The following is a 55361-nucleotide window of genomic DNA, read 5'->3' on the forward strand; positions in this document are numbered from 1 at the left end:
ACGATCCCTATGAGCAGGCGGTGGCGGTCGTGCTGCGCGACAAGAAGGCCTCGACCTCCTACATCCAGCGCCGCCTGCAGATCGGCTACAACCGCGCCGCCTCGATCATGGAGCGGATGGAGAACGAGGGCATCGTCGGACCGGCCAACCACGCCGGCAAACGCGAGATCCTCGTCGAGACCGGTAGAGCCAGGGAAGACGAGGACTGAGGGGCGGGCTCACTCCGGCCAGGACAGCAGGATCTCGTAGGCCGTTGGCTTGACCAGGCGCATGTCAGGGTCGGACGAAGAGAATTCCTTGTCGCCGGAGAGCCGGTCGAGCGCCTTGGCATCGGCGTCCTTCGGATAACCGAAGCGGATCGTCAGCCTGCAGCCGCCGAAGGCGCCGGCGAGCTTGCCGCCTTTCCAGTCGGCGGCGGTGCCGGAATAGTCCCAGTCGAAGCCGAGAATGCTGAAGGGCTTGGCGTTGGCGGTCTCGACGGCGGCGAGGGCGGTGCCGATGGCGATGCGTGCACTGCCTGGTCCGGCCACGGCCCAGCCCGAGCCCTCGCGGACATAGATCGTGCCGGGCTGCCGGCGCTTCTTGCCGTCGCGCCAGATCAGTTCGAGCCGGCGTTTCCTGTCCTTGGGAAAGAGGATGGCGCCAGCCGCCTTCTCACCTTCGCCGATCTCGATCCGTGCGCGCTGGACGTTGTTGGCGCCGAAAGCCTTGATCAGGGCCGTCTCGTCGGCATCACGGGCGAAGGGGCCGGTGCAGGCGAGGAGGTCAGGTGTCTGCGCCGAAGCCGTTCCGGCCAGGGCGACGAGCGCGATCGCCGCCAGTTGCGATGCAAGTACAAGATTCTTCATGCGGCGCCCCCTGCCGACGACTGGCGGACAGCCGACGGCGCCGCCCGCGTCAGACCTTGGGAGGCTTTGACGCACGATCGAAGACCGGCGTCGCTTCCGTCTTGCCGGCGGGATCCTGGCCGGTCGGGATATCCTCGGCCGCGTGGCGGACCGCCTCCTCCTGTTCGGTCAATCCGTCCGGGGTGTCGTTGGCATCGCTGCCGACGTCATGGACATTGGTTTCGTCGCTTGCCCGACGGCGATCCTTGATCGGCGCGTCCTGATCCGGACGGACCGAGGCGTCCTCCGGGCGCAGCGGATCGTTCGGGATGCGCTCATCGAGCAGTGCGGGATTCTCGCGCGGCTTTCCGTCTTGCGGCATGGCTCTGCTCCGTTGCTGGGTGGCCTGCCGAACCAAGCTGCGAGCCGCGGCATTGTTCCGCGAACCTTCGCGCGGCGCGAGCGTTTCAAGACAAATGCTCAGGAGCGCTTCATGACCATGATTCATAATGCCGGCGGTGCCCCGACCAGCCCGACGCCGCCGCCGGAACTGCCGCCGATGAACCCGGGCGAGGTTTCGCCGGCGCCGCCGATCGAGAACCCGCCGGACAATGAGCCGAACGGCATCCCGAACGATCCGCCGCCGGAGCTGCCGCCGAATGCGCCGCCCGAAGGGCCGCCGGCGACGCCGATCGACCTGCCGCCGGCGCGCGATCCGCGCGAGCCGCAGGAGCCTCGTCAGTAGCGGGAGCGCATCATGGATGACGATCTCGCCGACATGACGCCGGAGCAGCTGATCGCTGAGGTCAGGCGCCTGCGCGCCGGAATCCGCGCGCATCGCGATTCATCCGGGCACGATCTCTGCTGGCACCACCCGCAGCTCTGGGGATTGCTGCCGGAGCAGATCGAGCCGGAGATCGCGGTGCCGCCCTGGCCGAAATTCCTGCGCGGCTGCCTGCACTATCGCGAGAGCCTGGAACGGCAGCGTCCGGACGCTGCGGTGTTCGATCGCGAGTACGATGATCAATTACCCCGGCAAACGGGATGAGACTTTCCGGTCATGGTCGGGCTTGTCCCGACCATCCACGTCTTCCTTCGTGACGTGCGGTGTTCAAGACGTGGGTGCTCGGCACAAGGCCGAGCATGACGGCAGAGCTGCTCAAAGCGCCGGGCGGTCGCTCTCGCCGAGATCCCAGTAGAGCCCGGCCATCAGGCCCAGCGCCTCGCGCGGGATCGCGACCGGGACGTGCTCGTTCGGGGCGTGCTGCGAGCAGCCGGGATAGGAATGCGGCACCCAGATCGTACGCATGCCGACGATATCGGCGAAGATGTCGTTGGGCAGGCCGCCGCCGAGATTGGGCAGAAGCGCCGGCTTCTTGTTGGTGCTCTTCTGCAGCGAGGCCAGCGCCCATTCGACCCACGGATCATCGGGGTCGAGGCGGGTCGCGTTGAACACCGCGTCACGCGCCTTGGTGATCTCGACCATGCCGAAGCCATGGCGGTCGAGATGGCGGCGCAGCGCCGGCATGACGTCGTCGGGATCGATGCCGACGACGAAGCGGAGCGCGCAGCGGGCCCAGGCGCTCGGCGGCACGGCGTTGACCGGGGTCTCCGGCACGCCGGACTTCATCGCCAGCACGTCGAAGGAGCACCAGCCGAAGACCTGCTCGGCCGGCGACAGGCCGGGCTCGCCCCATTCGCGATCGATGGTCGGGCCGTCGGGTCCGCCGTCGATCTCGCAATCGGCCAGTGCCTTGCGCACGGCGGCCGGCAATTCCTTCGGCACCCATTCATGGATGCGAATCTGCCCGGTCGGCGAGGTGATCGAGGCGATGGCGTGGGCGAGCTGGATCGCCGGATCGGAGAGGATGCCGCCCCAGTTGCCGGAATGATGGCCGCCCTCGCGGGCATTGATGGTGAGGTCGAAGGTGACGCCGCCGCGGGCGCCCAAGAAGATCGTCGGGCGCTCGGTATTGAGGCGCGGCCCGTCGGAGGCGATCAGCACGTCCGACTTGAACAGCTCCTTCTGCTCGGTGCAGAGCTCGCGCAAGCCCGGCGAGCCGCATTCCTCGCCCATCTCGATCAGGTATTTGACGTTGAAGCCGAGCTTGCCGCCGCGCGTCTCAAGCACGGATTTCAGCGCGCTGATGTTGATCAGGTGCTGGCCCTTGTTGTCGACGACGCCGCGTCCGTACCAGCGATCGCCGCGCTCGGTGAGGGTCCAGGGCGAGAGGCCTTCCGCCCATTGCGCATCGAGCCCGCGAATGACGTCGCCATGGCCGTAGCCGAAGATCGTCGGCAGGCCTTCGGCCTCGATACGCTGGGCGAAGAGGAAAGGCCCCTTGGCTTTGGGGTGGTTCAGCGTCCGGCAGGAGAAGCCGAGGCTTTCCAGTAAGGGCTGCATCTCCTTTTCCAGATACTCGGTCAGCACCGGGGCGCGCTCGGGGTTCTGGCTCTCGGTCGGCATGGCGATGAGCCGCGACAGATCGCTCTTGAAGCTGCCGGAGTCGAAATAGTCGAGCGCATGGGCGATGGCCTTGGCGCGGGTCATGGGCGTTCTCCGTCTGGACTTGAGTAGCCTAACTCTCAGCTCTCATCCTGAGGAGCGGACGTCAGTCCGCGTCTCGAAGGATGCTCCAGCTGGTTCCGGAGCTTCCTGAAACATCCTTCGAGACGCCGCTGCGCGGCTCCTCAGGATGAGGGCTGTGGGGTGCATCAGTTGCGCTTTTCGGGCGAGATCACGTCGCGCAGACCGTCGCCCGCGAGGTTGATCGCGAAGATCAGCAAAGCCAGCGCCGTGCCGGGCAACGCGATCAGCCAGAACGAGAAGAACATGTAGGCCTTGGCCTCGGAGACCATCAGGCCCCAGGACGGCAGCGGCGGCTGCACGCCGAGGCCGAGGAAGGAGAGAGCGGCTTCGAGCAGGATGGCGCTCGCCGCCTCCAGCGTCGCGACCACGATCAGATGCGGGGCGATGTTGGGCAGGACCTCGCGCAGGATGATGCGCGTCGTGCTGGCGCCGGAAGCCTGCGCTGCCGTGATGTAGTCGAGCGAACGGACCTGCTGCGTCGCGCTGCGCATCACCACGGCGAAACGATCCCATTTCAACAGGCCGAGCACCAGGATGACGATCCAGAGCGAGGAACCGATGATGGCGACGACCGCGAGCGCCACCAGGATGACCGGCATGGCGAGGCGGGTCGTCACCATGAAGGTCACGGCCATATCGATGCGGCCGCCGAAATAGCCGGCGAGCAGGCCCATGGTCGTGCCGATCAGCCCGGCGATGGCGACGACGCTGATGCCGATGATCAGCGAGATGCGGGCGCCGTAGAGCAGACGCGAGAGATAGTCGCGCCCGAGCGGGTCGGTGCCGAGCGGGTGGAGCCAGTTGCCCTTCTCGTACCAAAACGGCGGGACGTTCCGTGCCGTCAGGTTCTGCAGATAGGGGTCGTGCGGCGCCAGCAGCGGGGCGAGCAGAGCCAGCACCACGAACAGCAGCAGTAGTCCGAAGCCGAACAGGAAGGACTTCTGGGCCAGCGCCCGGCGCAGCAGGCGGCGCCCGCCGGTGACGTCGCTGGCCGCGAGGGGGAGGGAGGTCGCGTCGCTCATGTCAGGACACCCGGATGCGCGGATCGAGCCAGGCGTTGGCGATGTCGGCCAGGAGCGTCAGCAGGACGTAGACGACCGAGAGCAGCAGGACGATGACCTGCATGACCGGGAAATCCTTGTAGGTGATGCTCTGATAGGCGAGGTAGCCGAGCCCATCGAGCGCGAAGATCGTCTCGATCACCACTGAGCCGCCGAGCAGGAAGCCGAGCTGGACCGCTGTCAGCGCCACCACCGGAACGGCGGCGTTGCGCAGTGCGTGGGTGATGACGACGGCATAGGGCGACAGGCCCTTGGCGCGGGCGGTGCGGATGTAATCGGCGGAGAGCACCTCGATCATGCCGGCACGGATCAATCGCATGAAGGCCGGGGCGGTGTAGTAGCCCAGCGCGATCGTCGGCATGACGTAATGCAGCCAGGTCCCTGAGCCGGAGACCGGCAGCCAGCGCAGCGTGATCGAGAACAGCATCACCAGGATCAGCGCGAAGAAGAAATTCGGCATCGCCTGGCCGAAGACGGCGATGGCGAGTGCGAGCCGATCGATCCAGCTGTTGGAATAGATCGCGGCGAGCACGCCGAGCGGGATCGAGATCGCCAGCGCGAAGGCGAGCGAGGAGACACCGAGGATCAGCGTCACCGGCAGCTTGGCGAAGACCAGCGTGGCGACGTCGGTCTTGAAATAGATCGAGGTGCCGAAATCGCCCGAGAGCGTCTTCAGCAGCCAGTCAAGATACTGGACGACGAGTGGCCGGTCGAGCCCGTAGGTCTTGCGGATGACGTCGAGATCGGCCTGCTGCGCACCCTCGCCGGCGATCGCGACCGCGATGTCGCCGGAGAGGCGCAGCAGGAAGAAGGCGATGGCCGAGACCGCGAGCGCGACGAGCAGCGCGAGGCCGAGCCGTTTGACGATGAAGCCGAGCACCGGGGCTTCCTTCAGTTCTGGATTCTAAGAGATCATCCCGGTTCGGCACCGCTGAGGTGTCTTGCCCGGGATGACCAGTCCGGTTGGAAGAAGGGAAACCTTTACTTCCAGCCCATCTCCCAGAAGCGGACGAGCTCGTCCGGATAGGCCTTGAAGTTCAGGTCCTTGTTGGCGACGTAGTAGACCGGCAGGGAATAGAGCGGCACGGCGTAGGCCTTGTCGGCGATGATCTTCAGCCCGGCCTTGTAGGCCTCCTTGCGCACCGCCGGATCGACCGAGTTGTTACCCTTTTCCAGGAGGTCGCGGACGGCTGCGTCGCGGGTGATGTCCTCGCTGCGGAAGGCGAAGTAGTTCGGCGTCGCGGCCGAGACGTCGTTGACCGAGAACGAGCCCCAGGTCTGGTGCGTCAGCATCGCCTTGTTGCTGGCGATCTGCTCGCGCATCGCGGCGTATTGCAGGAAGCGCAGATTGGTTTTGATGCCGACGGCCTGGAGGTAGCCGATCAGCGCCTCGGTCTGGTTGCGCTCGCGATAGGCGACGATGTCCATGGTCAGGCTGGGATGGCCGGCTTCCGCCAGCAGCGCCTTGGCCTTGGCGGGGTCGTAAGCGTAGCGCGCCGCGCCATCGTCGGTGCAGCCGAACTGCGAGGGGAAGCAGATCGTGTTGATGACGCGCGAGCCGGTGCCGACGATGTTCTTGACCATCGCCTCGCGGTCGATGGCGTGGATGATCGCCTTGCGGACGCGCTCGTCCTTGAGGGCGGGGGCCGGGCCGTTCTCGAGGATGTTCATCTGCATGAAGACGATACGCATCGTCTCGCCGGAGACGACCTGCAGCGTCGGCACGGCCTGGAGCTGGTCGGCCTGGTCCTTCGGCACGTGCATGATCAGGTCGGCGCCGCCCGAGAGCATCTCGGCCATCTGGGTCTGGCGATCCGGAATGAATCGGATCTCGAACTTGCCGACCTTGGGCTGCGGCTTCGGCGAATCCTTGAAATAGTCCTTGTTGAGCTCGAGCGAGATCGACTTGCCCGGCACGTAGTTCGTGACCTTGTAGGGACCGGAGCCGACCGGCTTGTCGTTCTGTCCCTTGGGGCCGACCTTCTCGTAATACTCGTTCGGGTGGATCACCACCGGGCCGGCGAGATACTCGATCGCGGCCGGGAAGATCTCCTTGGTGGTCAGCCGGACCTTGTACTTGTCCAGCTTCTCAGCCTTGGCGATCCAGTTGACGTTGCCCTGGGTGACGACCTTGTTCTCGGTCTTGGAGATGAAGTTCAGCGTGTAGACGACGTCATCGGCGTCGAACTCCTCGCCATTGTGGAACTTCACGCCCTCGCGCAATTCGAAGTCGATGGTCTTGTCGTCGACCTGCTTCCAGCTCTTGGCGAGCTGGCCTTTGTACTCGTTGGTGGCGGGATCGCGGTAGATCAGCGTGTCCCAGACATTGGCGCCGATGATCACGCCGATGCGGACATTGTTGAAGAATGGATCGACGCTTTCCGGCGCCTGGTCATAGGCGAAGCGGACGGTATTGGCGGCCTTCTGGGCGAAAGCGGGCGTCGCCAGAGCGGTCGCAGCCAGAATGGTTGCGGCCAGGGCCGTGGAGGCCTTGTCGAAGAAGCGCATGTTTTCCCCTCGATGCGTCGTTCGGCTGGGCGGTCTGAGCCGCCGTCATGCCGGCGACACAAACTCTGCACAGCTTCGTGCTTGCCGCCATAAGAATGAATCGAAAGGATCGTTGCCGGGACGGCAATGGGCGTTTAGAGCTTGTCGCGAGTTGGGCTGGGCACGGAACCAGCTTCGTCTTTCCGGGGCAGGCCGAAGGCCTGAGCCCGGAACCCATGGACACGACGGTTACATGAAAAGGCGCGTCATTCCGGACAAGCGGCTTTAGCCGCGCAGCTCCGGAATCCATCGTAGGGCGTCGGAGCTCTACGATGGATTCCGGCACGTCGCTTCGCTCCGGCCGGAATGACGGCGTCTTCTTTGGAGCGGGGCGTGTTCATGGGTTCCGGGCTCGGCCCTGCGGGCCGCCCCGGAAAGACGGTAATGGTTCCGCGCCCGGCTCTCGTTTCGAAGCGATTGCCGAGGCTCAAGCGTGCAAACACCAGCCTTGCGATATTTCCTGGCGGTGGTGCGGACCGGCTCGGTCAGCGCTGCGGCGCAGCGCCTGCGCGTCGCTGCCTCGGCCGTCAGCCGCCAGATCGCCAATCTCGAGAAGGAGCTGGACGCAGCCCTGTTCGAGCGGCGCTCGCACGGCATGATCCTGACCCAGGCCGGCCAGACGCTCGCGGCCTACGCCCAGCGGCTCGAGCTGGAGAGCGAGCAGGTCGTCAGCGAGATCCGCGAACTGCGCGGCGCCAGCAAGGGCCTGATCCGGCTCGGCGTCACCGAGGGCTTCGCGGTCAGCTTCATTCCCGAGGTGATCTTCGCCTTCCGCCAGCAGCACCCCGACGTCGCCTTCGACGTCAAGGTGATGTCGCCACAGGTGGTGACCGAGCATGTCCGCACCGGCACGATCGATCTCGGCCTGACCTTCGTGCTGCAGCAGGAGCGCGGCGTCACCATCAACTGGCAATGCGCGGCGCGGACCTATGCCTTCGTCGCGCCGCACCACCCGCTGGCAGGCAAGGAGGCGGTCAGGGTCGAGGACATCTTCGCCCACCCGGTCGCGGTGCTCGACAGCGAGGCGACCGTGCGCAAGATCGTCGATATCTATTTCTCGGCGCGCGGGCTGACCGTCGACGCCGTCCTGACCTCGACCAATGTCGCGAGCCTGCGCCATTTCTGCAAACTCGGCGGGGCGGTGATGTTCGCAAGCTCGATCACCTTCGGGGCCTCGATCCGCGATGGCTCGGTGGTGGCGCTGCCGCTGAGGGATGGCGACCTGCCGCCGCGCAGCCTGCAGATCCAGACCATGTCGGGCCGGGCGCTGCCGAAGGTGGTGACCAACTTCCTCGGCGTGCTGATCGAGGAGTTGCAGCGCGCCGATGTGCTGGCGGCGATGGCGACGGAGCCGGCTGCAGCTCCCGAGGCCCGGCAGGCATGAGCGTTCCAATGAAGGGCGATGCGCCCGAGATCATGGTGCCGCATCCGCACCAGCTCGTGGCGCGCGATGCGATCCTGGCGGCGCGAGCGGCGGGCAAGCCGGGTTTCCTGCTCGGCGACCTGACCGGGCTCGGCAAGACGCTTTCTGCCTGGCTTGCGATTTCGGCGATGCCGGAGCAGGAGGTGCTGGTGATCTGCCCGAAGGGCGCGATCCCGCAATGGCGGCGCACCATCGCCCATGCCGGCCTGCCGGCGAAGAAGCTCACCCTGATGAATTTCGAGCGGACCAAGTCGTTGCTCGCGCCGCCGCCGGCCAGCAGCAAGCGCTCGACGCGGGCGAAGAACAACGAGCTTGCCAAGCACGGCACGCCGAAGCGGGTCTGGCCGCTGGTCGTGATCGACGAGGCCCACCGCATCCGCAATCCGAACTCGCAGCAGGGGCTGGTCTGCCGGCAGATGGCGGCTGCGTCGCAGTTCACGATCTATATGAGCGCGACGGCAGGGCAGGCCCCGCATGAACTGTCCTATCTCGCGAGATTGCTCGCCGAGGCGACGGGCGCGCCTGGCGGCGACCTCGACGGCTTCCGGGCGCTGATGAAGCGCCTGAAGATGGGCAGGGCCAAGGGGCGCTGGAAGAACTGGAGCTGGGAGCCGAACGAGAGCGACCGCAAGGTGATGGCGGGTCTGCTCTATCGCGGCGCCAACGCCATCGGCCTGCGCCGCCGGCCGGAGGAGATCGCCGGCTGGCCGGAGGTGCAGCGCGAGCTCGCCCCCGTCGCGCTCGATAGCGCCGAGCGCAAGCTCTACGACGCGACCTGGCGTGAGTTCCGCCGCGAGCTCGGCCTCGCAGGGGGATCGACCCGCAAGCCCGCGGGCTGGGCCGCCGATCTGCGCTTCCGCCAGAAGGCGAGCCTATTACGCACCGCCGGCACGGCCGAGTTCTGCCAGGACTTGCTCGAGAATGACGAGCAGGTGGCGATTTCGGTCGCTTTCCTCGAAACCGGGGCGATGCTGGCCGAGAAGCTCTCAGGCAAGGGCTGGCGCGTCGGTTCGATCACGGGCGAGTATTCCGGCGAAGCCAACGAGGCGACCCGGATCGCCTTCCAGACCGGCAGGCTCGATGCCGTCATCTTCACCGTGACCGAGTCGATCTCGCTGCATAAGGCCGAGATGCCCGGTGGTGAACGCGAGCGGGCGCTGGTTGTCCATGATCTGCGCCACAGCGCGATCCAGCTCCAGCAGATCGAGGGCCGCTGCCATCGCGACGGCCAGCACGCGACGATCTTCTACGCCTATGCCGAGGATACGGTGGAGGAGAAGGTCGCCGCGACGGTGCTCGCCCGCATGGCGGCGATGGAAGGCCTTGCCGGCGACGAGACGGCGCTGCTCGACGCCATCGCCGGAGAGGTCGAGCGGGCAGTGCTGGCGCGTGAGGCGGCGTGAGGCCGGAACGTCTTCGTCGTTGCGAGCGAAGCGAAGCAATCCAGTCTCATAGAGCTCTGCCACCCCTGGATTGCTTCGTCGGCTGACGCCTCCTCGCAATGACGGGAGGGGGGCGCTCAATTCATCTGCGAGCGCGGCGGCTCGTCGGGCTTCCGCTCGCCGACGCGCTTGGCCTCGTCGACGACGCGCTCGGTCGCGCCGACCGCCTTATACCAGAGGTCGCGCGTGTAGGCGCCCTGATGGACGATGGCGTCGTAGCCGATCGCGATGACCGCGATCACCAGCAGAATGCGAAACATGGGAACTCCCCCGTCCGAATTGGTCCTCGGCAGAGAACGCGGCGGCGGAAGGCCGGTTCCGATCCGTCGCGCTGCGCGGGGTGCGACGATCATGCAACCTGGAACCTCTGGCGGGTCGGAAGCGTTTGGCTCAATATAGAACATATCATGAACATGGAGGCTGGCTTGACGCAGCTCACCACGCTCCAGAAGCTGGAGATCCTCAGCGACGCCGCGAAATACGACGCCTCCTGCGCTTCCTCCGGCACGACCAAACGCGACTCGGTTGGCGGCAAAGGCATCGGCTCGACCACGAGTTCGGGCATCTGCCATTCCTACGCGCCGGACGGGCGCTGCATCTCGCTGCTGAAGGTCCTTTTGACCAATTTCTGCTCTTACGACTGCGTCTTCTGCATCAATCGCAGTTCGAGCAATGTCCAACGAGCGCGCTTCTCGGTCGAGGAGGTCGTCGCGCTGACGCTGAATTTCTACAAGCGCAACTATATCGAGGGCCTGTTCCTCTCCTCCGGCATCATCCGCTCGCCGGACTACACGATGGGCGAGCTGGTCCGCGTCGCCGAGGCTCTGCGCCTCGATCACGATTTCCGCGGCTATATCCACCTCAAGCTGATCCCGAGCGCGAGCCAGGATCTGATCGATCGCGCGGCGCTGTTCGCCGACCGGGTCTCGATCAATGTCGAATTGCCGAGCGAGACCTCGCTCAAGCGCTTTGCGCCTGAGAAGCAGCCGCTCGATATCCGCAGCGCGATGGGCGGTCTCAAGCTGAAGATCGACGAGTCCGTCGCCGAACGCGAGCGCTCGAAGCGGGCGCCGGTCTTCTCGCCGGCGGGGCAGAGCACACAGATGATCGTCGGCGCCGATGAGGCCAGCGACGCGACCATCCTGCAGCACAGTGCCCATCTCTACGGCGCCTATGGCCTGCGGCGGGTCTATTATTCCGCCTTCAGTCCCATCCCCGACTCGTCGAAGCAATTGCCTTTGTCGGAGCCGCCCCTGATGCGCGAGCATCGGCTCTACCAGGCCGACTGGCTGACGCGCTTCTATGGCTTCGAGGTCGATGAGATTCTCGATGCGGCGCCGGGCGGCATGCTCGACCTTGCTGTCGATCCCAAGCTCGCCTGGGCCTTGCGCCATCGCGGGCGCTTCCCGGTCGATGTCAACCGCGCCGACCGCGAATTGCTGCTGCGCATTCCCGGCCTCGGCACACGCAGCGTCGATCGTATCCTCGCCATGCGGCGGTTCCGGAGCCTGAGGCTGGAGGATGTCGGGCGGCTGGTGCGCTCGCTGCGCGTGCTCAGGCAGTTCATCGTCACCGCCGACTGGCGGCCGGGGGCCGCGCTCGATGGCGAGAGGCTGAAGGCACTACTGGCGCCAAAGCCGCAGCAACTGGCGCTGCTCTGATGTTCGTCGCGCGCCTTTCCCATCCCGCCGATTTCGAGGGCTGGCGCAGCTTCGCCCGGCGGTTTGCGCAGGGCTCCGTCGCGCCGTCGGCGATCGACTGGCCTGTCGGCGACAGCGATTCCGGCCTGTTCGGCGAGGACGTGGTCGCGGGCGGCGAGGACAGGGCGCTCAGCGTGCCGCGCGCCTTCATCGCGTTGGCGCAGGAGGTGATCTGCCATAGCGATGCCACGCGCTTCGACCTGCTCTACCGCCTGCTCTGGCGCTTGCAGGAGGAGCGGGAATTGCTCCAGATCGCCTCCGATCACGATGTCCATCGCGCCGAGGCGCTGGCACGATCGGTCCGGCGCGACATGCACAAGATGACCGCGTTCGTGCGCTTCCGCGAGGTCGATGACGGGCAGGGCGGCGAAGCCTTCGTCGCCTGGTTCGAGCCCGAGCACCACATCCTGGAGAAGGTCGCGGCCTTCTTCGTCGAGCGCTTCACCACGATGCGCTGGACGATCCTGACGCCGCGCGGGACGCTGCTCTGGGACGGGCGCGAGCTTCGGCTCGGCGAGGCGGCGACGCGGGCGCAGGCGCCGACCAGCGACGCGATGGAGGAGTGGTGGCGGACCTATTACGCCAGCATCTTCAACCCGGCCCGGCTGAAGCCGAAGGCGATGAAGGCTGAGATGCCGGTGAAGTACTGGCGGAATCTGCCCGAGGCCGAGCTGATTTCGCCCTTGATCGCCGATGCGGCGCGTCGAACGCAGGAGATGATCATGAGCGCTCCGACCTCACCGCAGAAGCGATGGGCGGCCGCGCCCGAACCAGCCGCTGCCGATCTCTCGGCGATCGAGAGCTGGGAGGAGGCCGCGTCCGCCGCGCGCTCCTGCCGGCGCTGCGACCTCTGGTGCGATGCGACGCAGACGGTCTTCGGCGAAGGTCCACGCAGTGCGCCGGTCGTCTTCGTCGGGGAGCAGCCGGGCGATCAGGAGGACCTCGCCGGCAAGCCCTTTATCGGCCCGGCCGGCAAGGTCTTCGACCGCGCCATGGCCGATGCCGGGCTCGACCGCACCCAAGCCTATGTCACCAATGCGGTGAAGCACTTCAAATTCCAGCTGCGCGGCAAGCGGCGCATCCACGAGAAGCCGAATGCCGGGGAGGTCAAGGCGTGCCGCTTCTGGCTCGATCTCGAGCTCGGCTTCGTCAAGCCGCAATTGGTGGTGGCGCTCGGCGCGACCGCGCTCAAGGCGCTGACCGGCCATGCCGGCTCGCTGACGGCGGCGCGTGGGCGCGAGCTCGCCCTGCCGGATGGCACGCCGCTGCTGGCGACCGTCCATCCCTCCTATCTGCTGCGCCTGCCGGACGAGGATGCGAAGGAGGCCGAGACCAGGCGCTTCATCGCCGACCTCAAGCAGGTCGGCAGCCTTGTACCGACTTTACGTCTGCCGAAGGCGGCTTGACCGTTACTGACTCGCAGTGTCCGCTGCCGCGGCGTTCGCGATAGGCAGGCCAATGTTCGACGATCTCAACGGCAAGCGGATTTTGGTGACGGGTGCCTCCTCGGGGCTTGGCGCACATTTCGCCCGGCTGCTTGCGGGCAAGGGCGCGCTGGTCGCCGCCGCGGCACGCCGGACCGACCGGCTTCAGGAGCTGGCGCGTGAGGGCGAGGGGCTGCCGGGCCGGGTCATCCCGCTCGCGCTCGATGTGAGTTCCGTCGCGGCGATCGAGGCGGGCGTCGCTGAGGCCGCCGGGCTGCTCGGCGGGCTCGACGTGCTCGTCAACAATGCCGGCGTCGGCGAGACGGAAGCTGCGCTCTCGGTCAGCGAGGCGCAATGGGACGCCCAGCTCGACGTCAACCTGAAGGGCTGCTTCTTCGCCGCTCAGTCCGCAGCGAAGATCATGGCCGATCAGGCCAGCGGCGGCGCGATCGTCAATATCGCCTCGATCCTCGGCGAGCGCGTCGCGGGCCGGGTCGCGCCCTATGCGATCTCTAAGGCCGGGCTGATCCAGATGACCAAGGCGCTGGCACTGGAATGGGCAAGGCACGCGATCAGGGTCAACGCGCTGGCGCCGGGCTATGTTGTCACCGACATCAACCGGGAGTTCTTCGCGAGCGAGGCGGGCGAGGCGCTGAAGAAGCGGATCCCGATGCGCCGGGCCGGCGAGCTCGACGACCTCGACGGGCCGCTGCTGCTGCTCTCGTCCGATGCCGGGCGCTACATGACCGGCGCCGTCGTCGCGGTCGATGGCGGGCATCTGGTCAGCGGGCTGTAGGAATCCGATCGCGCTCTTCCGTCATTGCGAGCGAAGCGAAGCAATCCAGGAGCGGAAGAGCTCTACGTCTTCCTGGATTGCTTCGTCGCTGCGCTCCTCGCAATGACGAGGATGTCCTCCTTCAAGCGGCGGGCAGCAGGTCCTTCAGCCGGATCAGGGCGATCTTCTCGACCTGCGCCAGCGCCGTCGCGAACTCCTGCTCCGGCGTGCTCTTCAGTCGTTCTTCGAAGGAGGCGAGGATGTCCGCCTTGGTCAGCCCCTTGACCGCGAGAATGAAGGGGATGCCGAAGCGCGCCTTGTAGGCTTCGTTCAGCGCGGTGAAGCGGGCGCGCTCGTCCGATGTCAGGCGGTCGAGCCCTGCCGAGCCCTGCTCATTGGCCGATTCCGGTGTCAGCTCGCCGGCAGCGGCGATCTTGCCGGCGAGGTCGGGATGGGCATCGAGCAGCGCCTTCTGCCGCTCGCGCGGGGCCTTGCGCATCACCGCGACCATCGCTTTGTGTAGTTCTTCGGCCGTGTCCTGCATCGGGGAGAGCCCTGCTGCATGGGTCTGCTCGGCGATCCAGGGCGAGTGCTCCCAGACGCGGCCATAGACCTCGGTGAACAGCGCCTGCGGCAGGCGCGACGGCTTGTAGCCGTCGGCCGGCGGCTGCGTCCTGACCCAATGGCGGGCGATGTCGAGTCGGGTCGCGACCCAGACCCGATCATGGCTTTGGACATAGTCGAGGAAGCGGGCGAGCGCGGCGGCGCGGCCGGGCCGGCCGACGAGCCGGCAATGCAGGCCGACCGACATCATCTTCGGCGCGGTCTCGCCTTCGGCATAGAGCGTGTCGAACGAGTCCTTGAGATAGGCGAAGAACTGATCGCCGCTGTTGAAGCCCTGCGGCGTTGCAAAGCGCATGTCGTTGGCGTCGAGCGTATAGGGCACAGCGAGTTGCGGGCCATGAGGGCCTTCGAGCCAATAGGGCAGTTCGTCGGCATAGACGTCGGCGGTATAGAGGAAGCCGCCTTCTTCCATGGTCAGGGGAATGGTGTTGACCGAGGTCCGGCCCTGATAGCAGCCGAGCGGGCGTGTCCCGGCGAGCTCTGTCTGGATGCGGATCGCCTCGGCGATATGCGCGCGCTCGGTCTCGGCCGGCAGGTCGCGATAGTCGATCCATTTCAGGCCGTGGGTCGCGATCTCCCAGCCGGCTTCCTGCATCGAGGCGACGATCTCCGGATAGCGCTGCAGGGCCGAGGCGACGGCGAAGACCGTGACCGGCATGTTCCGCTCGGTGAACATCCGCCAGAGTCGCCAATAGCCGGCGCGCGAGCCGTATTCGTAGATCGACTCCATGTTCATGTGGCGCTGGCCGGGCCAGGGTGCTGCGCCGACGATCTCGGAGAGGAAGGCCTCCGAGGCGGCATCGCCATGCAGGATGTTGTTTTCGCCGCCCTCCTCGTAATTCACCACGAACTGCACGGCGATGCGGGCCTCGCTGGGCCAGTGCGGATGCGGCGGGTTGCGGCCATGGCCGACGAGGTCGCGGGGGTAGGGCGAGGGGTTCATAGGCTGATTCAAGTCCATGCGACGGAGATTCAAGAGCGACGTGCAAGCCGTTGGCGACAGAGTCGTTTTCAGCTGCCGCGATAGGTCGAATAGCTCCAGGGCGAAGCGAGCAGGGGGACGTGATAATGCCCTTGCGGCTCGGCGATGGCGAAGCGGATCGGCACGAGATCGAGGAAGGCGGGCTCGGGCAGTTTCGTTCCGAGATGGCGGAAATAGTCGCCGATCGCGAAGGTCAGCTCGTAGCTGCCGACGGGCAACGTGCCGGTGAGCAGCGGTGCATCGGTGCGGCCGTCGACATTGGTCACGGTGTCGACGACACGCTCGCGACTGCCATCCGGCAGCAGCGCGTCGAGCGCGATCGCGACGCCAGCGGCCGGCTTGCCGCGGACCGTATCGAGCACATGCGTCGACAGGCGCCCCATGCCTTAAAACCTCTCGTTGAAGCCGCGCCGCGCGGCCGGAATGCCGCTTGCCTTCCGAAGGCGCGAACCTAGTCTTGAAGGCGATGCAAGTTCCATCCCGGATTCGGCCCTGTCAATTCGCTCGCATGCGGCTCTGCCTGGAGCACATCCGTGCTTGAGGCCTATCTGATGGAATGGGGCAGCCAGCTCTTGCGTTGGCTGCATGTGATCGCGGCGATCGCCTGGATCGGCTCGTCCTTCTTCTTCATTCATCTCGACGCTTCGCTCCGGGCAGCGCCCGACGCGCCCAGGACCGAAGCCGGCCAGCCGACGCAGTTCCTCGCCTGGCAGGTCCATGGCGGCGGCTTCTATGCGATGCGCAAATACCTGGTCGCGCCGGAGGTGCTGCCGAAGGAGCTGACCTGGCACAAATGGCAGGCCTACTGGACCTGGATCTCCGGCTTCTTCCTGCTGGTCTGGGTCTACTACGCCCAGTCGGAGCTCTATCTGATCGACCCTGCTGTGATGGCGCTCTCGCCCTTCGCGGCGGGTGCGATCGGCATCGCGGCGCTGGCCGGCGGCTGGCTGTTCTACGACCTGCTCTGCAGGTCGCCGCTGGGCAAGAATGATGTCGTGCTCGGTCTGCTCGGATTCGGCTATGTGGTTGCCGCCAGCTGGGCCTTCGCCTCGGTCTTCTCGGGGCGCGGCGCGCTGATCCATACCGGCGCGTTGATGGCGACGATCATGTCGGCCAATGTCTTCTTCGTGATCATGCCCGGCCAGCGCAAGACCATCGCTGCGATGGTCGCCGGCGAGGTGCCCGATCCGAAATACGGCAAGCAGGCCAAGCAGCGCTCGCTGCACAACAACTACATCACCCTGCCGGTGCTGTTCCTGATGCTGGCGAACCACTACCCGGTGACCTACGCCAATTCGGTGGTGATCCCGGCCCTGGTCGCGCTGATCATCGTCGCCGGCGCGCTGATCCGGCACTTTTACAATGTCCGCCATGCCGATCATGCGAAATCGCCATGGTGGACCTGGGCGGTGGCGGCGCTGGCGCTTTGGCTCGCCTTCTGGGTGGCGATGGCATCCTCTCCGGGTGGGCGCGAGCGGCTCGGCCTGAAGCCGCTCGAACCGGTGAAGCCGGTCATGCTCGCCGGCCTCGTGCCGCCCTCGTCCGAGGTCGCCAACATCGTCACCGGCCGCTGCGCCATGTGCCACGCGCCGGAGCCGTCCTGGCCCGGTATCGGGATCGCGCCCAAGGGCGTCTATCTGCACGAACCCGAGCTGATCGCCCGCCAGCGCCGCGCCATCGGCATGCAGGCGGTGCTGACCCATGCCATGCCGCCGAACAACCTCTCAGGCATGACCGAGGGCGAGCGGCGCGTGCTCGCCGCCTGGGTTGCGCAGAAGCGCTGACTCCGCGCTGCTGACAGCGGCATGGTGACGCTGCCATGCCACAGTCAGGCGCGTGATCCGCGCCATTCAGTTTCATTCAGTTTCGGTTCATCGCGGAACCATCATCGTCGACCCTGATCACATCGGCGTGATCGGCGCGTGATCATGCGCGGCCGGGAGCGCCAGGGGCCTTGGGGGTCCAGTTGAAAGCGGTTTGGAGATCGGGCTCCAGCTACTGGCTGGCGGCCGCGCTGTTCTGTTGCGCCTGGGTGGCGCTGTGCTGGCCCTGGCTGTCGGGGGCGGTGACGATTCCGTTCGACGCCAAGGCGCATTTCCAGGCGCAGATCCAGTTCCTGGCGCAGGCGCTGCATTCGGGCCAGTCGCCGTTCTGGACGCACAACGTCTTCGCCGGCTCGCCGCAGGTCGCCGACCCGCAATCGCTGATCTTCTCGCCCGCCATCCTGCTCGCGCTGTTCAACTCCTCGCCGAGCTTCCGCGCGGTCGATGCCTATGTGCTGGCGCACCTGCTCGTCGGCGGGCTCGCCATGCTGATGTTCTTCCGCGACCGCAACTGGCATCCGGCCGGGGCGCTGCTGGCGGCGCTGGTCTTCGCTTTCGGCGCCTCGGCCGCCTGGCGCGTCCAGCATGTCGGGCAGATCGCCAGCTTCGCCTTCTTCGGCCTTGCCTTCTGGCTGACGGCGCGAATGCTGCAACGCGCTTCGCTGCGCTATGGCCTGCTCGCCGGCTTCGCCGCCGGCATGATGGTGCTCGAGCCCGATCAGGTCGCGCTGCTCGGCGCCTATATCCTGATCGGCATGGTGGTGGCCTATTGGCTCGCGGAAGGCTGGGCGGGGTTCCGCGCCAGCCTCGCGCCGATCGCGGCGGCCTGTTTCGCCGGCATCGTCACCATCGCCGTCCCCTTGCTCTGGACCTGGCTTTTCGCCGAGGCGACGACGCGGCCGGCGATCGACCTCGTCGAAGCCGGCAGGGGCTCGCTCCACCCGGCCTCGCTGCTGACCGCCTTCGTCGGCGACCTCTTCGGCGTGCGCGATCCGTCGGTCGAGTTCTGGGGGCCCTACAGCCCGGACTGGAATGCCAAAGAGCTCTTCCTCTCCAAGAATATGGGGCAGGTCTATGTCGGGGCGCTGCCCTTCCTGCTTCTGATCGTGCCGGGGCTGACGCGCGGCTGGCTCTGGGACAGAGCGATCCGGCCCTACACCATCCTGTTCGTGCTGATAGTGCTGTTCGCGCTCGGTCGCTACACGCCGCTGTTCCACCTGGCCTATGAGTATCTGCCGGGCGTCAAGGTGTTCCGGCGGCCGGCCGACGCGACCTTCCTGATCGGCGGGCTCGGGGCGGTGCTGTCAGGCTATCTGCTGCATCGCATCCTCAGCGAAGAGCAGCAGGGCGCGATCTGGCGCGATCTCGGCATTGGCATCGGCGCGATCGCCCTGCTCATTGGCCTCGCTCTGCTGGTGGCGCGCCAGGCTGGGCATCTCGGCGAAGCCTTGGTACCAAGCGCGACGGCAGCGGCCTGGTTCGTGACGGCGCTTCTGCTGCTCGTCGTACTGACGCGCTGGCGTGGCGCTGCGGCTCCGCTCGTCGCGAGCCTGATCGTGACGGGCGTCGTCGCCGCCGATCTCGCCGCCAACAACGGCCCGAACGAGGCCACGGCGCTGGCGCCGGAGGTCTACGACGTGCTGCGGCCGGAGACCAAGAACGAGACCGTCGCCGTGCTGAAGAAGCTCATCGTGCAGCCGCCGGATTCGCCGCGGCGCGACCGGGTCGAACTGCTCGGCATGGGCTTCGAATGGCCCAATGCCGGCATGATCCACGGCTTCGACCACACGCTGGGCTACAACCCGCTGCGGCTCGCCGATTTCTCGGAGGCGGTCGGCACGCGCGATTCGATCGCTGCGCCGGGCGAACGCGTGTTCACACCGCTGTTTCCGTCCTATCGCTGCCGCCTCGCCGATTTCCTCGGCCTGCGCTACATCGCGACGCGGGTGCCGATCGGCGAGGTCGACCGCTCGCTGCGCGACGGCGACCTCAAGCTGGTCGCCTATACCAAGGACGGCTACATCTACGAGAACCCGCGGGCGCTGCCGCGCGTGATGTTCGTCGGCGGCTGGCAGCTCGCCGATTTCGACGGGATGAAATCGGCCGGGCAATGGCCGGAGGCCGATCCGCAGCGTGTCGTGCTGCTCGAGCAGGAGCCGGAGCCCGGCGTGCCGGATGGACCGGTCGCGAGCAATGCCGAGGTCAAGCTGAAGCGCTACCGCAACACGGTGGTCGAGATCGAGGTCACGACCGCGCAGCCCGGCTTCGTCGTGCTGAACGACATCTGGCATCCCTGGTGGCGGGCCGAGCTCGACGGGCAGGAAGTCGAGATCCTCAAGGCCAATGTCCTGTTCCGCGCCGTGCAGGTCCCGGCCGGCACGCACAAGATCCGCTTCAGCTTCCACCCGCTCGACGGCGCGATCGCCGAATTGCGCGACCGCGTGACACCGCCGGAGGAAGAGGGCGTGGTCGCGGAGGCGCCGACGCATAGCGGCCCGTCCGGCTCGCTGGCGACGCGGCTCCAGCCGGTTCCGCCCGAGCCGATCGCGCGCCCGGCGCGCGATTTGGCCGCGCATGACATGCAGACATCGTCCGTCATGTCGGTGGTGCGGTAGAGCTTCACACACGTCATGCTCGGCCTCGAGCCGAGCATCTCAGGCAGAACGAAGCTGATGCAGGAGCCTTCTTGTCACGAGATTCTCGGGTCTGCGCTTCGCTTCGCCCGAGAATGACGCGTGAGCCTCAGGCCACGCCGAGCTTCTTCTGCAGGGCCGTCGACGAGGTCGTGTACTGGAAGGTCAGCCGCTTCTCCGGATAGACGTAGCGGTGGACCTTCTGGGCGGCGAGGGCCGCCTCGTGGAAGCCCGACAGGATCAGCTTCAGCTTGCCCGGATAGGTGTTGATGTCGCCGATGGCGAAGATGCCGGGCACATTGGTCTCGAACTTCTCGGTATCGGCCGGGACCAGGTTCTCGTGGAGGTTCAGGCCCCAATCGGCGATCGGCCCGAGCTTCATGGTGAGGCCGAAGAAGGGCAGCATCGTATTGCAGGCGATCTCGAAATCGGCTCCCGCAGTGTCGCGGCAGATCGCACCCTGGAGGTCATTGCCTTCGCCCTTCAGCCCGAGCACCTGGCCGAGCTTGAGATCCATCGCCCCTGAGGCGACGAGGGCGCGCATCTGCTCGACCGAGTGGGGCGCGGCGCGGAAATCGTCGCGCCGGTGCATCAGCGTCACGCGCCTGGCGATCGGCTGCAGGCTCAGCGTCCAGTCGAGCGCCGAATCGCCGCCGCCGACGATCAGGATCTCGCGGTCGCGGAAGACCTCCATCTTGCGCACGGCATAGTGGACGCCGCCGCCGTCACGGCGGCCCTCATAGGCCTCGATGCCCGGGATCGGCGGCTTCTTCGGCTGGAAGGAACCGCCACCGGCGGCGATCAGGATCGCTTTCGTCTCGAAAACCGTGCCGGCGTCGGTGCGCAGACGGAAGCGCGGTGCCTCGGCGGTGCCGAGCACCTCGACCTGCTCGATCATCTGGTTGAGATGAAAGGTCGCGCCGAAGGGCTTGATCTGCTCCATCAGGTTGTCGACCAGCCCCTGGCCGGTGACGAGCGGGAAGCCCGGAATGTCGTAGATCGGCTTTTCCGGATAGAGCTCAGCGCATTGGCCGCCGACCTTGGGCAGGATGTCGACGAGGTGGGCCTTGATGTCGAGCAGGCCGAGCTCGAACACGGCGAACAGGCCGCAAGGGCCGGCGCCGATGATCAGCACGTCGGTCTGGACGGTTTCGCCCTCGATGGCGGCGGCGATGTTCATAGTCGCGGTTCCTAAAGACGGCTTCAAGGGCCGCCGGTCACGCACCCGTTGCCGGAAATCCGCCGGCCTTGCAATGCGACATGGCGCAGGGCCGGGCAGGCAGGGCCGCATGTGACGATAGCAGAGTTCAGCCGCCGGTTTCAGCAACGAGGCCGGCTGCGGCGATGCCGGCGAGCGCCGCAGCCTCGTCATTGTCGGAGGTGTCGCCGGAAATGCCGACGACGCCGATGAGGTCGCCATCGGCATTGCGGACCAGCGCGCCGCCGGGGACAGGCACCATCGGCCCGCCGACCGAGAGGGCGACGCCGTTGATGAAGTGCGGGCGCTCCAGCGCCATCTTGTTGAGGGTGCGCGGGCCGACGCCGAGCGCGATCGCGCCATTGGCCTTGCCGAGCGCAATCTCGCCGCGCTTCAGGCTGGTGCCGTCCTGCGCCAGGAAGAATTTCTGCGCACCACGCGCATCGAGCACTGCGATGGCGAGCGGCTTCAGGGCATTGTCGCGTGCATATTTGAGAGCGCCGTCGACGATCACGCTGGCCTGTTCAAGGGTAAGTGCGGTCATGGCTGCCTTTCACGGTGTCGATGACGGGCGTTCTCTGGTTCGGCTCCGTTCTGCCAGCGCCGGCAGCGCGAGGGAAGGGCAGCGGCGTGGTTTCGTCTTGCAGGTTTCGTCTTGCAGTTGTCGTTCCGAATGGGCTTCATGGATTGCCCGTCTCGGAATGTGTTCCGCAAGGTGACGCCACTTTTGCGACCAGAACATGCTCCAAGGCTGTGGAGCTACGCGAAGCCCGATCGTTCGGCCAATCCTGGCGGGGCGGCGAGTGCGTTAGGAGAACACGCTATGGGTCTGTTCAGTTTCATCAAGGAAGCCGGCGCCAAGATCTTCGGGTCGAGCTCGGCCAATGCGGCGACGGCAGATCAGTTGCAGAAGGAACTGGCCGGCCATGGCCTGCCTTCGGACGTCAAGATCGACGTCTCGGGCGACAAGGTGAAGGTCTCCGGTAAGGCACTGAGCACCGAGGAGGCCGAGAAGATCATCCTGGCGATCGGCAACACCGCCGGCGTCGGTTCGGTCGAATCGGAGCTGATCGTCAACAAGGAGGCGGCCGCCGCGGTGTTCTACACGGTGAAGAAGGGCGATACGCTCTGGAAGATCGCCGAGGAGAATTACGGCCAGGGCAAGGGCGCCAAGTACACCGAGATCGTCAAGGCCAACACGCCTCCGGTGAAGGATCCCGATCTGATCCAGCCGGGCTGGGTGCTGCGCATTCCGCCGCTGGCCTGATCACGCTCGCGAGAGCTGCCCGCCGGGGAAGAACCGGCGGGCTTGCGAATTAGTTACGAATGAAACTATAAGGCCTGGAAGGCGTGAGACTTCCGGCCAGTTTGCATCGGGGCCGGTTTGATCCATCTTGCGTCTTTGCGAGACGGGCCAGCCGGCCTTTTGTCGGCAAGGCCCGCGGCAGGGTGAACGAAACAACGCAGAATTCCCGGGGAGGGGACCCAAATGAGCTTTGATCGCCGCAAGTTCCTGACGCTCGCCGGCTCGGCCGTGGCCGCTCCGGCGGTGCTGCGCGCCAGCCGTGCCAATGCTCAGGAAGTGACGCTGCGCATGCACCACTTCCTGCCGCCGGTGGCGAACGGACACTCCAAGTTCCTGAAGCCCTGGGCCGACAAGGTCGGTGCCGAATCGAACGGCCGGATCAAGATCGACATCTTCCCGTCGATGCAGCTCGGCGGCACTCCGCCTCAGCTCTACGACCAGGCCCGCGACGGCGTCGTCGACATCGTCTGGACGTTGCCCGGTAACACCCCCGGCCGCTTCACCGGGATCGAGGCGTTCGAGCTGCCCTTCGTGGCGAACAAGCGGGCGCTGGTGAACTCGCTGGCGCTGACCGACTACGCCAGCGAGCACCTCAAGGACGAGTTCAAGGACATCCATCCGATCTGCTTCTGGGCGCATGATCACGGCCTGATCCACGCCAACAAGACGGTGAAGACGATGGAGGACCTGAAGGGTCTGAAGCTGCGCTTCCCGACCCGCCTCGCCGGCGAGGCGCTGCGCGCGCTCGGCGTCAACGCCATCGGCATGCCGATCCCGCAGGTGCCGGAATCGCTGGCGCAGCGCGTGATCGACGGCTGCGTCGTGCCCTGGGAGGTCGTGCCCTCGATCAAGGTTCAGGAGCTGGTCAAGAATCATACCGAGATCCCGGGCTCGCCGACCCTTTATGTTGCGACCTTCGTGCTCGCGATGAACAAGGCGAAGTATGAGGGGCTCGCGCCCGACCTCAAGGCGATCCTCGACAAGAACTCGGGCGCCGTTGCCTCGGCCATGGCGGGCAAGGTCTGGGACGAGCAGGCGATCGTCGTCTCCGAGATGGTCAAGAAGCGCGGCAACAGCATCACCACCATCGACGAGGCCGAAGCGGCGCGCTGGCGCAAGACGACCGAGCCGGTGATCGAGGGCTGGATCAAGACCGCCAAGGACAAGGGCCTCGATGGCGAGAAGCTGCTCGCCGCCGCCCGCGCCGCGCTGACCAAGCACCAGAACGCCGCCTGATCGCCGCGATGACCGGGGACATGGGGGAAAGGCCGCCATCGCGCATCGACGCGGTGGCGGAGACGGTCGCGCTCATCGGTGGCGTGCTGCTGATCGCGCTCGCGACCATGGTCGTGGTCAGCGTGACCTTGCGCAGCGATCTCGTCGGCGCCGCCGGCGTGCCGGGCGATTTCGAGCTGGTGCAGATGGCGACGGCGATCGCCGCCTTCTGCTTCCTGCCGCTCTGCCAGCTGAAGCGCGGCAACATCTTCGTCGACACCTTCACACTGAAGCTGCCACAGCCCTGGCGCGACGGGCTCGATGCGCTCTGGGACGTGGTCTACGGCCTCGCCATGGCGCTGATCGCCTGGCGGCTCGGTGTCGGTGCACGTTCAGCGCTTGCCAGTGGCGAGAACACGATGGTGCTGCAGCTGCCAAGCTATCTGCCGATCGCGGTTTGTGCGGTGCTTGCCAGCTTTGTTGCGCTCGCGGCCTTCGTCAGCGCCAGCCGTCTGCTGAGGCAGCCCCAATGAGCGGCTTCTCCCTCGCGATCACCGGCTTTGCCGTCATGCTGGCGCTGATGGCGCTGCGCCTGCCGATCGGGCTCGCCATGCTGGTCGTTGGCAGCGCCGGCTATATCCAGCTCAACGGGCTCGAGCCGTTCCTCAACTATATCCGCACCACGCCCTATCAGATCTTCGCCAACTACACGCTTTCGGTGATCCCGCTCTTTGTGCTGATGGGCGCCTTCGCTGAGCGCTCGGGGCTGGCGGGCGACCTGTTCAAGGCGGCCTCCGCCTTCGTCGGCCATCGCCGCGGCGGCCTCGGCATGGCGATGATCGGCGCCTGTACCGGCTTCGGCGCGATCTGCGGCTCCTCGGTCGCGACCACCGCGACCTTCGCCCGTGCCGCGCTGCCGCAATTGCGCAGCTACCGCTATGACCCCGGCTTCGCCTGCGGCGTCACCGCGGTCGGCGGTACGCTCGGCATCCTGATCCCGCCCTCGGTCATCCTCGTCGTCTATGCGATCTCGACCGAGCAGAACATCGCCAAGCTGTTCCAGGCGGCGCTGATCCCGGGGCTGATGGCAGCGGCGTTCTATTGCATCACCATTGCGTTCATGACGCGGCTCGACGGCACGCTCGGTCCCGCGCATGAGCGCACGCCCTGGCGCGAGCGCTGGCCGCTGCTCGTCGGCGTCATCCCGGCGATGGCGGTCGCGGTGATCGTGGTAGGCGGCATCTATGGCGGCATCTTCACCCCGACCGAGGGAGCCTCTGTCGGCGCTTTCATCATGCTGGCGATCGGCGTGTTCCGCCGCACCCTCGGCCTCGCCGAGATCAAGCAGGCGATCCTGCAGACGGCCGAGACCTCGGCGATGATCTTCGCGATCCTGCTAGGCGCTGAGGTGTTCAACGCCTTCCTCGCGCTGACGCAGGTGCCGACGGCGGCGGCCGAGATGATCGCGGCCTCCGGCTGGGCGCCGTACACCGTGCTGGTCGGCCTGCTGCTGTTCTACATCGTGCTCGGCGGCGTCATGGACGAGCTCGCCATGATCCTTTTGACGCTGCCGGTGTTCTTCCCGATCGTGACGGCGCTCGATTTCGGCATGCCGAGCGACGACATCGCGATCTGGTTCGGCATCCTCGTCCTGGTCGTGGTCGGCATCGGCATGACCTGCCCGCCGATCGGGCTCAATGTCTTCGTCGTCGCCTCGCTGGCGCGCGACGTGCCGGTGACGCGGATTTATCGCGGCGTGCTGCCTTTCGTTGCCGCCGACGTCATCCGGCTCGGCATCTGCGTGGCATTTCCGGCGTTGAGTCTCTATCTGGTGAAGCTCCTGAACTGAGCGACAGCTAAGAGCGACAGCATGATCGTACACGACCTCGACATCGACGCCGTCAAGGCGGGGCTCGACGATGGCTCGATCCTGATCGTCGACGTGCGCGAGCCGCACGAGTTCGCGGCGGGGCGTATTCCCGGCTCGGTCTCGCGGCCGCTGTCGCAGTTCGATCCCGCCGACCTGCCGGACGAGCCCGGCAAGCGCATCGTGCTCTCCTGCGCCGCCGGTGTGCGCTCGCTGCGGGCGCTGGAATTCGCGCAGGCGGCCGGGCTCGACATCGACAGCCACTATATCGGGGGCTTCAAGGACTGGGCCATGCGCGGCGAGCCGGTAGAGCACTAAGGCGCTTCCAGCGCGTCTTGCGGTTGCGGTCCGCCACGCCAGAGCCGATAACGTGGCGCGGCCTTGAACCCGGCTGCGGCGACCCAAGGTGCCCTGATGAAGGCCTCCCGTCTGCTGAGCCTCTCCCTCGCAGCCCTGCTTTGCACCGCTTCCGCAGCTCCGCTTGCGTTCGCGCAGGCCGCTCCGCAGAACGCAGCGAGGCGGCCGGCGCAGGATCCGGAATTGCAGGCGGCGATCGCCAAGTCGAACGCCTATACCTCGCTCGCCAACCGGACGCTCAGGGCGATCGAGTCCTGGGATCGCTACAAGAGCTGGGTCGATCTGAAGAAGGGCCCGACCGGCAAGGAGCGCTATATCGATTACGGGCTCTACAGCCTCTATGACGTCAAGGACGAGATCGCCAAGGCCGAGGCCGCTACCGCCCAGGCGCCGGCCCAGCCGGAGCTCGACGGCGCGGTCAAGCGCTTCATCGCCGCCTACCAGGAACTCGCGCCGCTGATCACCCGGGCCGAGCGCTATTACGAGCGCAAGGACTATCGTGGCGACAACATCGCCGAGGGCCGCGAGCTGCACGCCAAGATGGTGCCGGCGGCGGAGGCTTTCCTGCGCGAGCGGGGCGCCTTTGATCTGCAGCTCAATGCCTACAAGAAGGGCATCGACGCTCGCGAGCTCGCGGCGATCGAGGCGAGCGAGGGCCGCCTTGCCCGCTGGCAGCTGCGCAACATCATGATGAATGCCCGCGCCGTAATGGACCTGATGCCGAGCAATGAGCGCCCGATCGTCGATCTTGCCGCCTTCGACACGGCGCTGGCCGGCTATTCCGGCGCGATCAAGGAGATGGACCGCTTCAAGGACAATAATCCGTCCGGCGTGCCGATGATCGATTCCTCGGCGAGTTCCTGGCTCGGCTCGCTGCGTGACTTCCGCGAGAAGCTCGGCAAGTCGAAGGGCGACGTCCGCAAGGGCGCGGCAGGCGATGCCAACCGCATCGTCTCCAGTTATAATATGATGGTGACGATGTCCGACAGCGCCGCGCGCATGATCCGCTGAATTCAAGGCCCGACAGTCTGCATTCCGTGCATCCCGGCCCCCGCATGTGGACCGGGGTGACGGCGCGGCGATCCTGCGCCAGTCTTTCTCATTGAGTGATCCGAAGGAAGTTTGCCGATGCGTCCGATGAAATTCGGGATGGGCCAGCCGGTGCGGCGGGTCGAGGATCAGCGCCTCACCACCGGCACAGGCCGCTATACCGACGACACCGCGGTCGAAGGTGCGCTGCACGCCTATGTGCTGCGCTCGCCGCACGCGCACGCGACCTTCAAGATCGTCGACAAGGAGACGGCCAGCAAGCGCAAGGGCGTCAAGCTGATCCTGACCGGCGAGGACGTTGCCCATCTCGGCGACATCCCCTGCAAGGGGCTGATCAAGGACATCGCCGGCGAGGATGTGAAGCCTAATCCGGTGCCCGTGCTGCCCACCGATACGGTGCGCCATGTCGGCGAAGCCATCGCCTTCATCGTCGCCGAGACGCTCGACCAGGCGCGCGACGCGGCCGAGGCGATCGAGATCGAGTTCGAGACGCTGCCTTCGATCACCGGCATAGCCGAGGCGCTCGAGGGTAAGGCGCCGCAGGTCTGGCCGGACCGCGACGGCAATGTCGCCTTCGAGGCGGAGCAGGGCAATCGCGACAAGACCGAGAAGGCCTTTGCCAAGGCTGATCGGACGGTCTCGGTGACCATCGTCAACAACCGCCTCGCCTCCAATTACATGGAGACGCGGGCCTGCATCGCCGAATACGACAAGACGGACAAGCGCTGGACCCTGACGCTCGGCAGCCAGGGCAGTCATGGCACGCGCGAGATTCTCGCCGACTACATCCTCAAGGTTCCCCAGTCCCGCATCCGGGTGATCACCCCCGATGTCGGCGGCGGCTTCGGCACCAAGATCTTCATGTACCGCGAATACCCGCTGACCATGGTCGCGGCCGAGATGCTGAAGCGGCCGGTGCGCTGGGTCGCCGATCGCACCGAGCATTTCCTCGCCGACACCCATGGCCGCGCCAACCTCAGCACCGCGACGATGGCGCTCGACAAGCGCGGCAAGTTCATCGGCCTCAAGGTCGATCTCGCCGCCGATATGGGCGCCTATCTCTCGCAGTATGGGCCTTTCATCCCCTGGGTCGGCACGACGATGACGCCGGGCTGCTACAACATCCCGGCGGTGCATGTCCGCTTCCGCGGCGTCTTTACCAACACCACGCCGGTCGATGCCTATCGCGGCGCCGGGCGGCCCGAAGCGGCCTATCTGATCGAGCGGCTGGTCGATGCGATCGCGCGCGAGACCGGCAAGACGCCGGATGCGGTGCGCGCGCAGAACTTCGTCAAGCCGAGCGAGATGCCGCACAAGACGCAGACTGGTCCGGTCTACGATTCCGGCGAGTTCGAGGGCCATATGCGCCGCGCCATGGAGGTGGCGGACTGGAAGGGCTTCAAGAGCCGCCTGAAAGCCTCGCAGAAGGCCGGCAAAATTCGCGGCATCGGTCTCGCCTGCTATATCGAGGCCTGCGGCGGCGGCGGGTCGGAGAGCTCGACCGTGATCCTGGAGAAGGATGGCACCGTCACCGTGCTGATCGGCACCCAGTCGAACGGGCAGGGGCACGAGACCGCCTATTCGCAGCTGGTGTCGCAGCATCTCGACATCCCGATGGACCGCATCAAGGTCATCCAGGGCGATACCGATCGGGTCGCGACCGGCTCCGGTACCGGCGGTTCCCGTTCGATCCCTGTCGGTGGCGCGGCCCTCAACGCGGCGACCGGCATCCTTGCCGACAACCTGAAGAGCCTCGCCTCGGACGCGCTCGAAGCCGCTCCCGGCGACCTTGAGATCGTCGATGGCGCGGTCCGCATTGTCGGCACCGACAAGAAGCTCGATCTCAAGGCGATCGCCAATCTGCCCGGCGCCAAGGCCGAGCAGCTCAGCGTCCATCAGAGCTGGACGCCGCCGGAGGCGACCTATCCGAACGGCACCCATGTGGTCGAGCTCGAGGTCGATCCGGCGACCGGCGGCACCGAGATCCAGAACTATGTCGTGGTCGACGATTTCGGCGTGACGCTGAATCCGATCATGCTGCAGGGTCAGGTCCATGGCGGTGCGGCGCAGGGCATCGGCCAGGCGCTGATGGAGGAGATCCGCTTCGACGATTCCGGCCAGATGTTGACCGCGACCTTCATGGACTATGCCCTGCCGCGTGCGATCGACATCCCGAACTTCCATTTCGAGACCCGCAACGTGCCTTGCGTCACCAACGCCCTCGGCGTGAAGGGCGCGGGCGAGGCCGGTGCGATCGGCGCCTGCCCGGCGGTCATGAACGCCATGGTCGATGCGCTGGACCGCGCCGCCGGCATCAAGGCGATCGACATGCCGGCGACGCCGGCCAAGGTATTCGGGACGCTGAAGGAAGCCGGCTATCCGCTTTGACGCAAGGCGCTGATTGCGCTTCTGCAATGATATTCACGACAATGCGACTTGGCGCTGTCGTGCCCATACGTTGATCTGGAAGAGTTCAAAACAGCGCCTGTTCGGGCGCATGTCTTCCGGAGGATTCCCGCGCATGCTTCGTTCTGCTTTCGTCGCCCTCGGCCTTGCCGTCGGCGTCTCTGCCGTTCTGGCCCAGGCCAACCCGATCGCCGAACGGCGCGACACGATGAAGGCCGTCGGCGCCGCGACGCGCGATGGCGCTGCTATGGCCAAGGGCGAGGCGCCGTTCGACGCCGCCAAGGCGCAGGCGGTGTTCAAGGCTTATGGCGATGCCGCCAAGAAGATGCCGGGCCTCTATCCGGATACCGCCAAGACCGGCGGCGAGACCACGGCGGCGCCGAAGATCTGGGAAGACCAGGCCGGCTTCAAGGCCGCCTTCGCCAAGTTCGAGGGCGATGCTGGCAAGGGCGCTGCGGTGACCGATCTCGCCGGCTTCCGCACCGCCTTCGGGGACGCCACCAAGAATTGCGGCGGCTGCCACGAGACCTACCGCATCAAGAAGTGATGGCGGTCTGACGCTGCCAGATTTGACCTGCAGATTTGACCTGATCGAAGGAGCGGGCTTCCTTGTGAGGCCCGCTCCATTCGCGTCGGCGGCCTCCGGAACGAACCGTGTCGCGACCCGGGCGTTGTTTGCCCGGGACAACTTGACGAGGAACCGATGCGCCGCCTGCTGATCACGCTTCTGGTCTTCATCGCGCTCGGCGCTGCCGGCTTCTTCGTCCTCACCGATCCACGCGTGGTCTCGCCGGGTCCCGAGGTCGGTACATTGCCGGCGCCCGACATCGAGAACGGCAAGCTGCTGTTTGCGGCCGGCGGCTGCGCCTCGTGCCACGCTACGCCCGGACAGGAGGACAAGACGAGGCTCGGCGGCGGGCTGGTGCTGGACTCGCCCTTCGGCAAGTTTCATGTGCCGAACATCTCGCCGCATACGCGCGACGGCATCGGCAACTGGGGCACGGCGGATTTCATCCAGGCGATGACCGCTGGCGTCTCGCCCTCAGGCCAGCACTATTATCCGGCCTTTCCCTACACCTCATACCGGCTGATGCCTCCCAAGGCTGTCGCCGATCTCCTCGCCTATATCCGCACGCTGCCGTCGGTGGAGGGCAGGGCGCCCGGCCATGAGCTCGGCTTTCCCTACAATATCCGCCGCGCTGTGGGCGGCTGGAAGCTGTTGTTCTTTGACGGGACGCCGTTCAAGGCCGATCCATCGAAGAGCGAGGAATGGAATCGCGGCGCCTACCTTGTGAACGGGCCGGGCCATTGCGCCGAATGCCATTCCAGCCGCAACCAGTTCGGCGCCGTCGTCCGGGCGACGCGCTTTGCCGGCGGGCCCGATCCGGACGGCAAGGGCTGGGTTCCGAACATCACCCAGGCCGAGGGCGGCCTCGGGAAATGGTCGAAGTCCGAGATCGCCGAACTGCTCAAGACCGGCTTCACGCCGAGCTTCGACAGCGTCGGCGGCTCGATGGCGGCAGTGGTACGCAACATGGCGCAATTGTCGGATGCCGACCGGCTGGCGATGGCGGAATACCTGAAGTCGCTGCCGGCAGTGCAGGGGCCGCCGCGGCCGCAGAAGGCGGCGGGCGGGTAAGGTGATGAAGGCTGGGGCTGCTTTACGAAGCGGCCTTCAGTCCATCACTGCCGCCTTGAGGATGCAGACCATCAAGGCCGTGCCCGGCTGGCCGCTGACGCAGCGGACGACGTGTTGGCGGTCGCAGCGATAGCGCAAGGTCTCGCCGGCTTTGGCGCGCTGGGTGATGCCGCCGACCTCGACCTCGAATTCGCCGGCGCTGACCGAAAGCGATTCGATCGAGCCGCGCTGGTGGCCTTCGGAATCGAGCTCGCCGCCGGGCTCGGCGCTGACCTCGTACCATTGCAGCCATTCGACGGTCTTGATCCAGCCGATGATGGCGAGGCGCAGCTTGCCGTCTTCGGAGACCAGGATCGGCGTGTCGGGCCGCGCGATCTTCTCGATGAAGGCCTCTTCCTCATTGGTCGAGAGCACGCGCTCGATCGAGACGTCGAGCGCCTGCGACAGCCGCCAGATCGTCGCCAGCGTCGGATTGGTCTCGTTGCGCTCGATCTGGCTGATGATCGACTTGGCGACGCCGGACTGCTCGGCCAGCTCCGAAAGCGAGAGGTTATAGGCTTTGCGCAGGCGCTGGATCGTCTTGCCGAGTTGACCCGAGATCACCTGCGCGCCCGATTCCAGCTCGCGCCCGCCACGTTCCCTGGTTTCGATGCCCATTGTGCTCTTGCCTGCCGTCGCGCCCGATCCGTTTGGGATAGAGAACGATTGTTTGTCTTAGCGGACAATGCCTCGGATCGCTCCAAGCGGCAAGTCGAGCCGGTTCAGACCGAGCGGGTCGGGCCGGCCTCGCGGGTTTCTTTCTTGAGCAGGCCGAGCTGCTGCTCGCGCAGGATGACGTAGATGCCTGACGCGATCACGATCAGCGAGCCGATCAGCACCGCCAGGACCGGCCATTCGCCGAAGACGAACCAGCCGAGCGCCGTCGCCCAGATCATCGTCGAATATTCGAAGGGCGCGATCAGCGAGGCGTCGCCATAGCGATAGGCCTGGACCAGCAGCATCTGGCCGAGGCCGCCGAGCACGCCGATCACGACGAGCAGCAGGAAGTCCTTCCAGTCCGGCACGGTCCAGCCGAGCGCGAGCGTCAGCAGGCCGAGCAGCGATGTCATGCACATGAAGTAGAAGACGATGGCGCCGGTCTTTTCGGTCTGGGTCAGAAGCCGGACCTCGATCGAAGCGAAGGCGGCGCAGAAGGCGCCGCCGAGCGCGAGCAGCGCGCCGATGGCAGGCCCGCCCGAGAGACCATGGCCGAAGCCTTGCGCGCCCATATGCGGGGAGAGCATCAAGAGCACGCCGAGGAAGCCGACCGCGACGGCGGTCCAGCGGTAGATGCGGACCCGTTCCTTCAGGATCAGAGCTGCCAGCACCACGACGATCAGCGGTGCGGCGTAGCCGATCGCGACCGCGTCCGAGAGCGGCAGCAGGTGCAGCGCGGCGAAGCCGAGGAACATGCCGGTCGAGCCGATGACGCCGCGCTTGAGATGGCCACGCAGATTGCTGGTCTTGAGCGCCTCGGGGAATTCATGGCGCCAGGCCAGCCAGATCATCAGCGGGATCAGCGCGAAGAACGAGCGGAAGAAGACGAGCTCGCCGGTCGGATAGCGCGAGGCCAGCGTCTTGATGCCGGCCGACATCAGCGTGAACGACAGGGCCGAAAGCAGCTTGAGGCTGATGCCGAGGAGCGGTGACAAGGCTGAAAGGTCGGGCAGGAGGAATGGAGGTCTTGTGCAAGACCTCCATTCCTTAGACCACGAGCGTGGAGCCGTTCCAAGCACCTATGTTGCAAAGCGGACCGGCGCGGTGCGGGAGGCGATCGAACCCGGCTCAGATCATGCGATACTCGAGGATCTCGTCGTCCCGGTCGTCGAACGTACCGGTCGAGGTCCAGCCCAGATGCCGATAGAAGCCGTAGGAGCGGACGGCCGGGTCGGACGAGCAGCTGAGGAACAACCTGGCGAGGCCCAGCTCCCTGAAGTCCGCGACGACCAGGTTCAGCAAGGTCTTCCCTACACCCTGTCCTTCATGCTCAGGCAGCAGCGCCAACACCGCGATCTCGCCGGTTTCGCGCTCGCCGAAGCAGTAGCCGACGATCTCATCGCCCTTTGTCGCGACATGGCCCGGCAGGCTGCCATCGGCGATGGCGGCGCGCCAGCTCTCGAGCGTGACACCCGCTTCTGCGAGGCGCTCGACTGAGAAGGCGTTCTCCCGTGTTCTGCCGCGCAGGACGACGCAGGCGGGCGTGTCCTCGGGGACGGCTCGTCGATAGGCGATGGTCATCGGTCTCAGTTTGGTACTGGAGGTGAAAGCCGGAGCGCGCCCTGACGCGCCCCGGCCGGCCCGGTGTCAGAAGTTCGTCCGGAACGAACCACCGTCGATCAGGAAGTTCTGGCCGGTGATGTAGCCGGCATGGGCGCTGGAAATGAAGGCGCAGAGCTTGCCGAATTCGTCGGGCGTGCCGAGGCGGCCGGCCGGGACAGCAGCGAGCCGCCGCTTCGTCGCTTCCTCGATGCTGATGCCCTGCATCTCGGCGACCTTGTTTGTCGCGGTCTTGATCCGATCCGTATCGAACACTCCCGGCAGGATGTTGTTGATGGTGACGTTGGCGTGGGCGATTTCCCGCGCCACGCCGGCGAGGAAGGCGGTCAGGCCGGCGCGGGCGGCGGAGGAGACGTCGAGCCCGGTCAGCGGGGTCAGCACGCTCGCCGAGGTGATGTTGACGATACGGCCGAAGCGCCGCTCGATCATGCCGTCGACGACACGCTGCACCAGCTCCAGCGGCGTCGCCATGTTCTGCGCGACGCCTTCGAGCAGCGCCTCGCGTGTCACCTCGCGGAAGGGCTTGGGCGGCGGGCCGCCATTGTTGTTGACGAGGATGTCGGGGCTCGGCGCCGCAGCGAGCAGCGCGTCCTGGCCGGCCTTGGTCGAGACGTCGGCGACGACGGCGATGACAGTGGCGCCAGTGCTGGCGCGAATCGCGCTCGCGGTCTCCTCGAGCGTGGTCGCGTCGCGGCCGTTGACGACGACCGTGCAGCCCGCTTCGGCGAGCGCTTGCGCGCAGCCGCGGCCGAGCCCCTTGCTCGAGGCGCAAACGATGGCCGTGCGGCCGGCGATACCCAGATCCATTGTCGTCTCCCGGAAAGGTCTCGTTCCTGTCAGGGGAGGCAAAGCATGGTTTCGCCGCCGCGTCATCAAAGCGTAGTGCAAATCAGACACACGCCGGAGGCATCGCAATAGATAGGCCAGCGAGCATGAGCGACGATAGCGACGCCAAGCAGGTTCGCAGCATTTTCATCTCCGACCTGCATCTCGGCACGCGTGGAGCGCAGGCGGATCTCGTGCTGGAGTTCCTGCGTGCCTATGACGCGCCGACGATCTACCTGGTCGGCGACATCATCGACGGCTGGCGGCTGAAGAGCGGCTGGTACTTCCCACAGTCCCACAACGACGTGGTGCAGAAGCTGCTGCGCAAGGTGCGCAAGGGTTCGAAGCTGGTCTATGTCACCGGCAACCACGACGACTTCCTGCGCGACTATACCGGCCTGCAATTCGGCGGCATCACGCTGGTCGACGATATCGTCCACGAGACGGCCGACGGCAAGCGCATGCTCGTGATCCATGGCGATCTGTTCGACCTTGTGGTGCGCAACGCCAAATGGCTCGCTCTGCTCGGTGACTGGGCCTACACGGTCGCGCTCGTGCTCAACCACGGCATCAATCGGGTGCGCCGCGTCCTGCGCCTGCCGCACTGGTCGCTCTCGGCCTGGGCCAAGCACAAGGTCAAGAACGCGGTGAACTATATCGGCGAGTTCGAGCAGTGCCTCGCCGACGAAGCGCGCCGGCACAAGGCCGATGGCGTGATCTGCGGCCACATCCACCATGCCGCCCAGCGCGACATCGGCGGACTGACCTATATCAACACCGGCGACTGGGTCGAAAGCTGCACGGCCGTGGTCGAGCACGACGATGGCCGCTTCGAGATCGTGCGTTGGCCGCAGCACCGGTTGAAGGGCGAGAAGCCGGCGCTGCCGGCACCGGCTGCGACACGCCCCGCACCAGTTCCGAGCCTCGTCGAGGCGGCGTGATGCGCGTCCTGATCGCGACGGACGCCTGGCGGCCGCAGATCAACGGCGTCGTGCGCTCGCTGGAACGGATGGTCGAGGCGGCGCCGGAGTTCGACGTCACCCCGCATATGCTGACGCCGGAAGGTTTCTGGCAGGTCGGGCTACCGTCCTACCCCGACATCCGCATCGCGCTGGCGACGCGCCGCCACGTCGCCAAGCGCATCGCCGAGTTCAGCCCGGACCATATCCATATCGCGACCGAAGGGCCGATCGGCTGGCTGACGCGCGCGGTCTGCCTTGCCCAGAAGCGGACCTTCACCACAAGTTACCACACGCGCTTCCCGCAATATGTCGCGGCACGCTGGCCGATTCCGGAAAGCTGGAGCTATCGATTTCTGCGCCGCTTCCACGGGTCGGCCGCCGGCGTGATGGTCTCGACCGCCACGGTCGAGTCCGAGCTGCGCGCGCATGGCTTCGAGCGTATCCTGCGCTGGGGGCGGGGTGTCGATCTCTCCCTATTCCATCCGCGCCCTGAGAGCGTGCTCGACCTGCCACGGCCGATCTTCCTCAGCGTCGGCCGGGTCGCCGTCGAGAAGAACCTCGAGGCCTTCCTGTCGCTGCGTTTGCCGGGCAGCAAGGTCGTGGTCGGCGACGGGCCGGCTCGCGCCGACCTCAAGCGCGCCTTCCCCGACGCGCATTTCCTTGGCGCGCGCGAGGGCGAGGAGCTGGCGGCGATCTACGCCTCCTCCGATGTCTTCGTCTTCCCGAGCCTGACCGACACCTTCGGCATCGTCCTGCTGGAGGCGGCGGCGAGCGGGTTGCCGGTCGCAGCCTTCCCGGTACAGGGGCCGAGCGACGTCTTCGCCGGCAGCCAGGCGGCGGTGCTGCACGAGGATCTGCGAAGTGCCGCACTCGCGGCGCTGCGCCTGCCGCGCGAGGCCGGGCTCGAACTCGCCGCCCATCATAGCTGGCATAGCAGCGCCGAGCAGTTCTACGGCCATATGCGCCGGGCGATGCAGGTTGCTGCGGTGTCCGGAAAGACGGCGCGCACCGAGTTGGGAGCGGCGCCGACTACGCTCTCCGTGCGGCTTGAGCCGAACGAGCGAAAAGAATTCGCGTAGGATCACGCCGTCATTCCGGGGCGCTGCGCAGCAGCGAGCCCGGAACCCAGAACCGATGCCTATTCCCAATGAAACGCTGTCGCTGCCGGGCTTTCGCGATCAGGCTCATCGCTTCTAGGTTCCGGGCTCAGGCCTGCGGCCTGCCCCGGAAAGACAGCGAGAAAGCGTCACAGTCTGCGTGAGCGGGCATGGCGCGGGAGCGCCGGCTGCGGCGCGCTCGCCGGCTTGAGCTCGCTGCGGAAATCATCGCGTCGCTGATGCACCGAGGCGATGACGAGGCCCATCGGCACGCCGAGGCCGACCAGCGCCGCTTCCGACAATTGCAGGCTGGCTTCGATCGTCTCCGGCACGGCATCGTTGACACCGATCTCGTAGAGATGCCTGGCGTGCCTGGCGTCGCGGGCGCGGGCGACGATGACCAGATCCGGACGCAATGCGCGCGCCGCCGTCACGGTCTCGTCGACGGCGCGCTGGTTGTCGATGGTGACGATCAGCGCGGTCGCCTCCTCGAGGCCGCAGAGCCGCAGGAAATCCGGTTTGGTGGCGTTGCCGTAGAAGGCTGGCCGCCCAGCCCGCCGCTGCGCCGCGACCAGGGCGGCGTCGGCGTCGATGGTGATATAGGCAACCTTGTGCTGCTCGAGCATCTCGCCGACCAGCCGGCCGACGCGGCCGAGGCCAACGACAATGGCGCGGGGCGCATGGTCATCCGGCGGCAGGATGCTCGCCTCGGCTGGGAGATTCGCCACAGGCGCCACACGCGCCGACAGCTTCCGCGCCATGCGGGCGGCGAGCGGCAGGAAGATCATAGTCAGCGAGACGCCGGCGAGCACGAGCGAGGCAGCGTTCTGGTCGACCAGCTTGGCGGCGACCGAGGCGGTCAGCAGCACGAAGGCGAATTCGCCGCCGGGACCGACCATGATCGCGGTTTCGAGCGCGGTCGGCATGGAGAGCCGAAAATAGCGGGCGAGCAGGAAGGTGATCGCGACCTTGGCGAGGAAGAGCCCGGCGGCGATGCTCAGGATCGCGACCGGCTGGGCTGCCAGTGCGGCGGGGTTCACGCTCATGCCGACGGTCAGGAAGAAGACGCCGATCAGCAGCGATTTGAACGGCTCGATCGTCACCTCGATGGCGCGGCGATACTCGGTTTCGGCCAGCAGCAGACCGGCGATGAAGGCTCCGAGCCCCATGGAGAGGCCGGCCCCGGCCGCGATCAGCCCCGTGCCAAGCGCGACCAGAAGGGTCGCGGCCATGAAGCTCTCCGAGGAGTCGGTCGAGGCGACCAGGCGAAAGAGCGGGCGCATGGCGAGGCGGCCGATGACGATGATGGCCGCGACCGCCGCGACCGCCTGCAGCAGCGCCTGGGTCAGGCCGGCGATCAGCGAGCCGCCATTCTGCGCGCCGAGCACGCTGACCAGGAAGAGCAGGGGAATCACCGCAAGGTCCTGGCAGAGCAAGATGGCGAAGCTGGCGCGCCCGGCCGAGGAGGTGATGCGGCGATGGGCGGAGAGCAACTCGACCACCATCGCGGTCGAGGACAAGGCGAGTGCCGTGCCTATCAGCAGGGCCGCAGCCGCCGGCTGACCGAAGGCATAGGCGATGGCGCTGATCGCGGTGGCCGAGAACGCGACCTGGCCGAGGCCGAGCCCGAAGACCAGCCGGCGCATGGTCATCAGGCGCTCATAGGAGAGCTCGAGCCCGATGACGAAGAGTAGGAAGGCGACGCCGAGCTCGGCCGGGCCGGCGAGCGCTTCCGCATTCGAGACGGTGATAGCGCCGAGGAAGGGAATCTTGGCGGCGAGGCTGCCAAGGCCGTAGGGGCCGAGCAGGGCGCCGCAAGCCATGAAGGCGACGACCGAATTGACCCGGAAACGCTTGGCGAAGGGCACGATCACGCCGGCCGTCGCAAGCACGACCACGGCATCGCGATAGGTGGAAGGATCGATCGTCCCGGCCACGTCACCCTCGAAGAATCAAGCGAAGCTGCTGATCTCAAAGCTTTGCTTGGTAAAGCCTTGCAACACAAACCAAATCACGCGCCGGGCTGACGAAAACTTGCCCCGCCGCCGGCTGACCTCTAAGCACGATGCTATTCGCGGCGGCAGCATGGCCGCGGAGCAGCCATATGAAGGGCCTCGCATGCGCTTTACCGGCACCGCTTCTTATGTCGCCACCGAGGACCTGACGGTTGCGGTCAATGCCGCGATCCGGCTGGAGCGGCCGCTGCTGGTCAAGGGCGAGCCTGGCACCGGCAAGACCGTGCTGGCCGAGGAGATCGCTGCCGCGCTCGGGGCGCCGCTGCTGACCTGGCACGTCAAGTCGACCACCAAGGCGCAGCAGGGGCTCTACGAATACGACGCGGTCAGCCGCCTGCGCGACAGCCAGCTCGGCGATGCCCGCGTCTCCGACATCGCCAACTACATCAAGCGCGGGAAGCTCTGGGAGGCCTTCGTCTCGCCGGCCCGGCCCGTGCTGCTGATCGACGAGATCGACAAGGCCGATATCGAGTTCCCGAACGACCTCCTGCTCGAGCTCGATCGCATGGAGTTCCATGTCTACGAGACCGGCGAGACGATCAAGGCGGCGCAGCGGCCGGTGATGATCATCACCTCGAACAACGAGAAGGAATTGCCGGACGCTTTCCTTCGCCGCTGCTTCTTCCACTACATCCGTTTCCCCGACGCGGAGACGATGCAGAAGATCATCGAGGTCCATTTCCCCGGCATCAAGAAGCGGCTGATGGAGGAGGCGCTGCGCCTGTTCTTCGAGGTGCGCGAGGTGCCGGGCATCAAGAAGAAGCCCTCGACCTCCGAGCTGCTCGACTGGCTGAAGCTCCTCGTCGCCGACGACATCGGACCCGAGGTGCTGCGCGAGCGCGATCCGCGTAAGCTGATCCCGCCGCTGCACGGCGCCTTGCTCAAGAACGAGCAGGATGTCTCGCTGTTCGAGAAGCTCGCCTTCATGGTGCGGCGGGAGAGCCGCTGACCTTTATCGCCGGGACGGCGTCGCAAGTTGGGATCGCGGTGGCGAGATCGACCTTGGGATCGATTTCGCGGACGGCTTCCTTGAGGTCGAAATCGCGCATCAGCAGGACATAGTCCTGCGTTTCCGACGTCCTGAGATAGCCGGTCATCGTGATCGGCTTGCCCGAGAGCTCGCCGAGCCGGCAGGCCTTGTCGGTGCCGAGCGCCAGGCTGCCGCGATTGCCGCTGTTCTGCGGCCCGGCGAACATCTCTTCGCGGAAGGCGCCGAGCCGCGCGGCGTCGGCCGAGCTCAGCCTGAACACGGTGAAGCGGCGTCCCGGTGAAGCCACGGCCGGCAGCTTTGCCAGCTCGACCGGGTCGCGCACCTCCTCCAGCACGACCTTGCGCTCATGCCGGCCGCCATCCTTCGGGAGAGCGACGAGCGTCATGGTGACGCCGCCGGGAAGCGTGCGGATATCGGCCGGCAGGCTGATGCCGGCACGCAGCTGCGCGAGATCGGTGGTCTTCATGTCGATCTTCGACAGCTTCGGCAGCGAGGTCAGCGGGACGTGGCCGCAGCCGGCGAGCAGAGAGCAAATCAGCAGATTGGCAGGCAGGGCAGTGCGCATGGTGGCTCTCGATGAAATGGCTTTGACATTAAGAAATTCATCTCTTAGTTTAATTTTGTCAATCGCGGAGTGAAATGAAATGGTGTCCTCAGCAAGCTCGAACCAAAGCCGGCCGGCCATGGCGAGGCTGCGCCGCGTCAGTGCGGTCGCACGCATCTTCTGCTTTGCGGCTGCGGTGCTGATGGCTGTCGGCGTGGTCTGGCTCTGGCGCGATCCGGGCAAGCTTGCCGACTATGCCCGCGGCACGATCGGTGTCAGCGCGCCGATCGGCGCGCTGTCGGAGCGCGGCTATTGGATCGCATTCACGATGGGCCTGGTCCCCGCTGGGCTCTTCGTCGCGGCGATGCTGCGGCTCGCGAGCCTGTTCGGGCGCTTCGGCCGCGGCCTGGTGCTGGAGGAGGAGAATGCGCAGCGACTGACGCGGGTCGGCTGGCTCTTGACGGCGATGGGCGTGGCGACGCCGCTGACGCGCGGTTTGCAGAGCGTGGCGCTGACCTTCGACAACCCGTCAGGCCAGAAGCAGCTGGCGATCACGCTCGACCCCGGGACGTTCGGCGTGCTGGCGGCCGGGGCTGCGCTGGTCGCCTTCGGGCTCGTGCTCAAGGAGGCGGTCCGGCTCGCGGACGAGAATCAGAGCTTCGTGTAGGAGCTGGGCAATGCCTATGAGCTTCGCTTCCGGCACGGCGTCGCAAGCTGGGATCGCGGTGGCGAGATCGATCTTCGGATCGACGGCGGGGATGGCTTCCTTGAGGTCGAAATCGCGCATCAGCCGGACATCGCCCTGCGTCTCCGACGTCCTGAGATGGCCGCTCATCGCGATCGGCTTGCCCGAGAGTTCGCCGTTCAATCTTGTCGACTTTGGAGTTTATTGTCATGAGCGCCATTGCGGCCGACACCCCTCAGACGCGCCTTCGCCGCCGGATCGGCTGGCTCTGCCACCTCACACGCTGGGCGGCTCTGGCCTATGCCGCCTGGATCCTGGTCGTTGTGTTGCAGGTCTGGGGTGAGGAGGCCCGTGCCGTGCGTGTCTATGGTGCGTGGCTGAGAGCTGACCTTTCCGGCATGCAGGGCTGGCAGCGCCTTGCCGGGTTGGGGCTCAGCCTCGCGATCTGGTCGCTGACGGCGATCACCTGCTACAGCGTCTGGCGGCTGTTCACCGGTTATCTCGCAGGCAGCATCTTCACGCGCGAAGCGGCGCTCTGGCTGCGCCGGATCGCCCTGTTCGGTCTTTGCGCGCAAGGGGCCGATATCCTCGTGCGGCCGTTGTTGTCGGTGGTCGTCTCCGCGCATCTTCCGGCCGGGCATCGCCTGGTCAGCATCGCCCTCAATCCGCAGGATCTGTTGATCTTGCTCTTTCTGCTCGGCTTTCTGGCGCTAGGGCACGTCTTCACGGCGGCCACAGAAATCGCCGACGAAAACGCCCAGTTCGTATAAGGCAGCGCGATGCCGATCATCGTCGAACTCGATGTCATGCTGGCGCGTCGGAAGATGCGCTCCAAGGAACTGGCCCAGCGCATCGGGCTGACCGAGCAGCAGGTCTCGCAGCTGAAATCCGGCAAGGTCCGTGGCATGCGCTTCGACACGCTCACCCGAATCTGCGCGGTGCTCGACTGCCAGCCGGGGGATTTGTTGCGCTACGAGCCGGGCGCCGATGATCTTGCGCCCGGGTCTGATGGCGATGATGCGTCGTGACCGTCAGCTGAATCCGAGCAGCGGGCGCGCCTGTAGCGCCGCGACGAGCGCTGCCGTGGTGACCGCCGCGTAGGCGGCGGAAACCGTACCGAGGGCCACGAGCCCGGCTCTGCTCTGCCGCGTCGCAAGCCAGAGGAGCACGCCGATCGCCGGGATGATCTGCAAAGCGTGGAGGCCAAGGAAGTGCGCGATGCGCAGATCTCCGATCGTCAGCGACCAGCCGAAGAACGGAATGGTAGGATGCAGGGCCGGTTGCGTGCCGACATAGTGGCCGGTGGGGCTCGAGCCGAGCAGGGCGCCGCTCAGCAGGCCGAAGACGCAGGTGAGGGCAAGGCCCACGACCAGCGACCAGCGCACGACTTCGGGCATCGGCGCAGCGTCGCGGCGGGCGAGCCCATAGGCGAGGAAGCCGGGCGCGACCGTGAACATCACCGCGCCGATGCCCATCAGCGTGTAGAGCCAGGCGCCGAGCGCGCTGTCGCTGTTGTAGTGCGAGGCTTCGACGCGCGAGGCGCGCCAGGCGATGTAGAGCACTTCAAGCACGATCGGCACGATCACCGGCCAGACGATGTAGCGCCCGGCCCAGGAGGCGCGGAAGCGTTCGCTGGCGAGCGGCAGGAACAGCGCCAGCGTGAGCAAATAGAACGCGACCGAGATCTCGAATTTCAGCGGCTTGATCCAGGTGTCGACGCCCTGGAACTGCCTGATGTCGATCAGCCAGGCGAACAGGGTCGGTACCGCCAGGGCGAACATGGCAAATGCCGCCGCGGTGAGGCGCGGCTCGAGTTCGAGATCGGGCAGCCAGGCCGGCAGGCGGGCCTGGAGGCGGGCGATGCGATCTTCGCGCGCCAGGCGGAAGCAGGCCTCCAGCAAGAGATAGGCGATGAACCCGAACGGCCCGAACAGGAAGGTCATCAGCAGCACCGGCAGCATCAGCCAGTGCGGGATCGCCTCTGCCTGCGAGCGGCGCAGGATCCAGTTGCCGAGGAAGAGGTCGAAGGCGAGGTAATGGACCCAGCCGGCGAGCAGCAACGGCTTCGAGGCGAACAGCGCTGCAACCGAATCGAGCGAGGAGAAGCCGCCCTTCGCGTCATGCCAATGGACGGCGATCAGCACGGCATAGCCGAGGGAGAGCAAGGCCGGGATGATCCAGCCGGCGAGAGCCGCCGAGACGCCGCGCCAGCGCGGCAGCAGGATCAGCGCGAGCCAGCCGAGCATGGCCAACTGGCCGGCGCGGGCGAAGGCATCGTCCAAGCTGAGAGGCATCATGCACTCCTATCTTGACACTGTTCAGTTGCGATGCCGTCCTATTGCGTTATCTTGACGGCGTCAAGTTTGATTTTGACGAGCGTGGACAGGGCGTTGCGATGACGGCGGGCGGCGTGATCAAGCGAGGCGGGTATCACCATGGCGATCTGCGCCAGGCGATGATCGATGCAGCCGAGGCGGTGCTGGCCGAGAAGGGCGTCGGCGGCTTCACCCTGCGCGAATGCGCCCGCCGGGCCGGTGTCTCACCGGCCGCGCCGGCGCATCATTTCGGCAATCTCGTCGGCCTGCTGACGGCGATTGCGACGCTCGGCTTCGACGACCTGTCGCAGACGATGGAGGCGGCTGTCGCGAAAGCCGAGGTGTCCGGCGGCGATCGGCTGGCGGCGATTTGCGAGGGCTATCTCGAGGTCGCGCTGACGCGGCCCGGCCGCTTCCGCGTCGTCTTCGGGCGACTCGGCCTGAAGAGCGGAGACGATGATCTGCTTCGCGCTGCCGTCCGGGCCTTTGGCATCCTGGTGCGGGAAACCAAGCTGGCGCTGGGGCGGCGCGTCGATGGGGAAGAGGTGCTGACGCGTTTGCCGTCGAGCTATGCCGGCGATGCCGATCTCGCCGAAATCCTGTTCGTCTGGTCGATCACCCACGGCTTCTCGACCATGCTGATCGATGGCCAGCTCGCGCCCCTTGAAATGCAGCCGGGCGGGCGCGAGCGCCTGCTGACGCTGTATTCGGGCCGGCTGATGGACATGCTGCTCGCTGCAATGAGGACGGCGCCTGCCGAACCTCTCGCAAATCCCGCCAGCCATGGTTAGATGGCGGCCATGCGCCGCCTGATGCTTCTGCGCCACGCCAAATCGGCCTGGCCCGCCAACACCGCCGACCGCGACCGCCCGCTTTCCACGCGTGGGCGCGAAGCTGCCCCGGTCATGGGCCGCTATCTCGCCGAGGAGCTTTTGCTGCCGGACCTTGTCCTGATCTCGCCGGCGAAACGCACGGCCGAGACCTGGGAGCTGGTCAAGCCGATGCTGCCGGAAAAGCCACCGACGCATTACGAGCCGCGCATCTACGAGGCCAAGCCCGAGCGCCTGCTCAATGTCGTCCAGGAGACCGAGCCCGAAGTCCGCACGCTGCTGATGATTGGCCATAATCCCGGCTTCGAGGAGCTCGCCGCCAAGCTCGCCGGGCATGGCGATCGCTATGCCGCGGCACGGATGGCGCAGAAATACCCGACCTGCGGGCTCGCCGTGATCGATTTTTCCATCGAGGACTGGCGCGATCTTACCCTGCGCGGCGGCCGGCTCGACCGTTTCGTCACGCCGGCCTCGCTCGGCGAGGGGCCTGACGAATGATGCGGATCGCCTGATGGCGTCCGGCTCCTATCTCGACGAGGCGCGCAATGCCGCGCTCGCCTTTGGCGACAGCCTGCTCGGGCTGGCGCGGCCGCGGCTACGCATCGGCGTCACCGGCCTGTCGCGCTCAGGGAAAACGGTCTTCACCACGGCGCTGATCCAGAACCTGGTCGAAAGCGCGAAGCTACCGGTGCTGAAGGCTTCGGCCGAGGGCCGGATCGCGCGGGTCAGGCTGGTGCCACAGCCCGATCCCGAGATTCCGCGCTTTCCCTACGAGGCGCATCGCGCCGCGCTTTCAGGTCCGGATCGGCGCTGGCCGGACTCGACGCGGCGCATCTCGGAGCTCAGGCTCGAGATCGACTACGAGCGGGCGCAGGGCTGGTTCAAGGGCCCGGCGACGCTGACCCTCGATATCGTCGACTATCCCGGCGAATGGCTGCTCGATCTCGCGCTGATCGGGCAGGATTATGCCGGGTGGTCGGCGCAGGCGGTCGCGGATGCGCGCAAGGCGCATCGGCTCGCCATTGCCGCGCCCTGGCTCGACGATTTGAAGCAGCGCGATCCGGCTGGACCGGCGGACGAACTGGCCGCCGAGGCTGCCAGCGATGTCTTCAAGACCTATCTCGCTGCCTTGCGCGCCGATCCCGAGGCAGTGGCGGTGACGCCGCCCGGCCGCTTCCTGATGCCGGGCGATCTCGAAGGCTCGCCGGCCCTGACCTTCGCCCCGCTCGATCTGCCGCCGGGCGCGCAGCCGCAGGCTGGTACGCTTGCCGGGCTGATGGCCGAGCGCTTCGAGGCCTATAAGCGTGTCGTGGTCGGGCCGTTCTTCCGCGAGCATTTCGCCAGACTCGACCGGCAGATCGTGCTGGTCGACGCGCTGGCGGCGCTCGATGCCGGCCCTGCCGCGCTTGCCGATCTCGAGATCGCGCTCGGCCAGGCGCTCTCTGCCTTCGCGGTCGGTCGCAACAGCCTTCTGTCGAGCCTGTTCGCGCCGCGGATCGAAAAGGTGCTGTTCGCCGCGACCAAGGCCGACCATCTCCACCATACCAGTCACGACCGGCTCGCCGGGGTGATGTCGCATCTGGTCGCCCGTGCAGCGGCACGGGCGCAGGGGGCGGGGGCGAAGATCGAGGCGATGGCCTTCGCCGCGATCCGCGCGACGCGTGAGGTCCGCATCCGCGAGGGCCGTGAGGAGCTGCCGGCCATCGCCGGCGTGCCCGAAGCGGGCGAGGTCGTCGACGGCGAGGTCTTCGATGGCCAGGCTGAAGCCGCGATCTTTCCCGGCGATCTGCCGGAGCGGCCGGAGGCGATCTTCGATCCGGATTCGCCGCGCTGGCATGTGCGGGCGCCGCGCTTCCGGCCGCCACTGGTCAAGCCCGATGCGGGCGGACGCCTTGCGCCGCCGCCGCAGATCCGCCTCGACCGGGCGCTTGAATTCCTGATCGGCGACAGATTGGCGTGAAGGAGGGGGGAGCATGAGCAAGGCGCCGCGCGCCATCCGTCTCGATCCGCGGGACGCGTCCGCGGAGGACGGCATCTTCGGCGGCCGCAGCGAGGTCGCTGTTGTGCCCGAGGTCGAGCCGATCGAACCCGAGGTCGTAGTGGCTGTGCAGCCGAGGCGCCGCCGCTTCAGCTGGGGCAGCCTGTTCGTCGCGGCGCTGTCGGGGCTGCTGGCGCTCTCCGTCGCGGTCTGGACCGAGCAGACGATCAGGTGGCTGCTCGCCCTCAACCCGGCCGTCGGCATCGCGGCTCTGGTCTGCGCCGGCGTGGCGGCGCTGGCGCTGCTGGTCATGCTGCTGCGCGTGCTGCGCGACATACTGCGCGAGCGGCGGGTCGAGGCGCTGCGCGAGCGCGCCGTCATGGCTCTCGCCGAGAGCGATCTCGCCAAGGCGCGCGCCGTCGCTGTTGATCTCGACAAGCTCTATGCCGGCCGGCCTGAAACCGCGAAGGGCAGGGCGGAGCTCTCGGCCCACACGCCGCAATTGCTCGCCGCCCGCGACCTGCTCACCGTCGCCGAGCGCAGCCTGCTCGCGCCGCTCGATGCGCTCGCGCAGGCGCAGGTGGCGCAGGCGGCGCGGCGGGTCTCGCTGGTCACCGCGGTGAGCCCGCGGGCGCTGGTCGACGTCGTCTTCGTGCTTGTCGCCTGTGCCCGGCTGTTGCGGGCGATCGCCACCGTCTATGCCGGCCGCCCAGGCACTCTCGGTCTGCTCCGGCTGGTGCGGCAGGTGCTCGGCCATCTCGTCGTCACCGGTGGCATTGCGGCAGGTGATGCCGTCATCCAGCAGGTGCTCGGCCAGGGGCTGGCGGCGCGGCTTTCGGCCAAGCTTGGCGAAGGCGTGCTCAATGGCTTGCTGACCGCCCGGATCGGGCTCGCCGCCATCGCGGTCTGCCGCCCGCTGCCCTTCGTCGAGGAAAAGCCGCCGGGGTTGTCGGATGTCGTCGGCGATCTTTCCGGCTGGGGCGGGAAGAGCGATTGAGCCCCCACTGTCATCCCGGCGACGCGGAGCGTCGAGCCCGGAATCCATATCCGCCGGCATTGCCGGAACGGACGCCGCCGTATCCGCCCTTTTTGAGAAGCACCGTGTTCATGGGTTCCGGGCTCAGGCCTTCGGCCTGCTCCGGAATGAGGGCGCCGCTCGGCAGAATTTGCCGGCGGTGGACGAATCTGCCCGGTCGGAATCGTCTGGAAACCTTTCGAAAACCATCCAAGCCATTGAAATAGCTCAAATACAGCCATGGCACAGGCCGTGCAAACTCAGCCTCGGTTCGACATGCCGCCCATGGGGGGCGCTGTCCGGTCGGATGACCAGGTGAGGTTGCGATGGGTGTTTTCAGTGCGCTGACGACGGCGGTGACGGGCATGCAGGCCCAGTCCTATGCCCTCGAAAATATCTCCGGCAACATCGCGAACTCGCGCACCGCCGGCTTCAAGCGGGTCGATACCAGCTTCTCGGATCTGGTGCCGGATTCGGCCCTGAACCGGCAGATCGCCGGCTCGGTCGCCTCCTATAGCCGCGCCACCAACACGATCCAGGGCGACCTCAACGCCACCCGCATCGACACCAATGCGGCGATCAACGGCGACGGCTTCTTCGTGGTCGACCAGCGCCAGAGCGGCGTCGGCGCCTCGACCCAGTTCGCCAACAGCAATCTCTATACCCGCCGCGGCGATTTCGACTTCGACGCCGACGGCTACCTCGTCAACGGCGCCGGCTACTACCTCAAGGGCCAGAAGATCGACCCCGTCACCGGCCAGATCATCGGCAGCCAGCCCGATGTGCTGCGCATCACCAAGGACCAGTTCCCGGCCAAGGCGACGACCCAGATCGAATACAGCGCCAACATCCCGGCTTATCCGAAAACAAACCAGGCCAATACGGCAACTCCCGGCTCCGAGCTGTTGAATGCAGGTACCGGCTTCGGCACGAACCCCGGCGTCACGCCGGGCGGTACCGGCACCGTCGTCGGCAGCGACCTCACTCTCTTCCTCAATCGCTCGATTCCCGGCGGCTCGGTCACGGTCTACGATACGCTCGGCAAGGCGACGAGCGTCGAGCTGCGCTGGGCCAAGATTTCCAATGCTGCGGCAGGCCCGCCGGCGGTGGCCGATACCTGGAACCTGTTCATCGCCGAGAATACCGGCGCGACCGGCGCGACCGTCGCCTATCGCAACGTCAACACCAACGTCACCTTCGACAACACAGGCAAGATGACGTTTCCGGCCAGTGGCAACATCACGATCCCGCCCATGACGATCGGCGGAAACGCCATCTCTCCCGCCACCGCGCCGATCAGCATCGTCACCAACGGCACCAGCCTGACCCAGAACGGCGACACCAGCGGCCAGATCGACGCCCGCAGCATCCGCCAGAACGGCTACACCGCCGGCACGCTCGACCGGGTCTCGATCTCGAACGAGGGCCAGGTGATCGGCACCTTCAGCAACGGCCAGGTCGTGGCGCTGGCGCAGATCGCGGTCGCCCGCTTCAACGCCGGCAATGCGCTGAAACGTCTCGATGGCGGCGCCTTCGAGGAGACGATCGAGTCTGGCGCTCCGATCGTCGGCCTCGGCACCGCGGCGCTGATCGGCGGCAACGTCGAGCAGTCCAATACCGACATCGCAGACGAGTTCTCGAAGATGATCGTCACCCAGCAGGCCTATTCGGCCAACACCAAGGTGATCTCCACGGCGCAGGAGATGCTGCGCGACGTCTTCAATATCATCCGCTGAGCGCAGCATAGCCTGACGGCCCAGAAGGGTCGGGCCAGAACGACAGGAGTTGACGATGGGTCTCAGCACTTCGCTCGGCACCGCCATTTCCGGGCTGAACAGCGCGCAGATCGGCATCGGCGTCGTTTCGCAGAACATCGCCAATGCCGGCACGCCCGGCTATGTCCGGCGCAATGTCTCGAGCGTCGATTCGATCTCCGGCGGCACAGTCGGGGTCAGCAATCCGAACGTCCAGCGCCTGCTCGACCGCATCGTCCAGCACCAGCTGCTGCAGGAGAGCTCGGGCGCGGCCTATACCTCGACCCGCGCCCAGGTCTTCGCCAATCTCGACCAGCTCTACGGCGCGCCGGGCAGCAAGACGGCGCTGGACTCGATGTACAGCAGCTTCACCAGCTCGCTGCAGGCGCTGCAGAACGACCCGTCTTCCTACACGAACCGCACTGCGGTGCTCGATGCGGCGAGCCAGCTCGCCAGCCGCCTGCGCGGCCTGTCGGAGGGCGTTCAGCAGCAGCGGGCCCAAGCCGAGGCCGGCATCGGCGCGGGAGTGACCCGGGTCAACGAGCTGCTCGACCAGCTGACCAACGTCAACGCGCGCATCGTCAACGCCCAGCAGACCTCCGGCACGGCGGACCTGCGCGACCAGCGCGACCGGATCGTCTCCGAGCTGTCGCAATACGTCGAAATCCGCACGGACGAGCGGCCGAACGGCGCGATCAACATCACCACCGCCTCGGGCACGCAGCTCTTCGACGGCCGCCCGACAGTCAAGTTCGAGTTTGATGCGCGCGCCAATATCGGGCCGCAATCCCAGTGGAGCAGCGATCCGGCCCAGCGCAGCGTCGGCACGATCGTCGCCCGGGACCTGAACGGCAACGGCTTCGACGCCATCGCCAACAACACTTTCCGGTCCGGCGAGATCGGCGCGCTGGTCGAATTGCGCGACAAGACGCTGGTTCAGGCGCAAAAGCAGCTCGACGAGATCGCCGCCCAGCTCTCGAGTGCGCTCTCCGACCGTGAGATCGCCGGCACGGCGGTGACTGCCGGCGCCGCGACCGGCTTCGACGTCGACCTCGCGGGGCTGCAGTCCGGCAATTCGGTGACGCTCGACTACAAGGTCACGCCCGGCGGGCAGACGCAGCGCTTCACCTTCGTCCGCGTCGAGTCGGCGGCCTCTCTGCCGCTGCCGGCCTCGGCGCAGGGCGACGCCAACAACCGCGTCATCGGCATCGACTTCTCAGGCGGGCCGGCCTCGGTCGCAGCGCAGATGCAGGCGGCTATCGGTCCCGGCTTCACCGTCTCGAACACCGGCTCGGTGCTGCGCATCGTCGATGACGGCGCCGGCGCGACCCGCGATGTCGTCGGCCTGACCGCCCGCCCGACCCAGACCTCGCTGACCGGCGGCACGGGCGAACTGCCCTTCTTCGTCGATGGCCGCAACAACGGCGTCTATACCGGTTCCTATGAGGGCGGGGCTCAGTCGGCTGGCTTCGCCTCGCGCATCACCGTCAATCCCGACCTGATCGCCGACCGCTCCCGCCTGGTCGTCTTCAATACCAGCCCGGCAACGCCGCAGGGCGACACGACCCGGCCGAAATTTCTCCTGGACCGCCTGACCTCGAGCCAGCGCAGCTTCACCAATGCGACCGGCTTCGACGGCTCGGCCGCGACCTCTACTGGGACGGTCTCGAGCCTCGTCCAGCGCGTGGTCGCCGGGCAGGGCCAGGCGAGTGAGCAGGCCAAGCGCCTCGACGAGGGCCAGCAGGTCGCCTTCTCGGCGGTGCAGAGCCGCTTTCTCGAAGACACCAAGGTCAATGTCGACCAGGAAATGTCGACCTTGATCGAGCTCCAGAGCGCCTACGCCGCCAACGCACGCGTCATCTCCACCGTCAAGGAGTTGCTCGACGTGCTGCTGAGACTGTGAGGGGATAGCCAATGACCATCACCGCAACCGGCACCGGCGCCTACCGTCTCGCCAAGCCGAACCAGTTCGTCGCGAGCCGCTCGCAGCTCGACGACCTGCAGCGCCAGCTCGTGACCAAGAAGAGGTCGGAGACTTTCGCCGATCTCGGCATGGATCGCGGCACGAGCCTCGACCTCAACAACAAGCTCTCGACGCTCGATGGTTACCTCACCGGCATCCAGCGCGCCGACGTCAATCTCAAGCTGATGACGAAATCGGTCGAGAACTTCACCAAGCTCGTTAACGAAATGAAGAGCGATGCGCGGCCCGGCAGCTATCTGCCGAGCTCGACCGGCCGCTCGGCGCCGCAGGTGCTGGCCGAAGAGAAGTTCAAGCAGGTCCTCGACATGCTGAACACCGATGTGAACGGCCGCTACCTGTTCTCGGGCCGCACCAGCGATGTCGAGCCGGTCGAGGGCTTTTCACTGATCATGGATGGCGACGCGACTCGCGCCGGGCTGAAGCAGCTCATCGCCGAGCGCAAGCTCGCCGATCTCGGCACCACCGGCATGGGGCGCCTCACGGCGGGCGGGGCGGGCACCTCCGCGACCATCACGGAAGAGGCGGGTGATCCGCCTTACGGCTTCAAGATTGCAGCTGCCTCGACAAACTCGGCGGCGCTGACCACGACTTACACGGCCGGTCCGCCGGCCGATGTCGCGGTCAATGTCGTCGGCACGCCGCTCGCTGGCGAGACCCTGAAGATCAAGCTCGACCTGCCCGACGGCACGCAGGAGGAGATCGTCCTGACCGTGCGCGACGCGACGACGACAGGCAAGCCGCATGAAACCTTCGAGATCGGTCCCAACAACGCCGCCACGGCCGCGAATCTGCGGGCCGCAATCTCCGCCGCGCTCTCGAACGAGGCCAAGACGACGTTGTCGGCATCGTCCGCGCAGGTTGCGGCGAAGGACTTCTTCAACGGCAGCCCGAGCAATCCGCCGCTCAGGGTACCGGGACCGCCCTTCGAGACCGCGACGGCAGCCCCAGCGCCGGGCACGGCGGCCAATACGGTGATCTGGTACAAGGGCGATGATGCCGCTGGTTCGGCACGCGCCACTGCGAGCGTGCAGGCCGATCAGGGCCAGGTCGTCGGCACGGGTGCCCGCGCCAACGAGGAGGCGTTCAAGATCGGGCTGGCGCAGTTCGCGGTGCTGGCGGCCGAGACCTTCCCGGCCACCGACACGACCTCGGCCGATCGCTACGACGCGCTGACGCAGCGGACCCGCGAGCAGCTGGGCTTTCCTGACGGAACCCAGAAGCCGTCGGAGATTATCGTGGAACTGGGATCGGCGCAGACCGCCCTGACCCAGGCGAAAGAGCGCCATACCAGCACCAAGGACTATCTGGCGACGACACTGGACGGCGTCGAGAATGTCACGACGGAGGAGGTCGCGGCGCAGATCCTGGCGTTGCAGACCCAGCTGCAGGCGAGCTACCAGACGACATCGATCCTGTCGAAGCTGTCGCTGACGAATTATCTGACCTGAAACCGGGGCCGACCAAGCCAGGGCAATCCGATCGGAATCCGCCGTAGAAGCGTCGCGCTTCCCGACAAGAAAACGCCGCCCGAGATGTTCGGGCGGCGTTTCTGCATATCAAGGGGATCTGAGGGCGCTCAGCGGCCGCGCAGGCCGGCGGCGAGATCGCGATTGATGCTGACCAGCACGGCAAGGCTCTGCGGCCCAGGATTGGCAGCGATCCGGAAAGTCTGGTTGAAGATGAAGTTGGCCAGCCCCAGGATGTTGCGCTTGATGTCGACCGGCAGGGGGTTGTCTTCCTTGATCACTGCCGAAACCAGCAGGGTCCAGAGCTTGCGGTTGTAGCCGAGGGCTCCGTCCAGTTCCCTGGCGCGGCCGTCCCAGTCGTCAGCGATGGATTGCAGCCGGGTGGCCGCCTTGATCAGGAGCGAGGCTTCGAGCTCGCGCGGGGTGGCCGTGGTCTGGGCCGACTTTGCGGCAGCGGCATAGGCATTAAATGCGTTTTGCATTCTCGATCAGGTCCGCCTCGTAAGCGATCAGCGTCTTTGCAGCCTTCAACGCCTTGTAGAGATCACCGCTTAAGATGCGGTTATTGATCTCGTGAACATGCGAAAGGCTGCTCGGCGCTGCCTCGACGAAATCGCGCACGAGCTGGAAGTAGACCTCATGCCCGTGCGTCGCGTCGCCGGCGAGGTACATGAGCTGGATGGAGAGATAGATCTTCTTGGCCGGCGTGTCGGCGCTGGCTGCGGTGAGGATGTCCTTCTCGCGCAGAATCGGCGCCTCGCCCTCGATGAAGAAGCGGGTGCGCTGCTCGTCGTTGCGAATGACAACCGAGCCGATGATGATGCGCTCGTTCGGCTTGAGCTCGACCTTGAGGGCCATGTCGATCCTGCCTTCTGGCTGGAGGGGAGGGGCTGTGCGCGGGCGGATCAGCCGAAGAGGCGCAGCACGCCCTGGTCGGCCTGCGAGGCCAGCGACAGCGCCGTCTGCGAGAGCTGCTGGCGGGTGTTGAGCGCGAGCAGCTTGGCGCCTTCCTCGTTCGAGTCGGCGAGGACGAGGTTGTCGGCGCCGATCTTCAAGGTGTTGACGATATTCTTGGTGAAATCCTGGCGGGTCTGGACGACCGAAAGCTGCGAGCCGAGCTGCGAAGCGGTGGCGCGCAGTGAGGTCAGCACGTTGGTCAGGGCGTCGGCGGCTCGGCCCAGGTCGTTGTCGTTCTGGATATCGTAGTCGTTTCCGGTCGGCACTCCGCCGTCGATCGCTCGACCGATGCCGAGATTGGTCGCGGAGATGGTTTCGCCCTGGACGTCGAGCTTGTTCTTGTTGGCGCCGGTCTTCTCGTTGAACGTGATCGACAGCTGGTCGCCGCCGAGCAGGTTGATGCCGTTGAAGCCGGCGTCCTGGGCGAGGTCGTCGATCTGGTCGCGCAGGTCGTTGAACTGCTTGACCAGGGTGGTGCGGACGGCGGAGTTGCCGCTGGCGGTGATGGCGGTGTTGTCGGCGGTGCCGAACAACGCCGTGTTGTCGCCGGCGACAGCGGCGAAGACGCCGGCGTTCAGGGTGCCGGCTTCGATGGTCAGCGCGTCGGAGCCGGTGCCGGTGACGGTGAGCTGACCGTCATTGCCGACCGAGGCCGTGGCGATACCGGACGCGTTGATGTTGTTGACGAGATCGCGCAGCGTCGTCGTGCCGTCGAAGCTGAACGTGTAGGTGGTGTTACCGGCCTGGATCTGGACGGCGTTGCTGCCGGCGCCGGCCGCAGCGACGCCGAGGTTGCCCTGGTAGCCGGCAGTCGCCGTGTTGGCGGTGACGCCGTTGCCATCGATAACCAGCTTGTTGAGAGCAGTCTCACGCTGGGACGAATTGCGCAAAGTGGCTTCCGCCGTCGTGGCGAGACCGCCGGCGACGTTGGACGTCACCTTGGGACGGTTGGCGGCGGCATCGTTTTGGGCCTGCTTGATCGTCGACTGCAGCGATTTGACCAGGTTTGTGATCGAGTCGATGCCCTTCGAGGCGGCCTGGATGGTCTGGATGCCGTTGGAGATGCCGTCGAGCAGGTCGGTCAGCTGGCCGGCCCGGTCGTTCAGGCCGAGCGATGTGAAATAGTTGACCGGGTTGTCGATCGCGGAATTGACCTTCCGGCCGGTTGCGAGGCGGTTCTGGATCGCGCCCTGCTCGGCGGTGGTCTGCTGCAGGGTCAGGAGGTTCTGCCGGACGCCGGCTGTAAGGATCGTGTTCGCCATCTTCGGTCCCCTGAAAGCGCGATTCGACGCCGTTCGGTTTGATCTGGACCGATCATCATTTGTTAAGGCTAATAATTGGTTAAAGGGTGGCTCAAGCCGTTAAAATGGAAGCGGCGGAGCTTTCGCTCCGCCGCTTCCTTGACTTCGGCCCACATCCTGTAGGCTTGCCCGCTTCTGCGGACGAAGGATCAGAACAGGCGCAGGACTGCCTGATCGGCCTGGTTCGACAGCGACAGAGCCGTCTGCGACAGCTGCTGGCGGGTCTGCAGGGCGAGCAGCTTGGCGCCTTCCTCGTTGGTGTCGGCCAGCGTCAGGTTGTCGGCGCCCGCGGTCAGGGTGTTCACCATATCCTTGGTGAAGTTCTGGCGGGTCTCGACGACCGAGAGCTGCGAGCCGAGCGAGGACGAAGTGGCGCGCAGCGAGGTCAGCACGTTGGTCAGGGCGTCAGCGGCCTTGGCCAGATCGGTATCGTTCTGAATGTTATAGTCGTTGCCGGTCGCGGTACCGTCGACAGCGCTGCCGATGCCGAGATTGGTGGCAGTAACCGTCTCGCCCTGGACGTCGAGCTTGTTCTTGTTGGCGCCGGTCTTCTCGTTGAACGTGATCGAGAGCTTGTCGCCGCCGAGCAGGTTGATGCCGTTGAAGCCGGCGTCCTTGGCGAGGCCGTCGATCTGGTCGCGCAGGTCGTTGAACTGCTTGACCAGGGTGGTGCGGACGGCGGAGTTGCCGCTGGCGACGACGGCGGTGTTGTCGGCGGTGCCGAACAACGCCGTGTTGTCGCCGGCGACAGCGGCGAAGACGCCGGCGTTCAGGGTGCCGGCTTCGATGGTCAGCGCGTCGGAGCCGGAGCCAGTGACGGTGAGCTGACCGTCATTGCCGACCGAGGCCGTGGCGATGCCGGAGGAGTTGATGTTGTTGACGAGATCGCGCAGCGTCGTCGTGCCGTCGAAGCTGAACGAGTAGGTGGTGTTGCCGGCCTGGATCTGGACGGCGTTGGTGCCTGCGCCGGCGGTGGCGACGCCGAGGTTACCTTGATAGCCAGCAGTCGCGGTGTTGGCGGTGACGCCGTTGTCATCGATAACCAGCTTGTTGAGAGCAGCCTCGCGCTGGGACGAATTGCGCAAGGTGGCTTCCGCCGTCGTGGCGAGACCGCCGGCGACGTTCGACGTGACCTTGGGACGGTTCGAGGCGGCGTCGTTCTGGGCCTGCTTGACGGTCGACTGCAGCGACTTGACCAGGCTGGTGATCGAGTCGAGACCCTTCGAGGCGGCCTGAATGGTCTGGACGCCGTTGGAAATGCCGTCGAGCAGGTCGGTCAGCTGACCGGCGCGGTCGTTCAGGCCCGAAGCGGTGAAGAAGTTGACCGGGTTGTCGACAGCCGAGTTGACCTTCTTGCCGGTGGCGAGACGGAACTGGGCCTGCTGGGCTTCGGTCTTGGTGGAGCCGAGCGAGGAGAGGGCGCTACGCACGCCGGAA

54 protein-coding genes (1 of these 54 running past the window's edge) are annotated in these 55361 nt (G+C 66.4%); 32 read left to right on the forward strand and 22 right to left on the reverse strand.

Features of this window, described 5'->3' with window-relative positions; all coding sequences use genetic code 11:
- A partial coding sequence (locus B6S44_RS00025; RefSeq protein ID WP_282568158.1) for a DNA translocase FtsK occupies positions 1-209 on the forward strand: 209 nt, incomplete at its 5' end.
- A gap of 9 nt (positions 210-218) precedes the next feature.
- On the opposite strand, the gene B6S44_RS00030 is transcribed toward B6S44_RS00025, so the two are convergent.
- Together B6S44_RS00030 and B6S44_RS00035 are read right to left on the reverse strand one after the other, a co-directional pair.
- Positions 219-848, reverse strand: a complete 630-nt coding sequence (locus B6S44_RS00030) for a hypothetical protein (protein WP_129154770.1) — start codon at positions 846-848, stop codon at positions 219-221.
- 49 nt (positions 849-897) lie between these two features.
- Complete coding sequence (locus B6S44_RS00035; RefSeq protein ID WP_129154771.1) at positions 898-1209, reverse strand: hypothetical protein; 312 nt, start codon at positions 1207-1209, stop codon at positions 898-900.
- Positions 1210-1320: 111 nt separating this feature from the next.
- Between B6S44_RS00035 and B6S44_RS00040 the strand changes: the two genes are divergently transcribed.
- Together B6S44_RS00040 and B6S44_RS00045 are read left to right on the forward strand one after the other, a co-directional pair.
- A complete protein-coding gene (locus B6S44_RS00040; RefSeq protein ID WP_129154772.1) occupies positions 1321-1572 on the forward strand; it encodes a hypothetical protein in 252 nt (83 codons plus the stop codon).
- Positions 1573-1584: 12 nt separating this feature from the next.
- On the forward strand, positions 1585-1875 hold the full coding sequence (locus B6S44_RS00045) for a hypothetical protein (RefSeq protein WP_129154773.1): 291 nt from the start codon (positions 1585-1587) through the stop codon (positions 1873-1875).
- Positions 1876-1986: 111 nt separating this feature from the next.
- On the opposite strand, the gene B6S44_RS00050 is transcribed toward B6S44_RS00045, so the two are convergent.
- The 4 genes from B6S44_RS00050 to B6S44_RS00065 form a co-directional block, all read right to left on the reverse strand.
- A complete protein-coding gene (locus B6S44_RS00050) occupies positions 1987-3378 on the reverse strand; it encodes a M20 family metallopeptidase (RefSeq protein ID WP_129154774.1) in 1392 nt (463 codons plus the stop codon).
- A 164-nt stretch (positions 3379-3542) separates the two neighbouring features.
- On the reverse strand, positions 3543-4439 hold the full coding sequence (locus tag B6S44_RS00055) for an ABC transporter permease (protein ID WP_129154775.1): 897 nt from the start codon (positions 4437-4439) through the stop codon (positions 3543-3545).
- A 1-nt stretch (position 4440) separates the two neighbouring features.
- On the reverse strand, positions 4441-5358 hold the full coding sequence (locus B6S44_RS00060; RefSeq protein ID WP_129154776.1) for an ABC transporter permease: 918 nt from the start codon (positions 5356-5358) through the stop codon (positions 4441-4443).
- 101 nt (positions 5359-5459) lie between these two features.
- Positions 5460-6986 carry an ABC transporter substrate-binding protein gene (locus B6S44_RS00065; protein WP_129154777.1) on the reverse strand — a complete coding sequence of 509 codons (1527 nt, stop codon included), beginning with the start codon at positions 6984-6986 and terminating at the stop codon, positions 5460-5462.
- A gap of 472 nt (positions 6987-7458) precedes the next feature.
- On the opposite strand from B6S44_RS00065, the gene B6S44_RS00070 reads away from it, so the two are divergent.
- A complete protein-coding gene (locus B6S44_RS00070; RefSeq protein WP_129154778.1) occupies positions 7459-8409 on the forward strand; it encodes a LysR family transcriptional regulator in 951 nt (316 codons plus the stop codon).
- A complete protein-coding gene (locus B6S44_RS00075) occupies positions 8406-9851 on the forward strand; it encodes an SNF2-related protein (protein WP_248309375.1) in 1446 nt (481 codons plus the stop codon). Before B6S44_RS00070 ends, B6S44_RS00075 begins: the two co-directional genes overlap by 4 nt.
- Positions 9852-9967: 116 nt before the next feature.
- Here B6S44_RS00075 and B6S44_RS00080 read toward each other — a convergent pair whose 3' ends face one another.
- Entirely contained in the window at positions 9968-10150 is a 183-nt protein-coding gene (locus B6S44_RS00080; protein ID WP_129154779.1) for a hypothetical protein, read from the reverse strand.
- Between the two features lie 153 nt (positions 10151-10303).
- Here B6S44_RS00080 and B6S44_RS00085 point away from each other — a divergent pair, with 153 nt between their 5' ends.
- From B6S44_RS00085 to B6S44_RS00095, 3 genes are read left to right on the forward strand one after another with little or no spacing between them, the layout of a single operon-like run.
- Positions 10304-11551, forward strand: a complete 1248-nt coding sequence (locus tag B6S44_RS00085; RefSeq protein WP_129155527.1) for a putative DNA modification/repair radical SAM protein — start codon at positions 10304-10306, stop codon at positions 11549-11551.
- The gene (locus tag B6S44_RS00090; RefSeq protein WP_129154780.1) at positions 11551-12996 is read left to right on the forward strand and encodes a UdgX family uracil-DNA binding protein; all 1446 of its coding nucleotides are present in this window, start codon (positions 11551-11553) and stop codon (positions 12994-12996) included. The genes B6S44_RS00085 and B6S44_RS00090 overlap by 1 nt, the downstream gene beginning before the upstream one ends.
- 52 nt (positions 12997-13048) lie before the next feature.
- Positions 13049-13810: an SDR family NAD(P)-dependent oxidoreductase gene (locus B6S44_RS00095; protein WP_129154781.1), complete on the forward strand. Its 762-nt coding sequence runs from the start codon at positions 13049-13051 to the stop codon at positions 13808-13810.
- Between the two features lie 121 nt (positions 13811-13931).
- Here the strand turns inward: B6S44_RS00095 and puuE are convergent, their stop codons facing one another.
- Positions 13932-15356: an allantoinase PuuE gene (gene puuE / locus B6S44_RS00100; RefSeq protein ID WP_129154782.1), complete on the reverse strand. Its 1425-nt coding sequence runs from the start codon at positions 15354-15356 to the stop codon at positions 13932-13934.
- Between the two features lie 68 nt (positions 15357-15424).
- Positions 15425-15778, reverse strand: a complete 354-nt coding sequence (gene uraH / locus B6S44_RS00105) for a hydroxyisourate hydrolase (protein ID WP_129154783.1) — start codon at positions 15776-15778, stop codon at positions 15425-15427.
- A 168-nt stretch (positions 15779-15946) separates the two neighbouring features.
- Between uraH and B6S44_RS00110 the strand changes: the two genes are divergently transcribed.
- Positions 15947-17179 (forward strand): urate hydroxylase PuuD, encoded by a 1233-nt coding sequence (locus B6S44_RS00110; RefSeq protein WP_129155528.1) that lies wholly within the window; start codon positions 15947-15949, stop codon positions 17177-17179.
- A 182-nt stretch (positions 17180-17361) separates the two neighbouring features.
- Entirely contained in the window at positions 17362-19833 is a 2472-nt protein-coding gene (locus B6S44_RS00115) for a glycosyltransferase family protein (RefSeq protein WP_129154784.1), read from the forward strand.
- Between the two features lie 127 nt (positions 19834-19960).
- Here the strand turns inward: B6S44_RS00115 and B6S44_RS00120 are convergent, their stop codons facing one another.
- Both B6S44_RS00120 and B6S44_RS00125 read right to left on the reverse strand, forming a co-directional pair.
- On the reverse strand, positions 19961-21031 hold the full coding sequence (locus B6S44_RS00120) for an NAD(P)/FAD-dependent oxidoreductase (RefSeq protein ID WP_129154785.1): 1071 nt from the start codon (positions 21029-21031) through the stop codon (positions 19961-19963).
- 127 nt (positions 21032-21158) lie between these two features.
- Positions 21159-21593, reverse strand: a complete 435-nt coding sequence (locus tag B6S44_RS00125) for a GlcG/HbpS family heme-binding protein (protein ID WP_129154786.1) — start codon at positions 21591-21593, stop codon at positions 21159-21161.
- A gap of 279 nt (positions 21594-21872) precedes the next feature.
- Here B6S44_RS00125 and lysM point away from each other — a divergent pair, with 279 nt between their 5' ends.
- From lysM to B6S44_RS00170, 9 genes are all read left to right on the forward strand, one after another.
- The gene (gene lysM / locus B6S44_RS00130) at positions 21873-22316 is read left to right on the forward strand and encodes a peptidoglycan-binding protein LysM (protein WP_129154787.1); all 444 of its coding nucleotides are present in this window, start codon (positions 21873-21875) and stop codon (positions 22314-22316) included.
- 222 nt (positions 22317-22538) lie between these two features.
- On the forward strand, positions 22539-23591 hold the full coding sequence (locus tag B6S44_RS00135) for a TRAP transporter substrate-binding protein (protein WP_129154788.1): 1053 nt from the start codon (positions 22539-22541) through the stop codon (positions 23589-23591).
- A 20-nt stretch (positions 23592-23611) separates the two neighbouring features.
- Positions 23612-24103 (forward strand): TRAP transporter small permease, encoded by a 492-nt coding sequence (locus B6S44_RS00140; protein ID WP_164985660.1) that lies wholly within the window; start codon positions 23612-23614, stop codon positions 24101-24103.
- Positions 24100-25419: a TRAP transporter large permease gene (locus B6S44_RS00145; protein WP_129154790.1), complete on the forward strand. Its 1320-nt coding sequence runs from the start codon at positions 24100-24102 to the stop codon at positions 25417-25419. Before B6S44_RS00140 ends, B6S44_RS00145 begins: the two co-directional genes overlap by 4 nt.
- Before the next feature lie 21 nt (positions 25420-25440).
- Complete coding sequence (locus B6S44_RS00150; RefSeq protein WP_129154791.1) at positions 25441-25755, forward strand: rhodanese-like domain-containing protein; 315 nt, start codon at positions 25441-25443, stop codon at positions 25753-25755.
- A gap of 96 nt (positions 25756-25851) precedes the next feature.
- Positions 25852-26805, forward strand: coding sequence for a YiiG family protein (locus tag B6S44_RS00155; protein WP_129154792.1), 954 nt, complete (start codon positions 25852-25854; stop codon positions 26803-26805).
- 117 nt (positions 26806-26922) lie between these two features.
- Positions 26923-29232 carry a xanthine dehydrogenase family protein molybdopterin-binding subunit gene (locus tag B6S44_RS00160; protein ID WP_129154793.1) on the forward strand — a complete coding sequence of 770 codons (2310 nt, stop codon included), beginning with the start codon at positions 26923-26925 and terminating at the stop codon, positions 29230-29232.
- A gap of 133 nt (positions 29233-29365) precedes the next feature.
- Positions 29366-29797 carry a c-type cytochrome gene (locus B6S44_RS00165; protein ID WP_126109961.1) on the forward strand — a complete coding sequence of 144 codons (432 nt, stop codon included), beginning with the start codon at positions 29366-29368 and terminating at the stop codon, positions 29795-29797.
- 156 nt (positions 29798-29953) lie between these two features.
- Positions 29954-30889, forward strand: coding sequence for a cytochrome c (locus tag B6S44_RS00170; protein ID WP_129154795.1), 936 nt, complete (start codon positions 29954-29956; stop codon positions 30887-30889).
- A gap of 36 nt (positions 30890-30925) precedes the next feature.
- On the opposite strand, the gene B6S44_RS00175 is transcribed toward B6S44_RS00170, so the two are convergent.
- From B6S44_RS00175 to B6S44_RS00190, 4 genes are all read right to left on the reverse strand, one after another.
- Positions 30926-31546, reverse strand: coding sequence for a helix-turn-helix domain-containing protein (locus B6S44_RS00175; RefSeq protein ID WP_129154796.1), 621 nt, complete (start codon positions 31544-31546; stop codon positions 30926-30928).
- Between the two features lie 104 nt (positions 31547-31650).
- Entirely contained in the window at positions 31651-32580 is a 930-nt protein-coding gene (locus B6S44_RS00180) for a DMT family transporter (RefSeq protein WP_206735054.1), read from the reverse strand.
- Between the two features lie 133 nt (positions 32581-32713).
- Positions 32714-33166 (reverse strand): GNAT family N-acetyltransferase, encoded by a 453-nt coding sequence (locus tag B6S44_RS00185; protein WP_129154797.1) that lies wholly within the window; start codon positions 33164-33166, stop codon positions 32714-32716.
- A gap of 66 nt (positions 33167-33232) precedes the next feature.
- Positions 33233-34012, reverse strand: a complete 780-nt coding sequence (locus B6S44_RS00190; protein WP_129154798.1) for an SDR family oxidoreductase — start codon at positions 34010-34012, stop codon at positions 33233-33235.
- 125 nt (positions 34013-34137) lie between these two features.
- Here B6S44_RS00190 and B6S44_RS00195 point away from each other — a divergent pair, with 125 nt between their 5' ends.
- Positions 34138-34971: a UDP-2,3-diacylglucosamine diphosphatase gene (locus B6S44_RS00195; protein ID WP_129154799.1), complete on the forward strand. Its 834-nt coding sequence runs from the start codon at positions 34138-34140 to the stop codon at positions 34969-34971.
- On the forward strand, positions 34971-36071 hold the full coding sequence (locus B6S44_RS00200) for a glycosyltransferase family 4 protein (protein WP_129154800.1): 1101 nt from the start codon (positions 34971-34973) through the stop codon (positions 36069-36071). Before B6S44_RS00195 ends, B6S44_RS00200 begins: the two co-directional genes overlap by 1 nt.
- A gap of 167 nt (positions 36072-36238) precedes the next feature.
- Here B6S44_RS00200 and B6S44_RS00205 read toward each other — a convergent pair whose 3' ends face one another.
- Complete coding sequence (locus B6S44_RS00205; RefSeq protein WP_129154801.1) at positions 36239-38026, reverse strand: cation:proton antiporter domain-containing protein; 1788 nt, start codon at positions 38024-38026, stop codon at positions 36239-36241.
- A 181-nt stretch (positions 38027-38207) separates the two neighbouring features.
- Between B6S44_RS00205 and B6S44_RS00210 the strand changes: the two genes are divergently transcribed.
- The gene (locus B6S44_RS00210) at positions 38208-39053 is read left to right on the forward strand and encodes an AAA family ATPase (RefSeq protein ID WP_129154802.1); all 846 of its coding nucleotides are present in this window, start codon (positions 38208-38210) and stop codon (positions 39051-39053) included.
- Here B6S44_RS00210 and B6S44_RS00215 read toward each other — a convergent pair.
- Positions 39028-39660 carry a hypothetical protein gene (locus tag B6S44_RS00215; protein ID WP_129154803.1) on the reverse strand — a complete coding sequence of 211 codons (633 nt, stop codon included), beginning with the start codon at positions 39658-39660 and terminating at the stop codon, positions 39028-39030. The genes B6S44_RS00210 and B6S44_RS00215 overlap by 26 nt on opposite strands.
- 118 nt (positions 39661-39778) lie before the next feature.
- On the opposite strand from B6S44_RS00215, the gene B6S44_RS00220 reads away from it, so the two are divergent.
- From B6S44_RS00220 to B6S44_RS00230, 3 genes are all read left to right on the forward strand, one after another.
- Positions 39779-40306, forward strand: a complete 528-nt coding sequence (locus B6S44_RS00220; RefSeq protein WP_164985661.1) for a DUF2975 domain-containing protein — start codon at positions 39779-39781, stop codon at positions 40304-40306.
- A gap of 227 nt (positions 40307-40533) precedes the next feature.
- Positions 40534-41094 (forward strand): DUF2975 domain-containing protein, encoded by a 561-nt coding sequence (locus B6S44_RS00225; RefSeq protein ID WP_129154805.1) that lies wholly within the window; start codon positions 40534-40536, stop codon positions 41092-41094.
- Positions 41095-41103: 9 nt separating this feature from the next.
- Positions 41104-41352, forward strand: a complete 249-nt coding sequence (locus B6S44_RS00230) for a helix-turn-helix domain-containing protein (protein WP_129154806.1) — start codon at positions 41104-41106, stop codon at positions 41350-41352.
- Between the two features lie 3 nt (positions 41353-41355).
- Here the strand turns inward: B6S44_RS00230 and B6S44_RS00235 are convergent, their stop codons facing one another.
- Complete coding sequence (locus tag B6S44_RS00235; RefSeq protein WP_129154807.1) at positions 41356-42621, reverse strand: ABA4-like family protein; 1266 nt, start codon at positions 42619-42621, stop codon at positions 41356-41358.
- Positions 42622-42662: 41 nt separating this feature from the next.
- Here B6S44_RS00235 and B6S44_RS00240 point away from each other — a divergent pair, with 41 nt between their 5' ends.
- From B6S44_RS00240 to B6S44_RS00270, 7 genes are all read left to right on the forward strand, one after another.
- Positions 42663-43430 (forward strand): TetR/AcrR family transcriptional regulator, encoded by a 768-nt coding sequence (locus B6S44_RS00240; RefSeq protein ID WP_129154808.1) that lies wholly within the window; start codon positions 42663-42665, stop codon positions 43428-43430.
- Positions 43431-43439: 9 nt separating this feature from the next.
- On the forward strand, positions 43440-43967 hold the full coding sequence (locus tag B6S44_RS00245; protein ID WP_129154809.1) for a SixA phosphatase family protein: 528 nt from the start codon (positions 43440-43442) through the stop codon (positions 43965-43967).
- Positions 43968-43980: 13 nt separating this feature from the next.
- Positions 43981-45429, forward strand: a complete 1449-nt coding sequence (locus B6S44_RS00250) for a YcjX family GTP-binding protein (protein WP_129154810.1) — start codon at positions 43981-43983, stop codon at positions 45427-45429.
- A 13-nt stretch (positions 45430-45442) separates the two neighbouring features.
- Positions 45443-46444 carry a YcjF family protein gene (locus B6S44_RS00255; RefSeq protein WP_129154811.1) on the forward strand — a complete coding sequence of 334 codons (1002 nt, stop codon included), beginning with the start codon at positions 45443-45445 and terminating at the stop codon, positions 46442-46444.
- A 344-nt stretch (positions 46445-46788) separates the two neighbouring features.
- A complete protein-coding gene (locus B6S44_RS00260) occupies positions 46789-48198 on the forward strand; it encodes a flagellar hook protein FlgE (protein ID WP_129154812.1) in 1410 nt (469 codons plus the stop codon).
- A gap of 55 nt (positions 48199-48253) precedes the next feature.
- The gene (flgK, locus tag B6S44_RS00265; RefSeq protein ID WP_129154813.1) at positions 48254-50119 is read left to right on the forward strand and encodes a flagellar hook-associated protein FlgK; all 1866 of its coding nucleotides are present in this window, start codon (positions 48254-48256) and stop codon (positions 50117-50119) included.
- An 11-nt stretch (positions 50120-50130) separates the two neighbouring features.
- Positions 50131-51648, forward strand: a complete 1518-nt coding sequence (locus B6S44_RS00270; RefSeq protein ID WP_129154814.1) for a flagellin — start codon at positions 50131-50133, stop codon at positions 51646-51648.
- Positions 51649-51776: 128 nt separating this feature from the next.
- Here the strand turns inward: B6S44_RS00270 and flaF are convergent, their stop codons facing one another.
- The 4 genes from flaF to B6S44_RS00290 all read right to left on the reverse strand — a co-directional run.
- Entirely contained in the window at positions 51777-52148 is a 372-nt protein-coding gene (flaF, locus tag B6S44_RS00275; RefSeq protein WP_129154815.1) for a flagellar biosynthesis regulator FlaF, read from the reverse strand.
- On the reverse strand, positions 52132-52524 hold the full coding sequence (gene flbT / locus B6S44_RS00280) for a flagellar biosynthesis repressor FlbT (RefSeq protein ID WP_129154816.1): 393 nt from the start codon (positions 52522-52524) through the stop codon (positions 52132-52134). Before flbT ends, flaF begins: the two co-directional genes overlap by 17 nt.
- Positions 52525-52571: 47 nt before the next feature.
- Complete coding sequence (locus B6S44_RS00285) at positions 52572-53885, reverse strand: flagellin N-terminal helical domain-containing protein (protein WP_129154817.1); 1314 nt, start codon at positions 53883-53885, stop codon at positions 52572-52574.
- Positions 53886-54073: 188 nt separating this feature from the next.
- Positions 54074-55361, reverse strand: the 3' portion of a protein-coding gene (locus B6S44_RS00290) for a flagellin N-terminal helical domain-containing protein (protein WP_129154818.1). Its footprint extends 20 nt past the window's final position; only the last 1288 of its 1308 coding nucleotides appear in the window; the start codon falls outside the window, past its right edge — the gene reads right to left on this strand; the stop codon is at positions 54074-54076.

Source organism: Allobosea sp. Tri-44 (genome assembly GCF_004123845.1).
In the GTDB taxonomy this organism is placed as follows: Bacteria; Pseudomonadota; Alphaproteobacteria; order Rhizobiales; family Beijerinckiaceae; genus Allobosea.

Bases quoted from the DNA above. Each gene is read 5' to 3' on its own strand.
- B6S44_RS00065 (WP_129154777.1), bottom strand. From the start codon at position 6,986: ATGCGCTTCTTCGACAAGGCCTCCACGGCCCTGGCCGCAACCATTCTG.
- flaF (WP_129154815.1), bottom strand. From the start codon at position 52,148: ATGCAAAACGCATTTAATGCCTATGCCGCTGCCGCAAAGTCGGCCCAG.
- B6S44_RS00030 (WP_129154770.1), bottom strand. From the start codon at position 848: ATGAAGAATCTTGTACTTGCATCGCAACTGGCGGCGATCGCGCTCGTC.
- flgK (WP_129154813.1), top strand. From the start codon at position 48,254: ATGGGTCTCAGCACTTCGCTCGGCACCGCCATTTCCGGGCTGAACAGC.
- B6S44_RS00175 (WP_129154796.1), bottom strand. From the start codon at position 31,546: ATGGGCATCGAAACCAGGGAACGTGGCGGGCGCGAGCTGGAATCGGGC.
- B6S44_RS00045 (WP_129154773.1), top strand. From the start codon at position 1,585: ATGGATGACGATCTCGCCGACATGACGCCGGAGCAGCTGATCGCTGAG.
- B6S44_RS00195 (WP_129154799.1), top strand. From the start codon at position 34,138: ATGAGCGACGATAGCGACGCCAAGCAGGTTCGCAGCATTTTCATCTCC.
- B6S44_RS00095 (WP_129154781.1), top strand. From the start codon at position 13,049: ATGTTCGACGATCTCAACGGCAAGCGGATTTTGGTGACGGGTGCCTCC.
- B6S44_RS00055 (WP_129154775.1), bottom strand. From the start codon at position 4,439: ATGAGCGACGCGACCTCCCTCCCCCTCGCGGCCAGCGACGTCACCGGC.
- B6S44_RS00140 (WP_164985660.1), top strand. From the start codon at position 23,612: ATGGGGGAAAGGCCGCCATCGCGCATCGACGCGGTGGCGGAGACGGTC.
- B6S44_RS00160 (WP_129154793.1), top strand. From the start codon at position 26,923: ATGCGTCCGATGAAATTCGGGATGGGCCAGCCGGTGCGGCGGGTCGAG.
- B6S44_RS00210 (WP_129154802.1), top strand. From the start codon at position 38,208: ATGCGCTTTACCGGCACCGCTTCTTATGTCGCCACCGAGGACCTGACG.
- B6S44_RS00120 (WP_129154785.1), bottom strand. From the start codon at position 21,031: ATGAACATCGCCGCCGCCATCGAGGGCGAAACCGTCCAGACCGACGTG.
- B6S44_RS00235 (WP_129154807.1), bottom strand. From the start codon at position 42,621: ATGATGCCTCTCAGCTTGGACGATGCCTTCGCCCGCGCCGGCCAGTTG.
- B6S44_RS00250 (WP_129154810.1), top strand. From the start codon at position 43,981: ATGGCGTCCGGCTCCTATCTCGACGAGGCGCGCAATGCCGCGCTCGCC.
- B6S44_RS00150 (WP_129154791.1), top strand. From the start codon at position 25,441: ATGATCGTACACGACCTCGACATCGACGCCGTCAAGGCGGGGCTCGAC.
- B6S44_RS00085 (WP_129155527.1), top strand. From the start codon at position 10,304: ATGGAGGCTGGCTTGACGCAGCTCACCACGCTCCAGAAGCTGGAGATC.
- B6S44_RS00260 (WP_129154812.1), top strand. From the start codon at position 46,789: ATGGGTGTTTTCAGTGCGCTGACGACGGCGGTGACGGGCATGCAGGCC.
- B6S44_RS00165 (WP_126109961.1), top strand. From the start codon at position 29,366: ATGCTTCGTTCTGCTTTCGTCGCCCTCGGCCTTGCCGTCGGCGTCTCT.
- B6S44_RS00050 (WP_129154774.1), bottom strand. From the start codon at position 3,378: ATGACCCGCGCCAAGGCCATCGCCCATGCGCTCGACTATTTCGACTCC.
- B6S44_RS00145 (WP_129154790.1), top strand. From the start codon at position 24,100: ATGAGCGGCTTCTCCCTCGCGATCACCGGCTTTGCCGTCATGCTGGCG.
- B6S44_RS00040 (WP_129154772.1), top strand. From the start codon at position 1,321: ATGACCATGATTCATAATGCCGGCGGTGCCCCGACCAGCCCGACGCCG.
- B6S44_RS00220 (WP_164985661.1), top strand. From the start codon at position 39,779: ATGGCGAGGCTGCGCCGCGTCAGTGCGGTCGCACGCATCTTCTGCTTT.
- B6S44_RS00215 (WP_129154803.1), bottom strand. From the start codon at position 39,660: ATGCGCACTGCCCTGCCTGCCAATCTGCTGATTTGCTCTCTGCTCGCC.
- B6S44_RS00075 (WP_248309375.1), top strand. From the start codon at position 8,406: ATGAGCGTTCCAATGAAGGGCGATGCGCCCGAGATCATGGTGCCGCAT.
- flbT (WP_129154816.1), bottom strand. From the start codon at position 52,524: ATGGCCCTCAAGGTCGAGCTCAAGCCGAACGAGCGCATCATCATCGGC.
- B6S44_RS00135 (WP_129154788.1), top strand. From the start codon at position 22,539: ATGAGCTTTGATCGCCGCAAGTTCCTGACGCTCGCCGGCTCGGCCGTG.
- B6S44_RS00230 (WP_129154806.1), top strand. From the start codon at position 41,104: ATGCCGATCATCGTCGAACTCGATGTCATGCTGGCGCGTCGGAAGATG.
- B6S44_RS00155 (WP_129154792.1), top strand. From the start codon at position 25,852: ATGAAGGCCTCCCGTCTGCTGAGCCTCTCCCTCGCAGCCCTGCTTTGC.
- B6S44_RS00185 (WP_129154797.1), bottom strand. From the start codon at position 33,166: ATGACCATCGCCTATCGACGAGCCGTCCCCGAGGACACGCCCGCCTGC.
- lysM (WP_129154787.1), top strand. From the start codon at position 21,873: ATGGGTCTGTTCAGTTTCATCAAGGAAGCCGGCGCCAAGATCTTCGGG.
- B6S44_RS00190 (WP_129154798.1), bottom strand. From the start codon at position 34,012: ATGGATCTGGGTATCGCCGGCCGCACGGCCATCGTTTGCGCCTCGAGC.
- B6S44_RS00245 (WP_129154809.1), top strand. From the start codon at position 43,440: ATGCGCCGCCTGATGCTTCTGCGCCACGCCAAATCGGCCTGGCCCGCC.
- B6S44_RS00090 (WP_129154780.1), top strand. From the start codon at position 11,551: ATGTTCGTCGCGCGCCTTTCCCATCCCGCCGATTTCGAGGGCTGGCGC.
- B6S44_RS00285 (WP_129154817.1), bottom strand. From the start codon at position 53,885: ATGGCGAACACGATCCTTACAGCCGGCGTCCGGCAGAACCTCCTGACC.
- B6S44_RS00080 (WP_129154779.1), bottom strand. From the start codon at position 10,150: ATGTTTCGCATTCTGCTGGTGATCGCGGTCATCGCGATCGGCTACGAC.
- B6S44_RS00170 (WP_129154795.1), top strand. From the start codon at position 29,954: ATGCGCCGCCTGCTGATCACGCTTCTGGTCTTCATCGCGCTCGGCGCT.
- B6S44_RS00035 (WP_129154771.1), bottom strand. From the start codon at position 1,209: ATGCCGCAAGACGGAAAGCCGCGCGAGAATCCCGCACTGCTCGATGAG.
- B6S44_RS00225 (WP_129154805.1), top strand. From the start codon at position 40,534: ATGAGCGCCATTGCGGCCGACACCCCTCAGACGCGCCTTCGCCGCCGG.
- B6S44_RS00255 (WP_129154811.1), top strand. From the start codon at position 45,443: ATGAGCAAGGCGCCGCGCGCCATCCGTCTCGATCCGCGGGACGCGTCC.
- B6S44_RS00270 (WP_129154814.1), top strand. From the start codon at position 50,131: ATGACCATCACCGCAACCGGCACCGGCGCCTACCGTCTCGCCAAGCCG.
- B6S44_RS00110 (WP_129155528.1), top strand. From the start codon at position 15,947: ATGGAATGGGGCAGCCAGCTCTTGCGTTGGCTGCATGTGATCGCGGCG.
- B6S44_RS00125 (WP_129154786.1), bottom strand. From the start codon at position 21,593: ATGACCGCACTTACCCTTGAACAGGCCAGCGTGATCGTCGACGGCGCT.
- uraH (WP_129154783.1), bottom strand. From the start codon at position 15,778: ATGGGGCGCCTGTCGACGCATGTGCTCGATACGGTCCGCGGCAAGCCG.
- puuE (WP_129154782.1), bottom strand. From the start codon at position 15,356: ATGAACCCCTCGCCCTACCCCCGCGACCTCGTCGGCCATGGCCGCAAC.
- B6S44_RS00200 (WP_129154800.1), top strand. From the start codon at position 34,971: ATGCGCGTCCTGATCGCGACGGACGCCTGGCGGCCGCAGATCAACGGC.